This window comes from Stenotrophomonas sp. Sm6012, assembly GCF_030985895.1.
GTDB classification, from domain to species: domain Bacteria; phylum Pseudomonadota; class Gammaproteobacteria; order Xanthomonadales; family Xanthomonadaceae; genus Stenotrophomonas; species Stenotrophomonas forensis.
The window spans coordinates 1-57,179 of sequence record NZ_JAPTFX010000003.1; the positions used below are offsets into that span (position 1 = coordinate 1).

Sequence of the window (57,179 nt, forward strand, 5' to 3'; positions counted from 1 at the left end):
CCCGCTGCCGGTTCCGGACCGGGCGTGGAGTCGGGCGCAGGGCCGGGCGTGGGCGCCGCGCCGTCGCCTGCAAGCTGTTCGAGCGTGTGCAGGCTGGCGGTGGCGGCCGCAGCGTCGGCAGTGGCACCGTGGGTCTGTGCCTGCAGGACGCTGATGGCGGTCTTTCCTTCTGCGGTAGCCGCGGCGATCACCGCCGCGGGCGAAGGCGGCGCCGGCACCGGTCCCGGCAGGGGAATGACCTGCGGCGGTGGCGGCGGCGGGGGAAGCGGCGGCGGCGGTGGCACCGGCCAGGGGGCATTGATCATCTTCGCGCAGGCGGCGGTGACCGCGGCGTTGCTGACCATGCCCGCGCCCTGCTGGCGCGCAACCGCGTTGTGCATGGCCGTGCCCAGCGTCTCCAGCATCACCATGTCGAGCATGCTGAAGGACTGCGCCGGCCCCTGGGCCACCAGCAGGGTCGAGGCGGCACTGACGCTGTCGACGATCTGGCTGTTGACGGTGTTCTCACTGCTCATGATGGAACGGCTCCCTTCTGGATGATCAGGGCCAGGACCTGGGCCAGGCTGGCGCCGGCGGTGACCTGGCCACGTTGCTGGTTGGCCACGGCGTTCTGCATGGCCAGGCCCAGGCTGTCGGCCATCGCCAGGTAAGTGGCGGACATCGCGAACGACGGGGCGAGGGCGATCGCCAGGCCCGAGCCGGCGCTGGCAGCGTCCAGCAGGTAGCCGGTGGCAGGCGATGCGGCCATCAGACAGGGGCCCGGCGTGACGCCACCCGGGCGGGGGCGCTGAGGGGGGCGTCACGCCGGGCCGACACGTCAGCGCAGACCCAGGATTTCGCGGGTGGCTACGCCGTTGGAGGCGGTGTCGATGGCATACAGCGTGGACACGCCCTGGGTGGTCGAGGCCTGCATGGTCACGTAGGACTGTTGCTGGTTGTTGGTGGCGTTGTGCGCGGCGTTGGACAGTGCCTGGCTGGTGGCCACGAACAGATTGCCCATTGCGATGGCCGGCGCATCACCAAGGACCTTGGTGTTGACCTGCGAAACCGAATCGGTGATCTGGCTGTTGACGGCGGTGGGAAATGCCATGGTGAAAACTCCTTGGGTGGACAGCACTACAGGAACGGAGACTGCCGGCACTTAGTGGAATCAGCCGAGAATCTTCCGGGTGGCGGCGCCGGTGGCGCCGGTATCGACGGCGTAGAGCAGCGCAACGCCCATCGTGGTCGCGGCCTGCGCCGTGACATACATCTGCTGCTGGGCGAGCGTTGCGTTGTGGGCCGCATTCGCCAGGGCCTGTGCCGTGGCCTGGTACAGCGTGCCCATCGCCGTGGCGGGGGCCACGCCCAGCACCTGCAGGTTGGCCTGGCTGACCGAATCGGTGATCTGGTCGTTGACGGCCGTGGGAAATGCCATGGCTCAGCTCCTTGCCTGCCGGCGCATCACGCGCCGAGGATTTGCTTGGTGGCCACGCCGGTGGTGGCGGTATCGATCGAGTACAGCGTGGCCACGCCCATGGTGGTGGCCGCCTGCGCGGTCACGTAGGACTGCTGCTGGGCATTGGTGGCGTTGTGGGCGGCGTTGGCCAGCGCCTGCGCGGTGGCCTGGTACAGGTTGCCCATGGCGACGGCGGGGGCGTCGCCCAGCACCTTGGTGTTGGCCTGGGTGACCGAATCGGTGATCTGGTCGTTTACTGCGGTCGGGAATGCCATGTCGAGCTCCTTGAGGTTGGCGGGTCAGCTGCGGAACGACGGATCAGGAACCGAGGCCGCGGACGCGGGTGCTGAGGATTTCCTTGCTGGCCACGGCCGTGGTGGCGGTATCGATCGAGTACAGCGTGGCCACGCCCATGGTGGTGGCCGACTGTGCGGTCACATACGACTGCTGCTGGGCGTTGGTCGCGTTGTGGGCCGCATTGGCCAGCGCCTGTGCGGTGGCCTGGTACAGATTGCCCACCGCCACGGCGGGCGCATCGCCCAGTACCTTGGTGTTGGCCTGGGTGACCGAATCGGTGATCTGGTCGTTTACCGCGGTTGGAAATGCCATGTCCTGCTCCTGCGAAAAGGTGGAAGTGCGTGGTATCCAGATTCACGGTGCGTGGTGCGTAACTGCGTGTGCTTCACCGTGGATGCAGAGTAGAAACAAGCGCTGCGGCTGGATTGGTGGAATCGACGGAGAATGCGGGGGAAATGGTGTGAAGAGCGGGGCCGTGATGCGGGGGGGGGCGTCGCCGCATCATCGATTTCTCCGCATCCGCGTCGCCCGCCTACTGCTGTTCAATGTAGCGGGCCATGCGCAGGTACCAGTCGATGGACTGGGACTCGGCAAAGCGTCGCTGCCTGCGCTCCCACGCCGCAAGGGCTAGCCCTCCGGCGGGCATCGGCACGGGGACCGGCCGCAGCGTGTCGGGAATCGAGACGGGCTGGTATGTCCCCAGAGAGCTGCTCAGCTCGTCCTGCGCCACGGTGCAGACCGCATCCAGTTCCCAGTCGACCACCGACCCGGCGGTCGGCCGATTGAGCCAACCGGTCTGGGCCATCAGGTTCGCGTTGATCCGTGTCACCAGGTCGGCGATGTCCTGGCCGCCGGGCAGGTCAAAGCAGACCAGGTAGAAATCGGCACCTCCCGGCGCGGTCTGGAACAGCGTGTGGTAGGCCATCACATAACCTGCGTCCAGCTCGACCCCGGTTTCTTCCTGGAATTCCCGCCTGGCCGCATGCTCGGCGGTTTCCGCATCCGACATGCGTCCCCCGGGCAGTGCCCACTGCCCGGCCTGGTTCACCAGGCGCGGCGATTGCGAGCCGGCCCAGCCCGAAATGCGACGCTGTGCGGCGTTGACGATCGCCTGCAGGTTCGGGTCCGGCCATGCGGGGATGCCTACATTTTGAAGCTGGACCCAGGCCGGCACGGCCCCTCCACCCGCGACCCAATCGGCCGCCCCCATGGCGGCGGCCCGGTCCACGGCGGCCAGCACCGTCGGCAATGCTGCCTGCAGCTGCGCCAGGACCTGGCCGGCGTTGTTGACCGCAACGGCCGCTTGATTGATGGCATCCCGCGTGGCGACGCCATTGGCGGCAGCCCCCGCGGGCCACGCAGACGTCGCTGCAAGCACGGCATTGGCCAGCGATGCGTTGATGGCGGCGACCGCGCCGGCATTGACGGCGCTGCCTGCGGCAACGTTCACCACCGTGGTCAGGGCGGACGCCGCCTCGGCCACCAGCACCGGCGCGGCATAGCCGCTCCACCAGGCATTGGTGATCTGCTTGCGTGCGATCAGGTACTGATCGTCCGAGCGAAGTGTTGCGTAGACCTGTGTCATTTCGTTTCTCCGGTTGGAACAGCGTCGTGCCTGCCGCAGTGGATGGAAGGGCGGCAGCGCGGATCAGGGCGATGTGTCAGTGGTTGCGATGCTCGATCAGGTAGGTGAATTCGTTCCGCGTGTTCTCACGCGGTGCAATGGGCGGGAGGAGGGTGTCGTAGCGGGCCTCCCACGCCGGGGTATTGCGCCGATCGAGGAACGGCCGATCCTTCTCGTCAGGGAGATCCGGTGGCCCGGGTTTGTCCGGGGACAGGTGTTTCAGATGCTCGGCCAGGCTTCCGGCCACCTCGACCACCTTTTCGTAGAGCACCTGCCGTCGCTCAGGCTCGGCGAACTCTTCCAGGTCGGTCCATTCGATGGTTGAACCCATCGCCTTGATCCGCTCCATCCCTTTCCAGTTCAGAAGCGCGTTCTCCCACACGTCGGTCCTGGCGAGCACCCGCGGCAGCTCGGTGACGGCCCAGGTATAGGTCTGCAGGTTCTGGGTTCGCATGACATCCATCAGCGAAGCCTTCAGCCAGATGCCGGTGAGGTCTTTCAGCGCACTGTGGTACGGGGCCCAGTCACCCAGGGTCACCTCCGGCTCGTCGGCATCGATCGCGCGGGTGGACCCGGCATCCCAGGCCTTCTGCTGCAGCTCCAGCTGCGGCGCTTCCCCGAGTTCGGCCAGGGCGCCGGTCAGCAGTTTTCCAACCACCAGGTAGAGCAGGGCGGAGCGGCCAATCGCCTCGGGCGCGAACAGCTTCCTCGCCTCCGGTTCCACGCCGAGTGCACGCTGGTATCTGCACCACGCCTGCAGCAGCACATGCCGCCAGTACCAGGCCGTCAGCTTCTGCCCGGCCTTTTCGCCACTCAGCTCCTGCTGTGCACGAACCGCTTGCGAGTAGTGCTTGTCGTGGGTCTTGTACATCATGTACAGGAAGTAGCCGCTGAGCGTCATCGGCAGGTTCATCTGCGAGGCGTAGCCTTCGGACCAGAATTTGCTGCAACGGGCCAGGATGATGCCCGGGGTATAGCTTTCCCAGTCGAGCCTGCGCAGCTTGTGGCGCAGCAGCCCGGCGGGAATGTTGATGCCATCGTCTACATTGCCGACGTTCAACCCTTCGCCCACCTCCTTCCAGCTGGCATAGTCGATGGCCTTCAGTGCCACCAGCTCCAGTTTCAGCTGGCCCGTGTTGATGTGGGTGTTGAGCAGTTCGACCAGCTTGGGTGCGAACTGTCCCGCCCAGTCGCCGAGCGTGATGGCGTTGACGCCCTGCGTCTCTGCTTTCTGGATGGACGCCTGCAGCATCGCCACAAGCTGTTCCTTGAAGGCGTAGGCTTGATCAATGGCGCCGAAGCGCAGCGGCGGCGTGACGAGTTCGAAGACGTTGCCGGAATCGGATTCGAGCTTCCATGGCTCGGTGCCGGCGATGTCGAAGCAAGCTGCGACCACGTGGGTGAACGCGAAGATCACGCTGTCGTGCGTGCAGAACTCGATTTCGATGCCATACGTGTTGTCGGTCAACGCCTCGCCGCCCTTGCCGATGTCGATGCCCTGGACGGTCGGGCGCTTGCTGACGATCCAGCCGAGCTGGCCGTCCTCTGCGATGTTTGCCATGCGAATGCCCCTGCATGAGTGCGCGACCGGGAATGGCCGGCTCAGGGGCATGCTAGAAACGGGGAGACTGCGGGAATCGGCCGAATCGACGCGCAATGCGGTGCCATTGCGCGGATCTTCGCCGATGCGGCGGAATCGACGACGGCGGGCCACAGCCACGCCGTCGCCGGCCCACGGGGGCTAGAGCATGTACGGGATCTTGAAGGCCAGGGTGAAGTCCGGCGCATCCGGGGTCAGGCCGATGCCGAGCAGGGTCACCAGGGTGGTGTGCTGGTTCAGCGCATAGGTCACGCCGAGATTCAGTGACGCCGCATTGGCATCGCTGCCGATCACCTTCATCCACTGCCCGCCCTGGAAGCGGGTCGAGGCGCGGGCGCTGATGCGGTCGCTGAAGGACAGGCTGAGGCTGGTGCGTTCGTTGAACGCGAACGCCACGCCGGCGCCGAAATACACCGAACCGCCGAGCTTCACATCGCCGGGATTGACGGTGTCGGGGTTGCTGTCGATGTCGTTGAAGCCGCGCGGAAACGAATGCACATAGCCCAGATTGGCGAACAGGATGGCCGGGTCGGCGGTCTTGACCATCGACAGGCCCACATTGGCCTGCCAGACGCCGTTGCCGGTGGGCTGTTCTTTCGGTACGGCGAAGCGGATGTAGTCATCGTCGTCGCGCTCGATCACCTTCCAGTCCAGCCCGTAGGGCGCGCGCCCGGTGGGTGCGGTCACCCCGGCGGTAAGCACGGTTTCAGGCCGCCAGCCGCGCTCACCGAACAGGCGGTAATTCGCGCTCAGGCCGATATCGCCCAGGCCATTGCCATTGGTCTCTTCCTGGGCGATGGCGGCGGCCGCACCCCCGGCACCGCCTTTCTGGTACACCGTGCGCCGTGCGAGGTACGGCACATCCAGGTTGAGGGTGAGATTGGGACTGACGCCCCAGCGTGCGGCTAGGTTGTAGGTGAGCGAATCGGATTCGACGTTCTCGATGGCGATGTTGCCGAGGAAGATCGCATCCAGTGCCAGGAAACCATTGAGAGTGAGCTGCTTGCGGTCATAGCGGGCGTAGGTGAGGCTGTTCTCGATGGTGAAGCGACGCGAGAACAGGGCCGATTGCTGCTGCTTCACATCATCCACGCTGCGCCGCGACTCCTGCCTGGCCTGCTGCGCTTCGGCCGCAGTGCTGGCGTAGCCTTCGCCGCCGGGCGCTGTCTGTCCCGGCGCTGCCTGTAGAGTCGAGCCATGCTCGACTTCCATGCCCGTGCCGGCTGCCGCCGCTGTTGCCGGCCCGGCAGGCCCCGTGCGCCCACTCAATCGCGCCTGCATCGCCTGCACCTGCATGTCGAGCTCGCGCAGGCGTCGGACTTCCTGCGCGTAGTTGCTCTTCAGCTGCTCCAGCTGGTTGGCCAGGGCCTGCACGTCGGCGTTGTCGTCGGCCGTGGGCGGCGCGGCGAGGGCGGTGCCCGCCAGCGCCGCCAGCGCCAACGGGGTGATCCTCAGAAGGGTATGCATGTTCGTGTCCTGCGTTGTGGAACGCGTCCCCCAATGCCGCGCCGTACTACTGGCCCGGCCCCATGCCGCGGTTCAACGCAATCGCCTGGGCCACGTTCTGGCTCAACGGCAGGTTGCCGCCCGCGGTGTTGCGTACCAGCTCCAGCCGCAGCTGGTTGCTGGCTGCCTGGCCGTCACCGGCCAGGGCAATGCCCTGGCCGACGCTGCCATTGCGTATCCATTGCTGTACCAGGCCCTGGCCATCCATCTGCAGCTGCAGGCGCGCCTGATTGCCATCGAGCACGGCGCTGGCGCTCACCCCGGCCTGCTGCGCGCTGGCCGAGTGCGCGCCATCGGACTGCATCGCGGGAACGTCGCCGTCACGCACCAGCAGTGTGGTGGTGTTGCGCGCGGCGTTGCCATCGCCGGCGACCTGCACGCTCTGCACCAGCCCACTGACATTGGCCAGGCCGCTGCTGTCGATGCTGCGGCCCGCTGTGGCAGGCAGCGGCGCGTCGGCGGCGGTGACATGCACGCTGGGCTGGAAGCTGAGCTTGGGTGCACCACCGCCGCGGAAATCCATGCCCAGGGTCAACGTGCCCTGCAGGGCCGTGCCATTGCTGGCCTGCCACTGCGAAACCATCGTCACCCCGAACCAGGCCACGCTGTTGCCGCCCACCGTGTAGCGGCCACGCATCAGGTTCAGTTCGGGGTCGGGAATTTCCTTCAGGCCGCGACCCGGTGCTGCTTCCGCCGCCCGCACCGGCAGCGCGGGAAGCATCAGCAGCAGGGTCATCAACAGGGGAAGACGGATCATGGCGAAGCCTCCTTCAGAACAGGTCGGCATGGCTGAAGCCGAAGTCGACCAGCTCGGCATCGGTGATCGGCCCCTGCCGCGCGTAGAGCGCGCGGGCACTGGGCCGTTCGCTGGGTTGCAGCAGCACCGTGTTGCGATCGAAATCACTGCCGATCACCACGAACACGGCGCGTGACGGCCAGGCGGCGAGGAAGTCCGGCAGTGCCAGGCTGCGGTTTCCGAGGATCGGATCAGCCACTTCGACGATGCCTTCGCGCACCTGCTTGAGCACCACGAAATGGCGGAAGCCGCGCACGTCCATCAGCACCAGCCCGGGCACGCGCAGGGTGCGCAGGCGGGCTTCGTCGATGCGGTAGCCGCGCCCGCGCATGCCCAGTGACTCCACATAGCGCTTGATGTCCAGCAGCGAGAAGCCGCGCTCGGCCACCAGTGCCGGGTCTGAAACCCCCATCATTCCCTGGATCACCGTCGCCTCGTCGGTGTCCAGGTGGTAGGCATGGCGCAGGATGGTGGCCAGTGCGGCCGCGCCACAGCTGTAATCGGTGTGCTGGCGCACCACGTTGCGGTAGCGCCGCTCCTGCATGCTCTCCACTTTCTGCTGCAGCAGGGCGCCATTGGGCAGTACCCCGCTGAAGCGCACCTCGCCCGCCCACGCGGGGTTGATGCCCAGCAGCAACAGGCACGCCAGCAGCCAGGTTGAAGGTCGGCAGCGGAACATCGCGTTCTCCGGCAGCAGGGGGGAGCCCCTGTTCCAAGGGGGAGGAGGAACAGGGGCTCCCGGAACCCGGTCATTGGCGGATGGCCGGGGTGTTGCACTTACTCGCCGCTGCCACCACCGCCGCCGGTGCTGGGCTGGGCGACTGCCAGGGCCAGGCTGTTGGCCTGCAGGTTGCCGGTACCCGATGCCACGTTCACGCCGATGTTGCCGGAGGCGCCGGAGAAGGCACTGCCCGACAACGCCGAGGTGTTGGTGGCATCGACGTTCACCCAGCGCGTGGTGCTGACCGTACCGCTGAGGCTGGCGTACAGATCGGCCACGCCCAGCTCGACGAACTGGCTGGTGCCGCTCTCACGCGTGTCGAAGCCCAGGCCGCCCACCCCCGGCCGGTTGGGGTTCATCGTGGCGTTCTGGATCTCGTTGTCCAGGTCGATGTGGCCGGTGCTGTTGCCACCCGGATGCGGCAGTGCGCCGTTCCACGTATCCAGGTAGTAGTTGGCCATCTGGTAGGCATTGCCGGTGCCGCGATAGGTGCCGGCGCCGTAGCCCAGGGTCAGGCCATTGACGCTGCCGCGCATGCCCACCTGTACGGTGTCGGTGTAGGACTGCACGAAGCCGGCGTTGCTGACGGTGTTGCCGGTGGAGACCTGGTTGGAGCTGATGCTGGATTGGGCAACGGCCGTAGTCGCCACCGAGGCGGCCAGCGCGTTCTTCTGCTCGTTGTTGTTGCCCGACGCGATGTTCACGCCGATATTGCCCGAGGCACCGCCGAAGGCATTGCCGCCAAGCGTGGCCGCATTGGTGGCGCCGGCGTTCTGGGTGGCGTTGCCGAACCCGGCCTGGTTGACGAACACTTCGGCGTCGGCCATGCCGAAGCTGAAGGACGCATCCGCCGCCGACAGCGATGCGGCGTTGTCCTGCGCGTTGTTGTCGCCGGACACCACGTTGAAGCCGAGGTTGCCGGACGCACCTGCGCCTACGCTGTCGCCGATCGAGGCACGGTTGGTGACCAGGCTGTTGCTGGTGGCGTTGTTGCTGATCGACTGGCGGTTGTCGATCACCGCGATGGCCGCCGAATCGAGGTCGATGTCGCCGGTGATGGTCGGATCACCGGAGAAATTGACGTCGGTGCTCAGGCGCAGGTCCTTTTCCAGGTTCACGTCGACGCCGTGATTGTTCTTTTCCTTGCGTTCGTCGGCCTGGATGGTGCTGTGCTTCTGCACATTGACGTTGACGGTGCGGTTGCGTACGTCGTTGTCGGTGTGATTGTGGGTGTCGTTGCGGGTTTCGCTGACGGTGTGGTTGTGATTGATGTTCGCGTTGGCGTTCTGGTTGTCCCAGCCATTGGCCGCAGCGGCGGTCGAGGCAGTGGCAATCGCCATGGCGAGCATGGTCCGTTTGACGGTCGCTTTCATGGTGCCCTCTCTCTCATCGGATGGTGCATCGGTGGGTGGTTGTCACGGGCGGTCCTGCACGACCAGGCCCAGTACGTTGGCCGTGTCGTTGCCGCTGCCCGCGATCTGATTGAGTTGCAGGACCCCGTCGAATCCCCGCAGTGCGGTGCTGGCTACACCGGCGCTGCGGGTTCCGGCCGCAGCGCCGTGATCGACGCTGTCCCGCCCCCCTGCCAACGCGGAACCTTCGGCGGCCAGGGCCGTGTCGTCGGTTTCGCGTATGCCCTGTCGGGCCAGGGTCGCGCTGACGACGTTGAGCGTCGTGTTGGCGCTGCCGCTGGCCTGGTTGATCGAAGCTATGCCGCTGGCGCCCGCCAGTGCCTCACCGCCGATGTGCGCGGCGGCATGCAGGGGTGCGGACAGCACCCGGTTGCCGTTCTGCAGCTGTTGCGCGCTGATGGCCACATCGGCGCGTTCAGCGCGGGCGATGCCGCGAAGATTGGCCTGCAGGTTGAAATCGCCCGCCGCCTGGTTCACCGCGATGGCGCCGCTGGCACCTGCCAGTGCGCGGCCCTCGATGCGGGTCAGGTCCAGGTAGGCGAGCATGCCGCTGTAGTCGTCGGCCGATGCGGACAGCGGCGCGGCGATCACCGCCAGCAGCGGCCACGCCAGGGCCTTCACTTGCCACCTGCCGGGGCGGTGCCCTGCAGCGGGAACTGGCCGAGCGCGCCGCGCACCGTATCGGCGATGCCACGGGTGCTGTTGCCGACCGCGCCCAGCGGGCCACTCATCGTGCCGCCCAGACTGCTGCCGACCATGCCGTCGCCGTTGCGGCCCAGCGTGCCGCCTAGGGCCTGCTGGGTAACGCGTTCAACGGTGGTGCCGCCCGCTACCGCCGGAGGGGTGAAATGGCCTGCACCCATCCCCGCGTAGTCGGCATCGCTGAGCTCATCCATTCCGGAGGCCGGGTCACCGCTTCCGAGCGCTGCGGCGATCTCGCGCTGCGGCTTCGGATCGGCGATCAGCGCGATGCCCGGTGGCGCCATGCGGTAGGCCGGTCGGGCCGCGACATCGCGCAACAGGACGATTTCGCCCGGTTGTGCCTTCACCCCCTGGCGGGCACCGGACGCGCCTGCAGCCGTGGCGACGGCCAGCAGAGCAAGGGCCAGCGATGCAGCCAGGCCACGAATCAGGGTGGTGCCGTCCATGCCGATCTCCCGCGATGGGTGCGGCGGAACCACGCATCAACCGTGCCAACTGCCAAAGGCTGGTGCAGCAGCCGATGCCGGTGGTGCGGGGGGGTGGGGTGCTGCCGGACTGTTACAGCGGCGTCGGGAAATTGTTGGGATTGCGCAACCCGCAGGCGCCACAGGGCAAAGGGACGGCCGACTGTCGCATTGTTGTTACAGGTGCCGTCGCGGACTGCAACGGTGCCGCTTCAGCCGGTGATTTCTTGACGCGCTGCCCATTGCGCCGCCGTTTAGCGCGGCGCTAGGATCCGCCCAACAAAGGCCGCCGAGGTGGCCGTGGAAATCCCGGCGGAGGGCGGCACGCCGGCGATCGACTGACAGTCCGCCGACGGTGTCCGGATGCTGGGGGAAGCATGGCGGCGGTCCCGGAAGCTTCAAGCTCGCGCTGTGTGTTGTGGTTTGGCCAGCCGCTGCCGAACGAGCGCAGCGCGCTCGCGGCCGCAGGCTGGTACGTGCGCAGCATTCAACCCGACCCTGGCATGGCGATCGGGCTGCGTGGCCGTGATCGATTGCTGGCCGTGATCGATCTCCGCCACCTGGACGCAACGGCGTTGCAGCTGCTCGCGCCATGGATCGAACAGCACCTGCATCTGCCCTGGCTGGCAGTGCTGCCGCCGGGCGCAGGCGCCACACCGTCGGCATGGTTGCCCGTGCTGCAGCACTGTCCTGCGCGGTTCACCCTGCCATTCGGCCTGCAGGACCTGGTCTGCGCGATGCGCAGCCAGTTCGATGCGGATGATCCGCCCACCGACGAGGCCTGTGCAGGGCAGGGGCCGCGCGCATTGATCGGCGAAAGCCCGGCGCTGCATGCGGTGCGCACGGTACTGCACAAGTTCGCACCGGTCGAGCTGCCGGTGCTGGTCACCGGCGAAACCGGCACCGGCAAGGAGCTGGCCGCGCATGCGCTGCATGCGCTGTCCGGGCGTGCCGGCAAGCCTTTCATCGCAGTGAACTGCGGTTCGATTCCGGCCAACCTGGTGCAGTCGGAACTGTTCGGGCACGAGCGCGGTTCCTTTACCGGCGCCGACAAGCGCCAGATCGGCGTGTTCGAATCCGCGCAGGGCGGCACCGTGTTCCTGGATGAAGTGGGCGATCTGCCCGCCGAGGCGCAGACCAGCCTGCTACGGGTGTTGCAGGAGGGGACGTTCGAGCGTGTCGGCAGCAGCCAGTCGCTGCGTGCCGATGTCCGCGTGCTGGCCGCGACCCACGTCGAACTGGAACAGGCGGTGGCGCAGGGGCGGTTCCGCAGCGATCTCTATTACCGGCTCAACGTGCTGCGCCTGCTGATGCCACCGCTGCGCGAGCGCGGCGCCGATGTGCTGCTGCTGGCCGAGCACTTCCTGCGTTGCTTCCGGCGGCGCCACACGGTGCGCGCACGCGGCTTCTCGCCCACAGCGAGCCAGGCAATGCGGCGCTTTGGCTGGCCCGGCAATGTGCGTGAACTGCTCAACCGGGTGCAGCGGGCGGCGATCATGGCCGAGGGCGAGCTGATCAGCGAGCGTGACCTTGAACTGGGCGAACCGGCAGAGGTAATGCCCAGCGCGATGCTGCATGATGCGCGCGGCCAGGCCGAACGCGATGTACTGCTGCAGACGCTGCGCCACACCGGCTACAACGTGTCCGAGTGCGCACGGCAGATGCAGATTTCGCGGGTGACGGTGTACCGGCTGTGCCGCAAGCATCGGCTGGAGCTGCCGGCACAGCGCTGAGCCGGGTTGACGCCGCCGCCCGTACCACCGAGTCTGCGGCCAACGACCGCCGCCCTTGCCCTGCGCGAATGAACCAGAGCCCCGAACTGCTGCGCCGCCTGCTGCGTGCCAAGGACCGGATGGACCGGGCCAGCCATGAAGACTGGCCGGTTGCCCGCCTGGCCGAGGTCAGCGCGGTTTCCCCCGCCCACTTCGCGCGCTCGTTCAAGCAGGCCTTCGGCCTGCCACCGCACCGTTACCTGCTCAGCCGGCGCATCGAACGGGCGGTGGCGCTGCTGCGCGAGACCGAGCTGGCGATCACCGAGATCGCGGCGCAGACGGGCTGGACCAGCCTGGGGACCTTCGGCCGGATCTTCCGCGACATCACCGGCGACAGCCCTGGCAATGTGCGGGACCGCGAGCGCGCCGGGCACGCCGCGGCGGAGAGCGTACCCGAGTGCCATGCCCGTGCGGCGCAGCGGCCTGACCTCAACATCGCAGTTTTGGAGAAGCGCCGCCGCCAGGCGGTTGCTAACGTGGACCGCACCTGAGGGAGGTCCCATGACGAATACCGTGAACACGGTCGGCCTGTATGTACGCGACCAGGATGAAGCACTCGAATTCTACGTTGGCACGCTCGGTTTCGAGGTGCACACCGACGTGCGCAATGGCAGCTACCGCTGGTTGACGGTACGCAGCCCCGGCCAGGACGGTTTCCAGCTTGGCCTGTTCGTTCCCGGCCCGCCGACCCATGACGCGGCGACGGCGCAGGCGCTGCAGCGGCTGGTGGCCAAGGGGGCGATGCCGCCATTGGTACTGGCGGTGGATGACTGCCAGGCACGCTATGCGCAATGGCAGGCAAAGGGCGTGGAGTTCACCCAGGCACCGGTCGAGCGCTTCGGCGCCATCGACGCCGGATTCCGTGATCCGTCCGGGAACGGCTGGAAGATGATTGAAGCCCGCTCCGAAGCGAGGCGTCGTCAATGAGTCGCGGTGGTTGGGCGCGGCCGGTGCACCGCTGGACCTCGATCGTGTTCACCCTGGCGGTGATCGCCAACTTCGTGGCGCGCGGGATGGGGCAGGGTGAACCTGCGGCGTGGATCACCTACTCACCGCTACCTCCGTTGTTCCTGCAGCTGTTCACCGGCCTGTACCTGTTTGCGCTGCACTACGCGGGCAAGCGCCGCAGCGCCTCGCTGGGCGCTGCGGGCTGAGCGTGGATCAGGCGACGGCGTCGACCGCGTAGCCGGCAAGCAGGGCCGGCAGGTCTTCCATGCGCTGGAAGATCACCTGTGCGCCGGCCGCGCGCAGCGCCTCCGGCGTGCTGTGGTGCGGGCCACCTTCGCTGAAGCCGAACACGGTCGCGCCTGCCGCAACGCCGGCGGTCGCCCCCGTAACGGTGTCTTCGATCACCGCGCAGCGCTTCGGGTCCACGCCCAGCGCGGCGGCGGCCGCCAGGTAGACATCCGGGTGCGGCTTGGTTTTCGGCATGTCCTGGCCGCTGTAAACGTGGTCGCCGAAGGCATCGAGGATGCCGACCTTGCCCAGCTGCAGCTGCACCTTGTGCAGGTCGGCACCGGAGGCACAGGCGATCCGGCCGCGGGTGGCCGCCGCAATCGCACGCACCGCCTCCGGCGCACCCTGGATGGCCTGCAGGTCACGCTCCAGCGCGATGTTGCGCTGCAGGCGGAATTCCTCCAGCCATTCCTCGGTGAACGGCTTGCCGGTGCGTTCTTCGATCAGGCCGGCCAGATGGGCCACCGACTGGCCGAGGAAGACTTCACCCGCCTGCGCCGGGGTCAGTTCCCAGCCACGCTCGGTGAGCATCTCGGAAAGCACGCGGGCCACCAGCGGCTCGGAATCGACCAGCACGCCGTCACAGTCGAACAGCACGGCATCGAAGGGAAAACGGGACATCTACAGCTCCTGGGGCAGGCGGTTGGGCGCGGGTATCCGCCATTTTCCCATAGCCGCGAGGCCGAGGCACCCGACGATCGCAGGTGCCTCGACGCGACGGGCCGATCAGCCCAGGTCGCAGCCCGCCGGCTGCGGCCAGGTGGTGGCCGGCAGCATGTTCTTCAGCGAGGCCGGTGCATTGATGGCCACGTAGCTGGCACCCAGCAGCTCTTCCAGGTCGGCGATGGTGACCAGGTAGCTGTCCAGGCTGCCCAGGTTGGCTTCATTGGGGATGATCCAGCTGATCGCCTTGGCGGTGCCGGTGTTCGGGTCGCGGGTGATGATCGTCTTCCAGAAGAATTCCGGGGTCGGGATGCCATGGCTGGCCAGGAAGTAGTCGTTGGAGGCGTCGCCGTAGACCACGCCGCCGTAGACGTCCACCGGCGCGATGTCGCGGTAGCACTCGGCCACGTTCTCAGCCTTCACCCAGATGCCCTGGTTGAAGCTGGACACCTGCGGCACGATGTTGGTCATGTATTTGGCGCGGCGGATGTAGGTCGTGTTGTAGTCCATGTGGTTGGAGGTCACCAGGTGGCCACGGTCATAGCCGGACCGGATGCTGGCGTACGAGGCGGTGCTGGTCTGGCCGAGGCAGCCGGCCGGCAGGTCCGGGTCCTTGTAGAAGCTGGACGGACGCGCGGCCGAGCCGGTGTCGGCGGTGAGTGTGTATTCGTAGCGGGTGGCGCTGTGGATGCTGCAGTCGTAGGTCAGTACGAAGCCGCCCTTGTTGAGAGTGACGACCTGGGCCTGGGCGGCGCCGGCAAAGGCGCTGAGGACGAACGCGAAGAAGAAGCTTGCAAGACGCATTGCGGTGCTCCAGCAGAAGATTCAGGGCGCAGCCGTCCGCCACGACCAGGCCGGTGCGAGGTCGGGGAATCGGTTGCGGAGAGGGGTGCTGCGGACTGCAGTGAGACGTGACCGCGATGACAGGGCCGCGGAGGCCGTGCGGTGTCGTAAGCGTCACAAGCTGGCGTCTTTCGGTCAATGACGAAACGACGAAGCTGTGACAGCGCGCAAGCACTGGCGATGTGTCAGATGGAGGAGGACGTCGCTGAAACGCAGGCGTGCTAGGGCATCGCGACGCCCGTGGCTGTCGTCAGGGGTTCGCCTTCAACAGGTAGTCACCCTTGCGTGTTCCCGGCACCAGCGACCACCCCGGCTTCAGCGCCAGCGACCACCCCGCCCCCTGTAGCGGCGGGTCTGCGCTTGCCGGTGCCTGCACGAACACGGCCTTCCAGTCGCCCTGCATCAACGCGCCGTCAGCGACGTCCAGGCTGCCCCAGGTGTCGGTCAGCCGCATCGTTGGATACACCGTGCCGTGGCCCGGCAAAGGTTGCATCGCGTTGGGATTGAACTGGATACGCATGCTGTGCAGATCCAACCGCACCACCGGGCCTGTCACGAAGCGCGCCCGGTTGTGTTCCAGCTGTGCAAGGCGCTGTTGTTCGCGCAGCATTTCGGCTTCGTGCAGTAGCGGCCCGTCGTGGCGCGCGGCAGCGGCGCGCAGCGCGGTTGCATCCACCTGCATGGGGATGCGTGCCGCTTCGGCCAGGTGCGTACCGAGATCCCGGGCGTGGCGGGCCAGCTCGCGGCGCCAGCCAGGTGCGGCCTGGTCCAGCAGCAGGCCATACGCCGGGCCGGTGGCATAGGCGAAAGAGCGGACGAAGCTGCGATCGTCAACGTGTGCGCGAAGGTCATGCAGCGCCGCCTGGATCCGTGCCGACGGCGTTGGATTACCGACGAACACACCGGTGTACTCGGCCAGGCCCTCGTTCAATTCCAGCGCCGCTTCTTCCTGCGCGGCTGCAGGGAAATGGCGGTATCGCTCGGCGCGGAATGCCAGCGCATCCGTCATCGCGCTGCGCAGTGCCACCGCATCGGTGGCTTCGAGTGCGTGCGCAAGTGCGCGCCATTCCAGCTGCAGCCAGTAGCGCCCCTCAAGCGTGTCCAGGTGTTCGTTTCCGCCCTCGCTCGGCGCGATGATGGGTAACGCCGGTTGCAGGCGATGGAACATTTCGTGAGCGAGCAGCGTACTGCGACGGGACGCGTCCTGCGGCAACGGCCACAGCAGCTGGGTCCAGCGTGTACCCGACCAGTCCACGGCGGTGTTGGCGACGATTGCATCCGCCGGAAGCTGGCCTGCGAATACGTTGCCACGTTCTTTCAGCGCGCCATGTGCGTCTGCATGCGAGGCGATGACCTGCCGGCGCTTTGGATCAACCAGCATCATCGGCCCGCACAGGGATTGCCCCCATAGCCGGCCCCGGTCTCCATCGCAGAGCTGTTCGGCGTGCTGGAAGACCCTGTGCGCCGCCGCGTCGGATAGTTCCTGTTCGCTGGCCATCGCGGTACGCAGGGGACATAGCGCCAGGGCGGCAATAAGGACGAGGTGTGGCCTCATGACGTCGATCCATCCTTGGGATTCAGCGCTTCTAGCATCGATTCAAAGGGTGGGCAATGCAGCAAACGTCATGCTGCGACGCAAGGTGCCAGCCACCATTCGCACTGGTACGGTCCGAGCCGTTGCACCACCACCGACGGGGAGAGACGACGATGCGCAAGGTTCTGCTGCTGTTGCTCCTGCTGACCGGGTTGGCCCCCAGCGCCTGGGCGGCCACGGTCAAGACCACCCACCGGACCATTCCCAGCTGGGATGGAACGCCTCTCGGGGCCTTCGTCATCGAACCGCAGGATGCGGGCAGCGGCCGCTACCCGCTGCTGGTGATGCCCAGCAGCTGGGCCGTGCCCAGCGTCGAGTACGTGGGCGTGGCGCAGGCGCTGGCACGGCGCGGCTATGTGGTCATCAGCTACAGCTCGCGTGGCTTCTGGGAATCCGGCGGCAGCATCGACATCGCCGGCCCGGCCACGGTCGAGGATGTCAGCGCCCTGATCGACTGGGCGCTGGACAACACCCGCGCCGATCCGTCCCGCATCGGCGTTTCGGGCATCTCCTACGGCGCCGGCACCAGCCTGCTGGCGGCGGCACGCGATCCGCGCATCAAGGCGGTGGCCGCGCTCAGCGGCTGGGCCGATCTGCAGGCCTCGCTGTACAGCAACGACACCCCCAGCGCGCAGGGGATCGCCCTGCTGGTGGCGGCCGGATTGGCCACCGGGCGCCCCGGCACGGAGCTGGCCACCATCAACCGTAATGTGCTGGTTGGCAATTACCAGGGCGCAGTGGACTCGCTGCTGCCGGTGGCGGCCCAGCGCAGCCCTGCGGCCAGCATCGACGAGATCAACGCCAACCAGCCGGCCGTGTTCCTGGCCAACGCGTTCAACGACAGCCTGTTCCCACCGGGCCAGCTGGTGGACTTCTTCAACCGGTTGAAAGGCCCCAAGCAGCTGCAGCTGCGCCACGGCGACCATGCGCTCAACGAAGCGTTCGGGGCGCTGGGCATTCCCAACGAGGTCTATGACCAGGTGGGCGACTGGTTCGATCACTACCTGAAGGCGGTGGCCAATGGCATCGACCGCCAACCGGCAGTGCAGTTGAAGTCACAGAAGGGCAGCTGGAGCCGCTACCCGGACTGGAAGGCGACCAGCGACGGTGCCGTCAGCTACGGGTTGACCGCTCCTTCGGGCCTGCTGCAGCCGACCGGCGGCCTGGCCGAGAAGGGCGGCACGACCGGCTGGAACTACCGCATCGGCAGCGGCCTGCTGACCGCGGCCAACTCCGGCGTGGCGATGGCCTCCGGCGCGCTGCAGATGATCAACCTGCCGCCGGGTGCCTATGTGCCGTTTGTCGGGCGTAGCGCTGCCGGGGTCTGGCAGGGGCCCGTGCTGTGGAGCCCGCGACGCCTGGACGGCGCGCCGGAGGTGCGCCTGACCGTCACCCCCAGCCGTGCCAACACCACGCTGTATGCCTACCTGTACGCCGAGGATGTGCTGGGCAATGGCCAGCTGATCAGCCACAAGCCGTACACGCTGCGTGGCGCCACGCCAGGGCAACCGAAGACGCTCGACCTGCGCCTGGAAGCGAGCAGCTGGAACCTGCCGGCCGGCAGCCGACTGACCCTGGTGGTCGACACGGTGGACCTGCGCTACTCCGGCATCAGCCAGCTGGGTGGGACGGTGACCTTCAGCTCGCCGGCCGGCGCGCCCTCGATGCTGAAGGTGCCGTTGCATTGAGACTGGCCAGGGGAGGAATGGGCCCATGACCATCGCGCGGCTGCTGCTTGCCGCGGTACTTGTTGCGCCAGGCGCGGCAGGCGCAGCGACGGATTGGCGGGGTACGCTGTTGACGGACCTCGCGGCTGCCGACGCGGCGATGCGCGGCAGTCATCCTGGCACGGTGGACCGGCAGAACCCGGGATTCGTGTTCCAGTTGCGGGATGCGCTGGCCGTTGCGCGGTCACGCGCGGACACGATCGACAGCTTCGCCGGCTACTGGTGGGCCATGAAGGGTTTCGCGGCCTCGTTCAATGATGGCCATGTCAGCCTCAATGCGCGTGCCGCTGCGCCGGAGCTGCCGACGCAGTGGCCGGGCTTCCTGACCGGCTTCGATGGCGACGCGCAGGTGGTGATGAGCGTGGACGATGGCCCGGACCACCCGCCATTGGGTGCACGGCTGCTGTCCTGTGACGGCGTCGATGCGGCGACGCTGGCCGCGCGCCGGGTGGGCGACTTCAATGGGCGCTGGAACCTTCAGGCCAGCCGCATCCAGGGCGGTGGCGAGGTACTGCTGGAGCAGGGCAATCCTTTCCTGCCCACGCCGCACCGCTGCGTGTTCCGCGTCGATGGGCGCGAAAGCACCTACGCGTTGCGGTGGACGGCGCTCGATCCAGGGCAGCGCACGCAGCGGCTGGCCGACACCCGCCGCAGTTTCCGGCCGGCCAACGGCTGGCATGCCCTGCCCGGGGGCGGCTACTGGATCACCACCAGCAGCTTCAATGCCGATCCGGCGGCGCAGAATTTCAAGGAACTGACAGCGTTGCTTGAGGCGCTTGCGCGGGTGCCCGAACCGCTGCAACAGGCGCCGCGGGTGGTGCTGGATGTTCGCGGCAACACGGGTGGCGCGTCGCAGTGGAGCATCGAACTGGCGCGATTGATATGGGGGCGTGCTGCCGTGGATGCGTTGCCGGACCACAGCTGGGTGGAATGGCGGACGTCGGATGCCAACATCGCGCAGCTGCGCGGGTTCCTGCAGAAGCTGGAACAGGCGCCCGATGCATCGCCGGAGCTGCTGGGCATGCTGGAAACCGTGACGCAGGGAATGGCACAGGCACGCGAGCGGGGGGAAGCCCTGTGGCGTGAGCGGCCGGAGCCCAAGGCGAGTGCGGCGCCGGCGTCCGCGCCCGTCGTACCCGTGCGTGCGGGCAGGGTGGTGATCGTGGCCGATGCCGCCTGTGGTTCCGCCTGCCTGGATGCGCTGGACCTGTGGAAGCGCCTGGGTGCGGTGCAGGTGGGTGTCGAGACCTCGGCCGACAGCCTGTACATGGATGTGAGGCCGGACATGCTGCCCAGCGGGCTGGCCCGGATTTCGGTACCGATGAAGGTGTTCCGCGGGCGGGTGCGCGGTTCGAACGAGCCTCACGCACCGGATCGCCGCTATGAAGGTGACATGCGCGATACCGCTTTACTTGAGGCATGGGTACTGGGCGATGCGGCCGCGCGCGACGGTTTCACTCATTGACGGATGACGGACGGCCTTGTGGGTACAGCGCGAGTCAGGATCCCCGTACCGCGCGCAGCCTCAAGATCACCGCACTGCGGCCGATAGTGGTGCAATCACTGGAGAAGGATGTCCTTGAAGATCATGAAGCTGAGCGAGTTCCAGTTTGAGTGCGATATCCAGGCTGATCGCAAGGAGTATCAGTGCTACAGGGATGACCCGGCATCTGGCGAAAGCCCGGTGTACCTGCTGGTCAGCCTCGCGCGGCTGCGAGAGGCCCTGCGCGGGGATTCCCTTTGGGCTGATACGAAGGCGCATCGAGACGACGAAACATTCAAACCCTGGAAGTACGAACGGGCCGTTTCTACGCTGGCGGCCGGAGAGGAAATCTATACCCCCTGGTTGATCTTCCGGGAGGGGCGGATCCATGTGATGGACGGCAGACATCGCCTGTATGCGCTGATTGACCATGGATTCACGCACGCAAGGGTCGTGACAGATCCCTGGCACGCTCCGGCGGTTCGGACACTGGTCGAGAGGGAGGATGGCGGGCCGGGTGACAGCGGTCGACAGGAGTACCTGGACGCCAAGGCAGCAGGCAAGGATCAAGGCGTTGCAGGATGACAGGACGCGCCGGCGCCTGGACAGATCCCGGCGGCGCTGGCCGAAGACTTCCACATGAAGGAGGTACAGTCCCGATGAACATCCCGGCGCCCCCCAACGACCTGGTGACGTTGTTGTCCGCGTTCCCGAAGACGACGCTGCCATCGTCGCTGCCACTTTTCCATGGCGGTGCATTCGCGCCCGGCACTCCACTGTCCGAGATCGCGCACGGCATGTGGTTTTCCACGGATTCCGACCTTGCCACGCAGTACGCACGCTATGGCAGCGCGGGCACTCCCACGTTCCTGTTGGAAGTGATGGCTCATCGCGAACTTTCAGTCATTGTGCTCCCGAATGCACCGCTGACAGTGCTCAGCAAGCACTACGTGCCCTATCTGCCGCATCACGCCGAGATGCACCGGGACCTTGCGGAGAGCTTCAAGGCGATGGCCGTGGATGGCATGGCATTTACGGACCCGTCGCTGCACGCTGCCGGCTTCACTGAGGTGTTCCTCGCCGGGATACAGCACCTCACCTCAGTTGTTTCGCATGATCGCGTCGAGGCAGCAGATCCATTCTGATCCCGGCGGTTCATGGTGTCAGCCCGCGTTGGCTTCTGCACCGCGGTCATGCATCCCGCGCAGTTTCTTCTTGTTGATCTTGCCCACGCTGGTGCGCTCGATGGAATCCACGAAACTGACGCGTTCCGGAATCGCATAGCGTGAGATGTCGCCTGCGCGGCTGCGGGCTGCGATCAGTTCGATGATCTCGGCCTCGGTCACGTCACTGCCCGGCTGCCTGACCACCAGCGGCAGCGGCCGCTCGCCCCATTTCGTATCTGCGATCCCGATAACCGCCACTTCGCTGACCGCAGGATGCAGCGCGATGATGTCTTCCAGCGCCAGCGACGAGATCCACTCGCCGCCGGTCTTGATCACATCCTTGATGCGGTCGGTCACGCGCAGGTAACCGCCTTCGTCGATGTTGCCGATGTCCCCGGTATGCAGGTAGCCGCCCGCCCACAGCGCCTCGGACGCCGCCGGATCGTGCAGGTAGCCTTCGGTGAGCCAGGGCGCGCGTACCACCACCTCGCCGGTGGCGATGCCATCGTGGGGGACATCGTTCATGCCGGGGTCGACGATGCGCAGCTCGACCAGCGGCACCGGTATGCCGGCCTTGGTGCGCAGCGAGAGAACTTCGTCCGCATCGGTCACGGCCTCTGCCTCGATCTGGGCGACGGTCAGCAGCGGGCAGGTCTCCGACATGCCATAGCCACCGAAGATGTCGATGCCGCGTGCCAGTGCCCGTTGCGCCAGCGCACGCGGCAGGGCTGCGCCGCCGATGATCACCTTCCAGTTGGCCAGATCGGCGTCCGCTGCAGCGGGATGCTCCAGCAGCATGTGCAGGATGGTCGGTACGCAGTGCGAGAAGGTCACCTTCTCGCGCGCGATCAGTTCCAGCAGGTTGGCTGGCAGGTAGCGTCCCGGGTACACCTGCTTGATGCCCAGCAGTGTGGCCACGTAGGGCAGGCCCCAGGCGTGCACATGGAACATCGGGGTAATCGGCATGTAGACATCACCGCGATGCAGGCGCCCCTGGGTGGCTGCACTCCCCAGCGCGGCCATGCCGGTCAGCGAATGCAGGACCAGTTGCCGGTGGCTGAAATGGACGCCCTTGGGCAGGCCGGTGGTGCCGGTGGTGTAGAACATCGTGGCACGGGTGTTCTCATCGAAGTCCGGGAACTGCGTGACTGCAGGGGCGCCGCGCAGGCCAGCCTCGTACTCGGTCACAAAACCCGCCGGCAAGGGTCCGACGGCATCCTCCAGCAGGATGCGCGTGCGCAGATCCGGCAGCTGCTCGTCGATACCGTCCAGTATCGGCAGGAAATCGCGATGGGCGAGCAGGACCCGCGCGCCACTGTGGTTGAGCGTGTAGGCAATCTGTTCGGGGGCCAGGCGCACGTTCACCATCATCAGCACCGCGCCGATCATCGGCACGGCGAAGTAGGCCTCCAGGTAGCGGTTGCTGTCCCAGTCCATCACCGCCACGGTGTCGCCGTGCTTGACCCCAAGCGAGGTCAACAGCCCGGCCAACTGGCCGATGCGCGCCTGCAGCGTCCGGTAGTCGAAGCGGACCGAATCGCCATAGACAATTTCCTGGCCTGGGTTCACCGCCAGTGGCGTGTGCAGCAGCTGCTTGATCAGCAGCGGACAGGTGGAGGCGCCGGCAGCAGCGGGGATTGGCATGGGGTGTCCTCGTGGGCGACGTATGGGTGGCCGCCCTTCATGCCGCCACACTAGCCGCACGCCCACGCGGCGCCAGCGTACCTAGGTACGCCTCCCCGAGGCGGGGCGATTTGCTACTCTCGCCTGCACATGCCAACCCTGCTCATCGCCGACGATCACCCCTTGTTCCGCGCGGCGCTGCATCGTGCGGCCGAAGAGGCGGTGGCCGACCTGCAGATCAGTGAGGCCGATTCACTGGACGGCGTGCTTGACGTGCTCGAGCGCCAGCCGATCGACCTGATGCTGCTGGACCTGCACATGCCGGGCAACCACGGCCTGGCCGGACTGGCCACGCTGCGCGCGTTGCAGCCGGGGCTGGCGATCATCATCGTTTCGGCCAATGAAGAGCCGCAGGTGATCCGCCGTGCCATCGACCTCGGCGCCGCCGGCTACTTGCCCAAGAGTTCAGGCCTGAACGAACTGCACTCCGCGCTGCAGTCCGTGCTGGAAGGCGAACGCTGGATACCTTCACTGCTGCGCGAACCGGTGGCCCGGGTCGGGGCCTTCAGCAAGGACGCCGACCTGGCCGCGCGCCTGGCCAGCCTGTCGGCGCATCAGTACCGGGTACTGAGCCTGGTGGCCGAAGGCCTGCTCAACAAGCAGATTGCCGACCGGCTCGGGGTGCAGCTGCGCACCGTCAAGGCGCACATGACACGGATCATGGAACGGTTGGGAGTCCGCAATCGCGCGCAGGCGATCCGCGTGCTGCATGAGATGGGACTGGCCGATCCGTCCCGGCAGATCGAAGACACAGCAGAGCGCTGACCGCTCAAGGCGCTGCCGCTGCGGGAGAGGCCTGCAGATGGTTGATCGCCCAGCGCAGCGCCAGTGGCCTGAAGGGCTTGCTCAGCAGTGACAGCCCTGCGCCGCGCACTGCCTCACGGGTTTCGGCGCCGGTATCCGCACTGAGGATCACCGTGGGCCGTGGCCCGTGTGCTGCCGCCAGGCGCGTGAACAGTTCAACGCCGGTATCGCCGTCATCGAGGTGGTAGTCGAACAGCCACAGTGCCGCATCGTGCGCAGCCGCTTCGATGCCTTCGGCACCGCGCAGGGCGATGACATCGCAGCCCCAGGACAGCAGCAGCTGCTGCATGGCCGCCAGTGCGTCGGCATCGTTGTCGACCACCAGCACACGGGTGCCCCTGAGGGTGCTGCCGGCGTTGGCAGGCGGCTCGATCCGCGGAGCCGCCGGTGCAGCACTGCGCGCCACGCTGACCGAGAACACCGAACCGCGATTGACCACGCTGCGCAACTGCAACGGTGCGTGCAGCAGGGCCGCGATGCGTTGCGCGATGGTCAGCCCCAGCCCCAGGCCCTGGCCATTGCTGCGGTCCACCCGATGGAATTCCTCGAACACCACCGCCTGCTGCTCGGCGGCGATGCCGGGCCCGGTGTCGTGTACGCAGATGGACAGGCATTGGCCGTGGCGACGCACGCCCAGCAGAACGCCACCGTGCCGGGTGTAGCGGATGGCATTGGCCAGGAAGTTCTGCAGCACGCGGCGCAGCAGCAGCGGATCGCTATGCACCCAGGCGTTGGTGCGCAGGTAACGGAACTGCAGACCGCGTGCCGTTGCCAGTACTGAAAATTCCTGCGCCAGCGGGTCCAGCACGGTTGAAAGTGCGAACGGGCGCGGATCGGCCACCAGCCCACCCGCTTCCAGCCGGGAGATGTCCAGCAGGCCGGACAGCAGGTCATCGGTGGAATCCAGCGCACCGCGGATCTGGCGCAGGAAACTGTCCAGGAAGCCGGATTCGATGTGCTGCGACATGGCATCGGTCAGCAGCTGTGCCGCGTGCAGGGGCTGGATCAGATCGTGGCCGACGGCCGTGAGGAAGCGGGTTTTGGCCGCGTTCGCGCGCTCGGCGTCCTGTACCGCCTGCTGCAGCCGGGCGGTACGGTCCTGCACGCGGCGCTCCAGTGTTTCGTTGCTGCGCTTCAGTGCATCCTCGGCGCGACGGAATGCGGTGACATCGGTGAAGGTGGCTACGTAGCCGCCACCGGGCATCGGGTTGCCGCGGATCTCGACGATGGTGTTGTCCGGGAAAACCCGCTCGGAGAGGTGCGGGGTGCCGCGCTGCATATGCGCGACGCGACGCTGCAGTGCCTGCTGCGGAGAGTCAGCGGGGCCCTCGCCGATCTTCAGCTGCGCCAATGCCCAGGCGGTGAGGTTGATCACCGGCTGCCCGACCTGCAGCAGTTCAGGCGGAAACCGGAACAGCGCAGCGTAACGGCTGTTCCAGGCCACCAGCTGCAGTTGCGCGTCGACCACGCTGATGCCCTGGCTCATGTTTTCCAGCGCCGCTTCCAGCAGGCGCTGGTTGAAGCGCAGTACCTGGGTCGCTTCGCCGACGGCACGGGTCACCGCTTCCAGTGGCGCGGCGCCCCCGTCGCGTGCGGCCTCGACCAGCAGGCGTGCCATGCCGGCGCCGACAACGGCGGTCAGTTCGCGTTCGACGGCAGTGACCCGGTCATCATCCAGCAGTTGCCCGGCATCTCCTGCCAGCAACTGGCGCGCACGCTCCTGGCCGAGGAAGCGGCCGGCGGTCTTCCGCAGCGAGGCCGCTGCCACCGCGTCGCGCCGCCGCGGCAGCGAAGGGCGCACCGCCCGCGATACCAGGGCAACGGTGAGCAGGTTGACCGCCAGGCTCGCGCCCATGCTGATGGCGATGTGGCCGGGCTGCATCCGCAGCGAGACCACCGTCAGCCAGTGCAGGCCCTCCGGGCTGGCGGCCGGTGCAGGGAGCACCATCGGCAGCAGTACCAGCCACAGCCAGGCCAGTGAACCCAGTACGATGCCCGCGACGATGGCCGGGGAGGGCGTGCGTGGGCGGTACACCGCCAGCAGCACCGCCGGTGCCAGCTGCGAGAGCGCGGTGAAGGACATCAGGCCGAAATCGCTGAGCGCCTCGGTATCGCTCATCGCGCGGCTGTACAGCCACGACATCAGGAACACGGCGAGGATGCCGGCACGGCGGAACGCCAGCACGCGCGGACGCAGGTCGGCATGCGCCACGCCGCCCTCGAAGCCACTGATCAGGCGCGAACCCAAGCCGTGGTTGCCGAGCATGATCGACAGGGTCAGGCCGGACAAAATCATCATGCCGGTTGCGGCGCTCAGGCTGCCCAGGTAGGCCAGCAGCGCCAGCAGGTGGTGGCCACCGGCCTGCGGCAAGGCCAGCACGTACAGGTCGGGCGTCACCGACGCCGGCAGCTGCGCGGCTCCAGACAGTGCCATCGGCACCGACGGCAGGCCGATCAGCAGCAGATAGACCGGAAACATCCAGCGCGCCGTTTTCAGGTCCGAGCTCTGGCGCAGTTCCACCACCCCGACATGGAACTGGTGGGGCAGGGTGAAGGCCGAGATCGCACCCAATGCGACCATGGTGAGGTAGTCCGGCACGATGGCCGGTGGCGGCAGCTGCGCCATCCTGTCCAGCAACGGCATGCCGGCCCGGTGCACCGACAATGCCGCATACAGGCCAATGGCCAGCAACGCGGCCAGCTTCAACAGTGATTCCAGCCCCAGCGCGACCACGATGCCACGGTTCGGTTCGGTGGCCGACGCCTTGCGCGCGCCGAACAGCAGGGTGAAGGCCGCCATCGTCAACGCGAACCAGAACGACATGTCCAGGTGCGCGCCGGCCGGTGCGAAGCGATCGCCAAGCAATGCCCCCAGTCCCTGGCTGACGGCTTTCAGCTGCAGCGCGATGTAGGGAATGATGCCGAACAGAGCAACCAGGGTGATGGTGAAGCCGAGGCCGCGATCTGCGCGCAGCCGGGCCACCACCAGGTCGGCGATGGTGGCACTGTTGTGCTGCTTGGCCAGGCGCCCCAGCCGCACCAGGAAGGGCAGGCCGAAGGCGAAGATCAGCGCCATCCCGGCCAGGGTCGGTGGAATCGGAAAGCCCCATTGCAGGCCCTGCGAAGCGGCGCCGTAATAGGTCCATGCGGTGCAGTGCACCGCCAGCGACAGCGCATAGATGGCCGGCCACGCGCGGGCCAACCGGTGCCCCTGGCGCTCGCCCCAGAGGGCCACGCCAAACAGCAGTACGGTCCACGCAATACAGGCGAACAGGACGACAGTGGGCGTCAACATCGCTCCAGTGTAGGCAGGGAGCCGGGCAGGCGGGTGCTACGGGGCAAGTACGATCAATGACAGCTGCTCAGCAACCAGTGCCAGCTCGCCATCGTCAACGCGTTCGACGGCCTTGCGCTGGGTCAGCAGCCACTGCCCCGGCTCGCGCGTCTCCAACGACACCAGCTGCGAGCGCACCCGTACGGCGGTGCCGCTGGGTACCGGCGCCAGGAAGCGGACCTTGTTCAGACCATAGTTGAGGACATGGGCAATACCGGGAAAGCCGGCCAGGGCCGCCACGTCGTCCTGCACGGTGAGCGAGAGCAGCAGGAAGCCATGCGCGATGGTGCATCCACCGGGCAGCGCTGCCTGTGCGCGCCGCGGATCGACGTGGATCCAGTTATGGTCGCCGGTGGCGTCTGCGAAGGCGTCGATCGTTGCCTGCGTGATGTGCATTCCGGCGCCCGCGCGTTCCTCCGCGGCCCACCGCTGCAGGGCCTGCAGCGCACTGTGCAGCGCGTCCGCCACAGGGCCGCTGCTCACCGCACACGCTCCAGCAGGGCCAGGATCGCATCGCGTGCTTCAGGCTCGGACAACATCGGCGCATGGCCGACGTCGGGCACTTCAACCAGGCGGGCACGCTCCGATGTCGCCGCCATCTGCCGGGCAACATCGGCCGGCAGGATATCGGACAGCGCACCGCGCACCACCAGCACCGGCACCCGCGCGGTCAGCCCGCGCACCGCGCGCCACAGCACGGGGCGCAGCAGCCACAACAGCCAGGGACGCGTCGTGCGGATCACCGCCGGGTCGTAGTCCAGTTCCAGCAGCCCATCGCTGCGCGGGCGGAAGGTGCGCACCGCCATCGCCCGCCAGTCCTCGGTGCTGAAGCGCGGGAAGGCGGCCTTGCCGATCGACGCCACATAGGCCGTGGCCTGCTCCAGATCCATCGGCGGTACCGGCTTGCCGGCGTACTTGCCGATCCGCGCCAGCGCTTCGCGCGGGACCTTGGGACCGGCATCGTTCAGCACCGCCGCGGAAATCAGCTGCGGTGCGCGCGAGGCGAGGGTGATGGTCACCAGCACGCCCAGCGAGGTGCCGACGAAAACCGCCGTGTAGATGTTCTGCGCGCGCAGCAGCGCCACCATGTCATCTGCATAGGTGCGCGGGTTGTAGCTGGACGGATCATGCGCACGTTCTGATCCGGCGCGGCCACGCAGGTCAACCGCGATCACGCGCCAGCCCACGGCAGTGAGGATGCCGGCGAGCGCATCGAAATCGGCGCCATTGCGGGTCAGGCCGGGGATGCAGACCACCGTGCCGCGGGCCGCCTGCCCGGTATCCGGTGCATGGTCACGCGCGTGCAGGCGCAGGCCATCGTCGCTGTTCCAGTACAGATCTACGTAAGACTGCATCATGCACGGGGCTTCCTGGAAATCGTATCGGATGCTCTAGAAATCGTAACGGACGCTGAGGCTATATTGGCGTGGCGGGCCGTAGAAGCCAATCAGCGTGCCGACCGCCGGGATGTTGTAGCCGGTGGTGCGGTACTCCTTGTCGGTCAGGTTGGTGCCCTGCAGCGAGAAGGTCCAGGCATCATCCAGACGCCAGATCACGCCGGCATTGACCAGCCCGTAGCCCTCCTGGCGGATCACCGGGCTCAGGTCGGTCGTTGGCCACACCTCGCTTTGGTAGCTGTAGCTCACCCGCGCCGACAGGTTGCTGCCGTTGGCCAGGTCGGTGCGGTATTCCAAGTTCACTGCCCCCGAAAACTCCGGCGCATTGGTGAACTTCATCTGCCGGGCCACGTTGATGCCACGGTCCATGTACTCGTCGTACTTCGTGTCCAGCCAGGCCAGGTTGCCGGAGATCAGCCAGTGCTGGCTGGGCAGGTACTGGTATTCGACCTCCAGGCCCTTGACGGTGCCGGCGCCGGCATTGGTGAAGTCGCCGAAGAAGGAATCATCGATGCCATCGCCATTGGTATCCAGGCCGGTGAACACCGACAGCTGGATGTCCTTGTACTTGTTGTAGAAGGCCGACAGGTTCAGGAACAGGCGCTGGTCGAGGAAGGCCATCTTGCTGCCGACCTCGTAGCTGTCCACGGTCTCGTCGTCGAACGGCTCGGCCGAGCGCGGCACCGCCACCGCGTTGGCACGGATGTTGTAGCCACCGGACTTGAAGCCGCGCGTGGCCAGGCCGTAGACCATGATGTCCGGGGTGATCTGGTAGTCCAGCGAGACCTTGGGCGAGACATTCTTGAAGTTGGTCTTCTTGTCGAAATCCGCGGTCACCGCCACCGGCCGGCTGAAGCCCGGGTCGGCATAGAGACGGTTGAGCACGATCGCGCGCTTGTCCTCGTCGGTGTAACGGGCGCCCACATCCAGCTTGAGCCCGCTGGTCAGGTCGAAGGTCCAGTCCGCGTACAGCGCGATGCTGTCGGTCAGCACTTTGCCCTGGTTGTCGGCGAACTGCGCGCTGAAGTAATTGTTTTGGATCTGGCCACCGGCCTCGCCGCTGAACTGGTACAGGCCGACCACGCCGCGCACGCGACCGCCCGCATCGTAGTTCAGCTGCACTTCGTTGCTGACCTGGTTGTCGTTGTAGGTGCCGCTCACGTCGGCCAGCTTGACCGGCGTGGTATCGAAGTCGATGTTGGCCTCGCTGTCCGATTCGCGCTTGGCCAGCACGTACTTCACGGCGATGTCTTCGTTCGGCCGCCAGTTCACCGTGGCCGACGCGCCCTTGGTTTCCACATTGTTGAGATTGCGCATGCCCGAGCGGATGTCGTAGCGGCTGTCCATCGGCGGGTAGGGGCGCAGGAACGGGTTCGGCGCCAGCATCTTCGAGCCACGCATGCCGGACTGGTCGTCGATCCAGTCCAGAGCGAACTGCACGTCGAAGTCGTCGCCCGCATAGGCGCCAAGATTCAGGCGTGCCGCGTTGATCTGCTTGTCGCTGACCGGTTGGCCGTTGAAGGTGTTTTCGCCAAAGCCATCGTGATTCATGCTGGCCACCGCCACGCGCGCACGCAGGCCGCTGTCGGCGCCGCCGATCGGGCCGCCGATGGCCGCCTTGGCATCGAGCTGGCTGTAGTTGCCCACGGTGATCTGGGCGAAGCCCTCGGTCTGGGTGGGCAGGCCACGCGAGATGTACTTGATCGCGCCGCCGATGGTGTTCTTGCCGTACAGCGTGCCCTGCGGGCCGCGCAGTACTTCGATGCGCGAGACATCGAACACGTCCAGCAGGGCGCCCTGGGGGCGCGCGATGTAGACGTCATCCAGATAGATGCCCACGCCCGGGTCGGCGCCCCAGGTCGGGTCGGACTGGCCGATGCCGCGGATATAGGCGGTGACCGTGCTGCTGGCGCCGCGCGCGGCGTAGATGGTGAGGTTGGGCACCTGCGCATCCAGGTCACTGATGTCCTGGACATTCATCCTGTCCAGCGCTTCGGAAGTGAAGGCGGTGACCGCCACCGGCACTTCCTGCAGGGTTTCCTCGCGCTTGCGGGCGGTGACCTTGATGCTGTCCAGGTTGGTCGGCGAGGCCGACCGGCCGGCCGGCGGCGCTTCCTGTGCCAGTACCGGCCCCGCGGCCAGCCATGCGCCGATCATGAGACTCAAGCCATTCCGCTTCATCCGCTCCTCCCCCAGGCATGTCCGTATTGATGGCCCCTTGCCATCCCTGCAGCCAAGGCTAGCGGTGTCATCCGCGGCCAGCGAGTGGACCTAGGTCCACTCGGCAGTGGCCATGGGATGCGGATACTGGGGGCGCCCCAGCCGGGAACGCTCCCCGGTACGCCTTCATCCACGACCCACGCATGAGGATCTGGCCATGAACTCCACAATCGATTCGATCAAGCGGGTGCTGCTGATGCTGTGCTTCTGCCTGGCAGCAGGCAGCGCTTCTGCCGCAGGCCCGGCCGGCCATTGGGATATCGGCCTGTACGGCAATCTGTTCGGCGCCCGCGAGTACCAGGTCTGGGTACCTGCCGGCTACGACGACGCCCAGCCGCTACCGCTGCTGCTGCACGGCTGCGTGACCGGGCCGAACCTGATGGGCGAGGCCTCGGGCTTCAACGATGTGGCCGATACCGAGCGCTTCATCGTGGTCTACCCACGACAGAACGTCACTGCCAACCCGGCGCGTTGCTGGAACTGGCAGCTGCCGATCAACCAGGCGCGCGACAGCGGTGAAGCGGCGATCCTGGCCGGCATCGTGGACAAGGTAAAAACCGGCTACAGCGTCGATCCGCACCGCGTCTACGTCACCGGCATTTCCGCCGGCGGTGCGATGACCTCGATCATGCTCGCCTGCTACTCGGACGTGTTTGCCGCCGGCGCCATCCATTCCGGTGGCATGTTCAAGGGGGCGACCACGATTTCCGGCAGCGCCTATGCACTGCTGGCCGGCAGCATCTACTCGCCCGACAGCAATGGCCGGCTGGCCTGGCAGTGCTCCGGATCGCCGTCGCCGCGACCGCTGCCGGTACTGGTGTTCCATGGCAGCGCCGATCTCACCGTCAACCCGGTGAACGGGCAGCAGGCCGTGCGCCAGTTCCTGCAGACCAACGATCTGGCCGATGACGGCCAGGACAATGACTCGGTGAAGTATTTGCCGACCAGCACCTATCACGGGCAGGTGCCGGGCGGCCGCGCCTATACGGTGGATACCTATGCCTACGGCGGCCGCACGCTGGTCCAGCATTATGTGGTGCAGGGCATGGGCCATGCGTGGAGCGGCAGCCAGTCGGGCCTGCCGTTCACCGACCCCAAGGGGCCGGATGCCACGCTGATCACCTGGTTGTTCCTGAAGGACTACCAGCGCTGAGCCTGGTCTTCAGCGCCAGGCCCGCGCAGGCGGGTGCTCCGTTCGGCCAGGAAGCGCTTGGGCGGAGCACCCACGGTCTTGCGGAACATGGTCACGAATGCGCCCGCGCTGTCGTAGCCCAGCTCATCCGCAACAGCCTGGACGGTCTTGCCACCGGCCAGCATCGGCAACGCGACCACCACATGCATCTGCCGGCGCCAGCGCCTGACACTCAGGCCGGTTTCAGCGGAGAACAGCCGGGACATGTTGCGCTCGCTCATGCCGATCCGGCCGGCCCAGACGTCCAGCGTTGCCCGCTCGGCGGGCGCGCCCAACATCGCACTGGCCAGCCGGCGCAGCCTGGACTCGGACGGCATCGGCAGGTGGATCCACTCCGGCGGCGCGGCAATGAGTTCGTCCAGGAGCACCGCCATCAGCCGCGCCTGTGCGCTGCCGTGCTCGTACTGCTGGGGATGATCTGCCACGCGTTCCAGCAGGGCCTGCATGAACGGGGTGATCGCCATCGTGCAGCACTGCGTAGGCAATCCCGGTGCCGCTCCGGGTTCAACGAAGACGACGAATCCATGCGGCTTACCGCTGCTGCTGGCCCGATGGGTCAGACCGCCCGGAATCCAGACCGCCCCCTGCGGCGGAACCACCCACAGGCCGGCATGGGTTTCCAGCGTGATCAGTCCACGCGTGGCGACCATCACCTGTGCCTTCCGGTGCTCATGGAAGGGCATTTCCCAGGCATCGGGAATGGGTTCCAGTCCAAGCACCATCACCGGCAGGTCGATCCGATCGGGGTAGTCAGGACCGACCTCGTCCTGCCCTGCAAGCGAAATCGTCACTTCGCTACCCGCCCGGTGTGCGTTGGGCGGGCCCTGTAGTGCCGTTCAGGCTCCGTCACGTGCCTGCTCCGGGTCGCGCCTGTGCCAGACGCAGATGAAACCCATCAGGACGTGGACGATGGGCGGGTCAGCACAGGGGGCGGCGACGGCCGCGGTGGTATCGTTCATGTGGGCATCCTCTGTCGTCGAGGATGGGAAGCGTATTCGGCGGCCGGAGCGGGGTCATTCGACAGTTCCGCCAGGTGATTCATCAATCCGGCCAGATGAGCGCAGCCAGATCCGATCGGGATGTCCAGCGCGCTGTGGCCAACGCGCAGCGCACGGCTACAGCAGCAGCAAGGCGCCGATCAGCGCGGGCGGCATCACCAGCGCACCGACGCGCAGGAAGTCGAGCGCGCTGACATGCTCGCCTTCGCGGCGCAGCGCTACCAGCCACAGCATCGTGGCCAACGAGCCGGTCACCGACAGGTTGGGGCCCAGGTCCACGCCCACCAGCAGCGCGGCCCGGGTCTGTGCCGGCAGATCGGCCATCTGGCCCAGCGATCCGGCGGCCAACCCCACTGGAAGATTGTTGGCCACGTTGCTCAGCAGCGCGGCAGCACCCCCGGCCAGCCAGCTGGCCTGCCCGGGCGATGCCTGTGCCAGGGCCTGCAATGCCCTGGCCGTGCTCTGGATGGCACCGGTCTGTGCCACGGCTTCCACCAGCACGAACAGGCCAGCCACCAGCGGCAGCACGCCCCACGACACGTGGCGCAGCATCGGCAGCGGGCTGCGGCGCTGCCGGATCGCCACCACGGCGACGCTGAGCGCCCCTGCACAGAACGTGGCCAGGCCCAGCGGGCCGTTCAACGCCGAGGTCAGCAGCAGCACGCTGCCGGTGAACAGGACGCCCAGTGCGCTCAGCCGGCCACCGTCGGTCAGCGGCCGATGCTCCGGTGCCGCCACCAGCGGCTGGGCGATCTCGCGCCGATGGACCCAGCGCAGCACCAGGTAGGTGGCGCCGATCGCGGCCAGCGAGGGCAGTGCGAACTGCGCCAGCCACTGCAGCAGCGGTGGCATGTGCTGGCCGTACACCACCAGATTGGCCGGATTGGAAATGGGCAGCACGAAGCTGGCCGCATTGGCGATGAACGCGCAGACGAACAGGTAGGGCAGCGGGTTGGCACGCGCCGCCCGGCAGGCGGCGTAGACCGCGGGCGTCAGCACCACGGCCGTGGCATCGTTGGACAGAAACACCGTCACCAGCGTGCCGACCAGGAACACCTGATCGAACAGGCGCCGCCCCGAGCCGCCGGCATGGCGGACGGCATAGAGCGCCAGCCAGTCGAACAAGCCTTCGCGACGGGCGAGCTCGGCCAGCACCATCATGCCGACCAGGAACAGATAGACGTCACGGCCCTCGGCCACCGCACCCCAGGTCATGTCCAGCGATACCGCACCCAGCAGCGGCAGCAATGCGGCAGCCGCCAGCGCCCACACGTATTCCGGAATGCGGAACGGACGGAACAGCAGGCCGACCGTGGCCACGGCCACAGCCGCCCAGATCAGCAAGGGTGAGTAGGAAACGGGCATCGGGCGGGGGATCTCGGCTGCGCCGGCACGCCACGAAGAGCAACGCGCCCGCTGCACCCACAGCAGTTCGGAGGGAGGCGGCATCATACCCTGCGAACTGTGCTGCAGCGGGCAACGACGCCCGGGCCGGGGTCAGGCCGAGAGTTCCTCGCGCACGATCCTCGCGCCTTCGCTGAGCGCGCGCAGCTTGCCCCGGGCGACATCGCGGGCCAGCGGTGCCATGCCACAGTTGGTGCTCGGGTACAGCTTGTCGGCATCGACGAACTGCAGTGCCCTGCGCAGGGTGCTGGCCACTTCCTCGGCGGTTTCCACCGTGCTGGAGGCCACATCGATGGCGCCGACCATCACCTTCTTGCCGCGCACCAGTTCGATCAGGTCGATCGGCACGTGCGAGTTGTGGCATTCCAGCGAGATGATGTCCAGGCTGGACGTCTGCAGCTTCGGGAACGATTCCTCGTACTGGCGCCACTCCGAGCCCAGCGTCTGCTTCCAGTCGGTGTTGGCCTTGATGCCATAGCCGTAGCAGATGTGCACGGCGGTTTCGCACTTCAGTCCTTCAACCGCCCGTTCCAGCGCGGCCACGCCCCAGTCGTTCACTTCGTCGAAGAACACATTGAAGGCCGGCTCGTCGAACTGGATGATGTCCACGCCGGCGGCCTCCAGCTCCCTGGCTTCCTCGTTGAGGAGCTTCGCGAACTCCCAGGCCAGCTTCTCGCGGCTCTTGTAGTGCGCGTCGTACAGCGTGTCGATCATGGTCATCGGGCCGGGCAGGGCCCACTTGATCGGCTGCGAGGTCTGCCGCCGCAGGAACTTCGCATCCTCGACGAACACCGGCTTCGGGCGGCTGACCGCGCCGACCACGGTGGGCACGCTGGCATCGTAGCGGTTGCGGATGCGCACGGTCTCGCGCTTCTCGAAATCGACGCCGCTGAGGTGCTCAATGAACGTCGTCACGAAGTGCTGCCGGGTCTGCTCACCGTCGCTGACGATATCGATGCCGGCATGCTGCTGTTCCTGCAGGGACAGGCGCAGCGCGTCCTGCTTGCCTTCGGTCAGCGCGTCGTCCTGCAGCTTCCAGGGCGACCAGAGCTTCTCGGGCTCTGCCAGCCAGGAGGGCTTGGGCAGGCTGCCGGCGGTGGAGGTGGGGAGCAGTTTCTTCGTCGACATTACGTGTTGTGTCCTGGGGGCGAATGGAAATCGATGGATCAGCGGGCAGCCCACTGCTCAAGCACGGCGCGGTACGGCTTGATGAAGTGCTCTTCGGTGAACCGGCCCTGCTTGACCGCCAGCTGGCTGCGCTCTTCGCGGTCGTAGACGATGCGGGTGGATGAATAGTCCTGGTGCTTCAGGCTGGGCTGGTAGACCTTGCCGGCCACGGAATTGGCGTTGTAGATCTCCGGGCGGTAGATCTTCTGGAACGCTTCCATGGTGCTGATGGTGCCGATCAATTCCAGGTTCGAGTAGTCGCCCAGCAGGTCGCAGCGGAAGTAGAACGCCAGAGGCGCGACGCTGCCCGGCGGCATGAAGTAGCGCACCTGCAGGCCCATCTTGTCGAAGTACTGGTCGGTGGGGGAGAACTCGCCCTGGCGGTACTCCACGCCCAGGATCGGGTGGTGGTTCTCGGTGCGGTGGTAGGTCTTGCTGCTGGACACGCTGATGCAGATCACCGGCGCCTTGCTGAAGTTGGCGCGGTAGGCGTCCGACGCCAGGAAGTGCCTGAACAGCTTGCCGTGCAGGTCGCCGAAGCCGTCCGGAATGCCGAAGGTGGCCTTGCCCTCGTTGCTGGCCGGCAGCACCACGCTGAAGTCGTAATCGCGCACGTAGGACGAGAAGTTGTTGCCGACGATGCCTTCGCTGCGCGTGCCGGTCTGCGTGTCAACGATGGTCGGCCGCAGCACTTCGATCAGTGGGAACGGATCACTGCCATCGCCGCCGTCGATGTGCATCTCCACCGAGATGATGTCCAGCTCGACCGCGTAACGGTCGGCATTGGGGTTGTCCCAATGGGCCAGATCGTTGAAGCGGTTGTTGATCATGCTGATCGTGTTGCGCAGGTTCTCCTGCCGCGAGGCGCCACGGGCCAGGTTGGCGAAATTGGTGGTGATGCGCGTGCCGTCAGCGGGCTGGTAGTCCTCGTTGAAGGGGATGCGCGTGATGCTGAAGGTGAAGCGGTCGGTCGTCATGGGTGGCGTTCCGGGTTGCGGGGTGACATCCGAATGCAGGCCTGCGGCATTCGGCATTCAAAGGGCTGCTGCTATCTCGGCGGTGGCCGGTGCGGCGCGGTGGGACAGGGCAAGCAGGGGCAGCGCCCGCTGTACCGCCAGCCGTGCCCGCTGCGCCAGCGCCTCGTTGTGCACGCGGCCATCGGCGAAATCGCGGTCGGTGGCATAGACGCCCAGCGGCAGCGTGCGGGCCTGGAAGAAGCTGAAGAGCGGCCGCAGCTGGTGGTCGATCACCAGCGCATGGCGTTCGCTGCCGCCGGTGGCCGCCAGCAGGATGGGGGTGTCGACCAGTGCGTCCTGGTGGATGAAGTCGAAAAAGTGCTTGAACAGGCCGGTGTAGGAGCCGCGGTAGACCGGTGTGGCCACCACCAGTACGTCGGCCTGCTCGACCGCCGCCAGCTGCCGCTCCACCGCCTCGGGCAACTGCGAGCGCCACAGCGCACCGGCCAGCTGCGGCGCCAGTTCGCCCAGCTCGATCAGGTGCGGTTCGCAGGCAACGTCTTCGCCGATCAGGTCCAGCAGGTGCTCGGCCAGGGTTGCAGCCCGCGAGGGGCGCTGCAGTCCGCCGGAGACGGCGACGATACGGAGGGGGCGGGTCATCGGTCTGCTTTCAGCTGGGGAGGGGCTGCTTCGGGCGGTCTGCGCGGACGCAGTCCTGCAGGCCGGCGGGGTGGCCGGGCGTACAGGCAACCGAAGGCATGAGCCGATGCTAGCCATGCCCTTCCATGACGTAAAATGGTATTACTTCACCAATCCATGAGCGGGATTCATCATCATGCTGGAGCGGATCCATCTCAGCATCGTGCAGCAGGTCGAGCAGCAGGGCTCATTGACCGCCGCTGCCGGCGTCCTCAACCTGACCCAGTCGGCGCTCAGCCACAGCATGAAGAAGCTGGAGCAGCAGCTGGGCACCGATGTCTGGTTGCGCGAGGGGCGCAGCCTGCGCCTGACCCAGGCCGGGCAGTACCTGCTGGCGGTGGCCAATCGCGTGCTGCCGCAGCTGGACCTGGCCGAGGAGCGATTGGGCCAGTTCGCGCAGGGCGAGCGCGGCGCGCTGCGCATCGGCATGGAATGCCATCCCTGCTACCAGTGGCTGCTGAAGATCGTCTCGCCCTACCTGGCCGCGTGGCCGGACGTGGACGTGGACGTCAAGCAGAAGTTCCAGTTCGGCGGCATCGGCGCGCTGTTCGGCTACGAGATCGACCTGCTGGTCACGCCCGATCCGCTGCTCAAGCCCGGCCTGAAGTTCGTGCCTGTGTTCGACTACGAGCAGGTGCTGGTGGTGGCCAGCAGCCACGCCTTGGCCAGGGTAGACCACGTAAAGCCGCGCCAGCTCGGCCAGGAAGTGCTGATCAGCTACCCGGTGCCGTTCGAGCGGCTGGACATCTACAACCAGTTCCTGCTGCCGGCCGGCATCACGCCGCGTCGCCACAAGACCATTGAAACCACCGACATCATGATGCAGATGGTGGCCAGCGGGCGTGGCGTGGCCGCCATGCCGCGCTGGCTGGTGGAAGAGTACGCCGCGCGCATGGACGTGGTGCCGGTGCGCCTGGGTGCGAAGGGCATACCCAAGCAGATCTACCTGGGGGCACGCGAGGCGGACACCGCCATCGACTACCTGCAGGCCTTCGTCGAACTGGCCCGCAACAGCACGCCCATCGCCAGCAACGTGCGCGGGGGCGGGTGATGTCCGCACGTGCGCCTGCCCGGGCAGCGGCTTTCATCAGCAGGTATTCACTGGAGGTCAGCGCGAAGGCCCTGCCCGCGTTGCGCGCCGAAGCAGATCGCATCGCGCCCGGCACGATCATCTCCATTCCGTACCTGGCAAGCGAAGACGACAACGCGCGGCTGGCAGCGGCACGCATTGTGCGCCAGCTGGGTTTCGAGCCGATGCCACATCTGTCGGCGCGCCGCATCGAGTCGCGGGCTGCGCTTGAGCGTTTCATGCAGCGTGCCGCCAGTGAGGCCGGGGTGGAGCGATGCCTGTTGATCGCCGGCGATCTGGCAGCGCCGGCCGGGCCGTTTGCCGACAGTGTCGCGATCATCGACACCGGCATTCTCGAAGGCTCCGGCATCAAGGTGGTCGCCATCGGCGGGCACCCGGAAGGCCATCCGATGATGGGCAGTGGGGAACGCTGGGAGGTGCTTGAACGCAAGTGCCAGGCCATCGAGGCACGGCGCATGGCGCCGCTGATCATCACCCAGTTCGCCTTTGATGCCGACATCGTCCTGGCCTGGCTGGATGATCTGCGTTCGCGCGGCATCCGCGTTCCGGTACTGGTCGGCGTGCCAGGGCCGGCCAGCATCACGCGGTTGGCGCGCTACGCCGCGATGTGTGGCGTGGGAGCCAGTGCCTCGATGCTGGCGCGGTACGGCATCTCGATCGGCCGGTTGCTGGGACCGGCCGGGCCGGAGGTATTTGTCGACCGCCTCGTGCAGGGGCTGACCGACGCCCATGGCGCGGTCAGTCCGCACTTCTTCCCGTTTGGCGGCATTGCAGCATCGCTGGCGTGGATCGAGCGCTACCAACGGCACGCACTGGCCTCCAGCTCCTCATAGGCCATCAGTCATGGCAGCCGGGCCGCGTTCGCGGCAGCCCGGCACCGCTACACTGCGGCATCGACTCGTGAGGTAGGTAGATGCCCAGCGCCATCCTGCAGTTCTCCATGGAGTGGAAGCGGTCAGTGCTGAGGGTGGTTTCCGCAGCGGCGGGTTCGCTGGTGTTGCTGGCCGGCATCGCCGGGCAGGCGAGTGCGGCCGCTGGCCCGGCCGAGATCGCGCAGCTGGTGGACAGCTATGCAGCAAACCGTGATTTCAACGGCGTCGTGCTTGTCGCCCAGCACGGGCGCATCCTGTATCGGGGCGCCCATGGACTGGCCAACCGTGAATGGCAGGTGCCGAACGTCGAAGACGGCGTCTTCTGCATCGGCTCGCTGAGCAAGCCGATCACCGCCATCCTGGTGATGCAGCTGGTGCAGGAAAATACATTGCGGCTGGACGGCACGCTGGGCGAGTACCTGCCCGCGCTCTATGCCGGCACGCCTGCAGCTGCGGTCACGGTGGCGCAGCTGTTGAATCACACGTCCGGCATTGTCGACCTGCCGCGCAGTTACGAAGACCCGTGGTGGCAGACGCAGGCCCGGCTCTCCCTGGCGCCCGATGACTTCGCCAAAGCGTGGATTCCCGGCACGCTGCAGAGCGCGCCGGGGGCCGAGTGGCGCTACAACAACAATGGCTACTTCCTGCTCGGCCTGATCATCGAGAAGGCAACGGGCGCCAGCTACGAGGCCAACCTGCAGCGCCGGATCCTGGACAAGGCCGGCATGACCAACAGCGGGCTGTACCACGCCAGCGCACTCATTCCGCGCCTGGCGACCGGCTACCAGACCCGGCCGGACTTCAGCCTGGCGCGCCCGATGCCCATCGATCCGAGCGTCTCGTTCTCGGCCGCCGGCCTGTACTCCACCGTTGACGATCTGCTGCGGCTGGACCAGGCCCTGCAGAATGATTCACTGCTGAGCGCGCCTTCGCGGCGGGCCATGTGGACCAACCATCGCTCGGGCTATGGCTACGGTTGGGAAGTGGAGAACTGGCCTTTGCCTGCCGGTGGCACCTACCCGGTGGAATCGCATACGGGCAGCGTTCCGGGCTACCAGACCTACTGGCTCCGCGCCGGGCAGGATCACTCGGTGGTGATCGTGCTGGACAACTACTGGCAGGGCGAGACCGCAGCGAGCCTCGGCAAGGAACTGATGGGCGTGCTGCACGGCATGCCGGTTACCCTGGCGCGGAAGAATCTGGGCACCCTGCTGGTGCCGGCCGCACTTTCATCGGGGGTGCAGGGCATGACCCGCGCCTATGAGGCACTGGGGCCTGCGGCCAGCCAGTACGACACCTCCGAGCAGGCGCTGAACTCGCTGGGCTATCGTCTGCTGAGGATGAAGCGCGTGCCGGAATCAGTGGCCGTGTTCCAGTGGAATGCCCGCGCGCACCCGCAATCGGCGAACGTGCATGACAGCCTGGGCGAAGCCTACCGGGCCAATGGCCAGCGCAAGCAGGCGATCAACAGCTACCGGACGGCGGCGGCGCTGGCGCCCGGCGACGCGCGCCTGCGCGCCGTATTGAAGGAGCTGGAACAGGAGTGAACGGGGCGCTTCAGCCCGGCAGGTCGCACTTCATCCGGCCGTCCACATAGTAGGGCTTCGGCACGTTGGGGTTCTCGCTGGTCTTTTCGAACACCACTTCGAACGAGGCGGCATCGGGCGTGCCCTTGCGGCCGGTACACGCATCCTGCAGCTTCTTTTTCACCGCCGTGATGCCGGCCTCGCGGTTGGCGCCGTCGGCGCTGTTGGTCAGGTTCACGGTCTCGGCCGAGGCCAGCGGGCTCAGGGCGAGCAGGCCGCCGGTCAGCAGCAGGGTGTGCAGCTTGGTCATGGGTCGTGCCTTGTGGGTTTCCAATGGAGTCCCAGCATAGGGTTGGGCCGTTAACGGGATGTGGCCGCAGGGGCCTGAGTCGGTGCGCATCGCAGCGTAATCCGCGATGGCTGACAGCTGTCACTGGCCGCAACCCGGGTGGAAGCGAATAGTGAGCGCCAACGCGGAGACGCTCCGCCACCACTCAGCCGAGGGACCATCCATGAACATGCTCCAGCACCTTGCCTCGCAGACGCCGACCTGGGTCTGGCTGCTCCTGGCCTTCCTGATTACGCGCGGCATCGCCGCCATGAAGCCGGGCGAAACCTCCCTGCAGAAGCTGGCCGTCGTGCCCGTGCTGTTCACCGTCTGGGGCGCCTGGTCGATCAGCCACCGCTACGGGATGTCCGTGGGCGCCTGGGGCGAGTGGCTGGCCGGCATCGGCTCGGGCGCGGCGCTGGGGTGGCTGCTGCTGGGCCACGTGAAACTGACGCTCGACCGCGCCACCGGGAAGCTCTGGCGCAATGCGGACTACAGCGTGCTGCCGCTGCTGCTGGTCACGTTCCTGGTGAAGTACGGCTTCGAAGTCGCCTTTGCGGTCTCGCCGGCATTGACCACCCATGCCGGCGCCAGCGCGGCGTACCTGCTGCTGTCGGGTGGGTTCACCGGCCTGTTCATCGGCAAGTACTGCCGCTACCTGGCTTCGTTGCGGCTGGACGCGGCGGGGAAGGGGCTGGGGATCGCGGGCTGAATCGGCCGGTCGTGACGCGTCACGTTAATGCCGGGTCACTGGCGTCGCGCAGCACGGATCGGGTTGATCGTATGGCCTTCGGGAACCCACTTGACAGGCCTGTGAACTGACCCCAATGTCGGCGCGGGGTTGCGCACAATGGAAGCTGCGCAGGGAATGTTATGTCACAGGGAGACGCGGCACCTTTGGTGCTGGGGGGAGAGCGTGCGCAGGATCGACAGGATCTGGCGTTGCGTGGTCTGGTACTGCTTGCTCAATTTCATGGCATTGCGGCCGACGCCAGTCAGCTGGCGCATGACGCTGGCCTGGGCGATGGCCCGATGGACGAAACGACCCTGGTGCTGGCGGCCCGCAAGCTGGGCTTCAAGGCGCGGATGGTGTCGACGCCAGCTGCGCGGCTGGCGCTGTCCAACCTGCCTGCGCTGGCGCTCGGCGACGACGGTGATGCGTTCATCATTGCCCGCATCAGTGGCGATCAGGTACTGATCCACGACCTGGCCGAGAAACGTCCGCAGAGCATTGACATGGCCGCGCTCCGGCAACGCTACCGCGGGCGCCTGCTGCAGGTCGCATCGCGGGCCTCGGTTCTCGGTGAGCTGGCCCGGTTTGATTTCAGCTGGTTCATTCCGGCGGTGATCAAGTACCGGAAGATGCTGCTGGAAGTCTTCGTCGTCTCGTTCTTCATCCAGTTGTTCGCGCTGGTCACGCCCCTGTTCTACCAGGTGGTGATGGACAAGGTGCTGGTGCATCGAGGCCTGACAACGCTGGATGTGATTGCGATCGGCCTGGTGTCGATCGCCGTGTTCGACGTGGTGCTCAGCGGGTTGCGTACTTATGTGTTCGCCCATACCACCAGCAAGATCGACGTCGAGCTGGGTGCCCGGCTGTTCCGGCATGTACTGGCGTTGCCGCTGGCGTACTTCGAATCCCGGCGGGTTGGCGACACCATTGCACGCGTGCGCGAGCTGGAGAACATCCGCAACTTCCTCACCGGGCAGGCATTGACCTCGGTGCTGGACCTGCTGTTCACCGTCGTGTTCCTGGCCGTGATGTTCTACTACAGCGGCTGGCTGACCCTGATCGTGGTGATCTCGCTACCGCTCTACGCGCTCGTTTCGGCGGGCATCACTCCCGTTCTGCGCAAGCGGCTGGATGAGAAGTTCGCACGCGGCGCGGACAACCAGTCCTTCCTCGTTGAAACCATCAGTGGCATCGGTACGGTCAAGGCGAATGCAGTCGACCCGCGGGTGACGCGCACCTGGGACAGCCAGCTGGCCGGATATGTCAATGCGGGCTTCGGGGTCACCAAGATCGCGACCGTCGGCCAGCAGAGCGTGCAGCTTGTGCAGAAGCTGGTCAGCGTTGCCATCCTGTTCTGGGGGGCAAAGCTGGTCATTGATGGCGAGCTGTCGCTGGGCCAGCTGATCGCCTTCAACATGCTGTCCGGGCAGGTCGCCGCGCCGATCATCCGCCTGGCCCAGCTGTGGCAGGACTTCCAGCAGGTAGGCATTTCCGTCCAGCGCCTCGGCGATATCCTCAACACCCGCACGGAACTTCCCGGCAGCCGGATGGCATTGCCGCCCATCCGCGGTGACATCACCTTCGAGCAGGTCGGCTTCCGCTATCGCCCGGATACGCCGGAGATTCTCGCTGGCATCGATCTGCACGTACCGGCCGGGCAGGTGATTGGCATCGTCGGGCGTTCCGGGTCCGGCAAGAGCACACTGACCAAACTGGTGCAGCGCCTGTACACGCCCGAGCGCGGGCGGGTGCTGGTGGACGGGCATGATCTGGCTCTGGCCGATCCTGCCTGGCTGCGGAGGCAACTGGGCGTGGTATTGCAGGAGAACTTCCTGTTCAACCGCAGCGTGCGCGAGAACATCGCACTGAGTGACCCGGGCATGCCGCTGGAGCGGGTGATCAAGGCGGCAACCCTGGCCGGCGCCCACGAGTTCATCTCGGCGCTGCCCGAGGGCTATGACACCAAAGTGGGCGAGCACGGTGCTGGCCTGTCGGGTGGCCAGCGGCAGCGCGTGGCAATCGCGCGTGCGCTGATCACCGACCCGCGCATCCTGATCCTGGATGAGGCCACCAGCGCCCTGGACTACGAGTCGGAGCATGCGGTGATGTCCAACATGCGCGAGATCTGCAGGGGACGCACCGTCATCATCATCGCGCACCGCCTTTCCACCGTGCGCAGGGCCAACCGCATTGTCGTCGTCGACCGTGGCCGCATCGTCGAGAGCGGAACGCACGATGAGCTGCTGGCACAGCCGGGCGGACACTACGCGCAGCTGCACCGACTGCAGCAGGGGGCAGCATGAAGCACATCCGTGATGCAGTCGGCGCCTTCGCCGCGCGCTACCTTGCCGTGTTCCGTAGCGCCTGGCAGGCCCGCCACGAAATGGACCCGCCGGCACGCAGGGCCGACGAGCGGTCCTTCCTGCCCGCACACCTGGAGCTGATTGAAACCCCTGCCTCGCCCACCGCGCGGTGGACATTACGCATCATCATCGCGTTGTTCTGCGTGGCGGTGCTGTGGGCCAGTCTCGGCAAGCTCGATATCGTTGCGGTGGCGCCCGGCAAGACCGTCGTGGACTCACGGACCAAGGTAGTGCAGCCGGCGGAAACCAGCGTGGTGCGACGCATCCTGGTGCGTGACGGGCAGGCGGTGAAAGCGGGGCAGGTGCTGATCGAGCTTGATGCCACCGCTACGTCGGCCGACGTGGCCAAGGCAGGCGATGCATTGCTGAACGCGCGCATGTCCGCCCTGCGCCTGCGTGCCCTCGCCGAGGCCCTGGAGGATGGTGCAGCGCCGGTGTTCCATGTTGATCCGGACCTGCCCACAGACCGGGCACAAGCCGAGCAGGCGCTGGCGCGAAGCCAGTACGAGGCACTGCAGGCCAAGCGCCACAATCTGCAGGCCCTGATCGCGCAGCGCCGCGCGGAACTGGAAACCACCCAGGACTCGGTGAAACCCCTGGAGGAATCGGCGCGGATCTCCCGCCTGCGCGCCGACGACTATCGGCGCTTGCTGCAGGGCAACTACGTGGGGCGTCACGACTACCTGCTGCGCGAGCAGGAGCGTATTGCCGGCGAGCGCGATCTTGCTGCGCAGCGCAATCGCGTGCAGGAGATCCGGTCGGCCCAGCGCGCCGCCGAGGAAGAACTGAGGGTGCTGGTGGCCGACTTCCGGCAACAGACCCTGGATGGCCTGCGCGAGGCGCAGGAGCAGATCGGGCAGATGACGCCCGAGGTGTCGCGGACGGGGCAGCGTGACCACCAGATGACCCTGCGGGCCCCGGTTGATGGCACCGTACAGCAGCTGGTCGTGCACACGGTGGGCGGCGTGGTTACGCCGGCGCAGCCGCTGCTGGCCGTGGTCCCCAGCGAGGAAGCGCTGGAGGTCGAAGCCACCATTCTCAACAAGGACATCGGCTTTGTGCGCACCGGCCAGGCGGTAACCGTGAAGGTGGAGAGCTTTCCGTATACCCGCTACGGCTACCTGACGGGGAAAGTAGTAAGCGTCTCCCACGATGCCATGCAGGACGAGAATCTCGGCCTGGTCTTCCCGGTGCGGGTGAAGCTCGACAACGCCACCCTGCAGATCGACGGGGTGCGTGTACGGATGACTGCCGGCATGAGCCTGAGCGCCGAGATCAAGACCGGGAAACGGCGGGTCATCGATTACCTGTTGAGTCCATTGCGCCAGCATGCAGGCGAGTCGCTACGCGAGCGTTGATCCACCTTGGCGCCTGCGACGGGCGTCCATGCCACTCTACAGATGAGGTCATTCGTGCGAATGCTGCGCTTGCTCCTGCTTCCGCTGCTGGCAATCCTGTCCGCGTGCCAGGACCCGCCACCCCAGCGCCCCGTACATGTGATGCTTCGACCCTACCTGCTGCGGCCCGGCGTTGACCCGGCTGGCGGCAACGCGGTGGTGGTCTACCTGAACCGCGACAACGGCCGCGTAAGGGAAGGGCCGGGCAGAGCGGCAGGGACGCCATGGACGACCCTCCGCCTGCTTGTGGGCGTCGGCGCCACGCTCCCTGCCTCGATGTCACTCCGCGGCGATGAGCGTGTCACTGATGAAGGCGATGGATTCCAGCGACTGGAACGCGACAGCGGGTCCCGGGTGCACAGCATGCTTCGCTTCATGGGCCCCTGCGGACACGAGGTGCTTGCCACCGCATGGTCGAACGACTCGCCGAGCAGGGGCATCTACCGTGCAGAAATGCAGATGGATGGATTGTACCTGCAGTACTCCTATGGCGCGGAGAGCCACGCCGACCATCTGCGCTTCGCGGCCTGGGCATATGCCTGGTACATGGGGGAGCCTTGCTCGCAGCCGACGCAGGACGCCGAGGGGGTATCCAGCAGCAGAACGCGCATCGCGCCTGGCGGGCATACCCCCTGATGCATTTGCAGTGCACTTCGTAGTGGTCTTGTTTTCCCCTCAACCTTCACCATGCCGCATCAAGGAAGAACATGTCCGGTATTCTCAATCTCGATTCGTCCCAGCGCACAACGCTGCAGAACTACAGCAATTCAGGCCAGCATGCCGAGGCCTATCGCTACCTGAGAGATCTTGCTGCATCCCAAGCCCGCACCTCGGACGCTGCCACGGCTGCCGAGCTCAACAGGATGTCCAACTGGTTCGATTCCGCTGGCAAGATCAATGCGAATGACGGCAGCCTGGTAAGCGACCTGGTCCGTGGTGCCACCATGTGGCAGGGCACAGTCAATGGACTCAACGCCAATGAGGCATGGTTCCAGCAGGGCTCCGATCTCCTTGCCAACACAGTGGTGAACGACGTCCTGGGCGGCCACGTGCAATCGCTGGGCGACATCATTGGCAAGGATGTGATGACCGCCGTGCAGGATATGCAGCTCGGCGAGGCTGACCGATGGGCGGGCACGCTGGGTGACCAGTTCGATCCGCCGCTGGGGCTGGGCGAGGATTTCGTCCAGGTACAGAGCGAGGACGGCACGGTCACCGGCTACGTACAGGATCTGGCCGCTGCCATCCTGTCGAACATCAACGGCGTGCTGCGCGCGGCCGGCCTGGAAGCGCCGCTGAGCGAGGCGATGGGCTGGGTCATGGACCATGGGTTCGGCCGCTTCCTTGACCTGCTCGGCGAGGGAATGGGCTGGGCCATGGACAATGGCCTGGGCCGTTTCATCGATCGGTTCGAGGATCTGGCGCGGCGCATCCGCGGCGACAACACCTACCGGATCGAGCGCTACGACCCCCTGGCACTGGATCTGGACGGAGACGGCCAGGTGCGCACGGTGGCCGAACGCGGCTGGGCCGGCACCCTGTTCGACCATGATGGCGATGGGATCCGCACCGCCAGTGGCTGGGTGGATGCGCGCGATGGCCTGCTGGTCCGTGACCTGGATGGCAACGGGCGAATCGATTCGGGTCGCGAACTGTTCGGCGACCAGACGCGCCTGGCGAATGGCCAGCGGGCCGCCAATGGTTTCCAGGCACTGGCGGCGCTGGATGACAACGCCGACGGCCGGATCGATCTGAATGATGCGTCGTTCGCCTCGCTTTCGGTGTGGCGCGACGCCAATGGCAACGGCATCACGGATGCAGGAGAACTGCTGACCCTGCAGGAGCTGGGCATCACGTTCCTCGGAACCACCATGGGCGGAGCCAGTGGCGACGTGGAGGGCGGCGCGCTGCTGGGCTCGTCAACATTCGGCCGCCGCGATGCGAACGGCATCGAGCAGACGCATCTGCTTCAGGATTTCAACTTCGACAACGACAGCCTGCGCTCCGACTATGCCGAGGATGTCGCGGTGCCAGAAGCCATCCGTGGGCTGGTCAACAGCCGCGGCATCGGCAACCTGCGCTCGCTGCACCAGGCCGCAGCGCTGTCCCCCGCGTTGCAGGCCCTGCTGGTCAGCTTCTCTGCGGGGGAGACGCGCCAGGTACAACGCGACCTGCTTGACGATCTGATCCTGGAATGGGCACGCACCAGCCCCTACTTCTCTTCGCAGGCCATCCGCATCAACAGTGGCGGCGGCGTGGAAGATCCCAACTCCACCAACGTGGTGCGGCTGCGTCCCAACGAAGTACTGGTGTGGCCGGAGCCGACCTGGCTGGATGACGTCCAGACCATGAAGATGCGCGTGGTTGAAGCGATCATGGGCTACGCGCCGATTACCGATGTCTGGTGGGGAACGCAGACCGTGCAGCAGTACGTGCAGGTCTACGACGCGATCTTCGAAGCGTTCTATGCAACGCTCAGCAGCAAGTCGCGCCTGAAGGGCTATACCGACCTGATCCAGCCCACCTGGGATGTGCAGGCGGGCCAGGTCAGCTTTGCCTTTGCCGCACTGGAAGCCAAGCTCAACACGCGCTTCGCCAGCAGCCAGGCCGATGCCATCATCGACCTGGCTGAGCTGTTGCGGGCGCAGGGGCGATTCCTGCTGGGCAACGGCTGGGCCGCGGGCGAGACCATGCTGCGCAGCTGGCTGCTGCAGGCGGAGTCCCAGCCCGACCTAGGTGCGGCACTGGCCGCCGCAGGCCTGCAGCTGAGCAGCGTGGCGACGGACGGCTCGGTGGCAGGCAGCCTCGGCAGCAATGATGGAATCCTTGTCGGCCGCGACCAGGCCGCCGATGTGCGCGAGCAGTTGCGTGGTGGCGCCGGCGATGACCTCATCCTCGGCGGCGCCGGCGACGATCTGCTGGACGGTGGCCAGGGCAGCGACACCCTGTTCGGCGGCGCAGGCAACGACACCCTGTCGGGCGGCGCAGGCGCCGACCTCCTGTCCGGAGGGCAGGGTGAAGACACTCTGGACGGCGGGGAGGGCGACGATCTGTTGTACGGCGACGCAGGCAACGACAGCCTGAGCGGCGGCGCCGGCACGGACCGTCTGGAAGGCGGGTTGGGTACCGATGCGCTCTACGGCGGTGCGGGCAACGACGTCCTTGACGGTGGCGCCGGCGACGACTACCTGCAGGGCGGAGAAGGCAGCGACCGCTATCTGTTCGGCCGCGGCAGCGGTCATGACCGCATCAACAACTACGACGCCTCCAATGGCCGTGTCGACACGCTCGAGATCGGCGCGGGCATCCTTCCTTCAGACCTGAAGGTCTGGCGCAGCGGCGACTATCTGTGCATCCAGATCATCAGTACCGGCGACCGTGTCGATATCCAGGACTACTTCCGCGCAGACGGCCAGAGTGACTATCGCCTGGATCGCATTCGTTTCTCCAACGGGGTGCAGTGGAGCATTGCCGATGTCAAGGCGCTGGTCCTCATTCCGGTGCCGGGGGTGGACGATCTCTACGGCTACGACAGCGACGACATCATCCATGGCGGAGACGGCAACGAGTGGTTGAGTGGCCGCGGCGGCAACGACACCCTGACCGGCGGAGGCGGTGCGGACACGCTGAACGGTGACGATGGCAACGACCAGCTGGACGGTGGCGAAGGCGACGACCGCCTCAATGGCGGTGACGGGCAGGATCTGCTGGTGGGCGGCAGCGGCAACGATACGCTCGATGGTGGGGCCGGCGACGACCAGCTGTGGGGTGGCGTCGGCAACGATCAGCTGCGCGGTGGCCAGGGCAATGACGTGTACGGGTTCGCCGCTGGATTCGGCCAGGATGTGATCGACAATCATGACGACAGTGCAGGACGCCTTGACGCGATTTCGTTCGCCGCGGACATCGCGCCGACGGACATCATTGCCAGCCGGGTTGGCGACGACCTGCTGCTGGTGCGTGCGGGCAGCACCGATCGGCTGACGGTGTCGCGCTACTTCCAGAACGATGGCAATGGTCCCTCGCGCGTGGACGAGATCCGCTTTGCCGATGGCACGATCTGGACCGTGGCCGCCGTGCGCCAGCGGGTGCAGCTGGCCACCGCTGGCGATGACCATCTGCAGGGCTATGAAGGCGACGATGTTCTTTCCGGCGAGGGCGGCCATGACACGCTGTCCGGCGGGCAGGGTAACGACCAGCTGTTCGGCGGCGAAGGCGATGACACGCTGCAGGGCGGCGATGGCAACGACCTGCTCGATGGCGGCCAGGGCAGCGATACGCTGGATGGCGGCGAAGGCGATGACCAGCTGTCCGGCGGAGCCGACATGGACGCGCTCTACGGCGGTGGCGGCAATGATGTGCTGGACGGTGGCGAGGGGCGCGATTGGCTGGCCGGGGAGCAGGGTAACGATGAGCTGCGCGGCGGTGCCGGCGACGACGAGCTGATGGGCGGGGAGGGCAATGACATCCTGCAGGGCGATGCGGGCAATGACCGCCTGGCCGGTGGCAGCGGGGATGACCAGTACCGGTTCGCCAGCGGTGACGGCCAGGACATGATCCTGGATACCGAGGGGGCAACCACCCTGCAGCTTGTCGACCGGGCGCTGGCCTCGGCCGTGCTGCGACGGGACAATGGCGATCTGGTCCTGACCTTCCTCGACGGCAGTGCCGACCAGATCCGTCTTGAGCGCTATTTCGACCCGATCACCGGCCTGGCGGCCTTGGGGCTGTCGCTGGTGGCGGGCGGCGTCACCCGCCTGCTCGATCCGGCGGCGCTGGATCTGGCGGTCCTGGAAGCCACTCCGCTGGCCGACGTCATCCACGGCAACGCCGGCCAGAACATCGTGCACGCCGGAGAGGGTGACGACACGGTTCATGGCCATGACGGTGATGACACGCTGTACGGCGAGGCCGGCGACGACCGCCTGTTTGGCGGGCAGGGTGCCGACCTGCTGGAGGGCGGCGCTGGCAACGACTGGCTCGACGGCGGCGAGGGGGTGGATGAAGCGCGCGGAGGTGCGGGTGACGACACCTATGTGGTGGACAACAGCAACGACCGCATCGTCGAGCTTGCCGGTGGCGGTCGTGACCATGTCCTGAGCAGTGCCAGCTACGCACTGTCCGCGCAGCTGGAAACCCTGACGCTGACGGGCGCGGCGGACATCGACGGCACCGGCAACGAACTTGCCAACGTCCTCACCGGCAACGAGGGCGCCAACCGGCTCGAGGGTGGCGCCGGCGATGATCAGTTGTTCGGCGGCCAAGGAAACGACCGCCTGCTGGGTGGCAGCGGCAACGACGTGCTTGATGGCCAGTCCGGGGACGATCACATGGAGGGCGGCGCCGGTGATGACATCTACCACGTGGACAGTCTGCTGGACAGCATCGTCGAACTCGCGGGCGACGGGTTCGATGTCGTGCACGCCACCAGCGACTACACGCTGTCGGGCAACATCGAGCGGTTGGTGCTGGTGGAAGGGAGTGGCGCCATCACCGCCATTGGCAGCGCCGACAACAACGAACTGACCGGCAACAGCAACAGCAACCGCCTGGATGGCGGGGCAGGGGCCGACCGCATGGTGGGTGGCCTGGGCGACGACACCTATGTGGTCGACCAGGCCGGCGATGTCGTGGTTGAACTCGCCGGCGAAGGCCACGACACGGTGGAATCGAGCATCGATTATGTGCTCGGCGATACCCTGGAAGATCTGGTGCTGACCGGCAGCGGCAACATCAGTGGCACCGGCAACGGTGGCAACAATCAGCTGACCGGCAATTCAGGCAACAACCGTCTCGACGGCGGCGCCGGTGGCGACCGGATGCAGGGAGGCGAGGGGGACGATTACTACGTCAACGACAGCAGCGGCGACTGGATCGTCGAGCATGCCGGGGAGGGCGTCGACACCGTCGAGCGCCGCTACGAGACAAACCTCGTGCTGGCCGATGAGGTCGAGAATCTGATCCTGGCCGTCGGCATCCAGACCGGCAATGGCAACGGGCTGGACAATGTGATCACTGGCAACGCCGGTGCCAATACGCTCGGCGGCTGGGATGGCGATGATCTGCTGTACGGCCTGGATGGCAATGATTCGCTGTTTGGTGGAAGCGGTAGCGACACCCTGTTCGGCGGCAGCGGCAACGACTATCACGATGGCGGCGAGGGCATCGACCGCATGGAAGGTGGGGCCGGCGACGATGTCTACATTGTCGATGACAGTGCCGACGTGGTGGTCGAGGCGCTCGGTGCCGGCAAGGACCAGGTCCAGTCCAGCGCCTCGTACGTGCTGTCCGACAACATCGAGAACCTGTTCCTGACCGGTACGGGTGCCATCAATGGCAGTGGCAATGCGCTGGACAACTACCTGGCCGGCAATGCGGAAGCCAACACCATCCACGGGCTCGGTGGCAACGATACGATTGTCGGTGGCGGTGGCAACGACACGCTGATCGGTGGCAGCGGCGATGACAAATACGTCTTCGACACCAGCAGCGGCACCGACACGGTGGACAACACCGGCGGAGGCTTCGACGGCGTGTTCTTCACCGGCGGCATCGGCCGTGAGCGGATCTCGTTCAGCCGAGATGGCAACGATCTGCTGATCACGCTGGACAACGCTGCAACGCCGGCCGTCCGGGTCACCAACCACTTCCTCGGCGGCGACGCCGCGATCGACTACGTGCAGCCGGACGGTGGTTCCTACCTGACCACCGCGCAGATAAACCAGATCGTTGCCGGCGGCAGTACCGGCGGGCAGTTCGACCAGGTCATCCAGGGCACCGCAGCCGGCGAGCAGCTGGCGGGCAGCGCCGGCAAGGATCTGATCGAGGGCCTGGGCGGTGCCGACACGCTGTTTGGCATGGGCGGCAATGACACCCTGCGTGGTGGCGACGGAAACGACTACCTGTCCGGCGGCAATGGAAGCGGCACCGCCTCGGGCGACGATCGCCTCGAAGGCGGGCTGGGCAATGACACGTTGCGTGGCGAAGACGGGAGCAACGTGCTCATCGGTGGCGCAGGCGACGATCAGTACGTCTATGGCGGCGGCATCGATGTCATCGACAACACGGGGGGCGGTACGGACTGGTTGATCTTCCAGAACGACATTTCGCTGTCCAAGCTCGCCTTCGCCCGTGATGGCGACAACCTGGTGATCACCGTCAACGGCAATGGCAACCAGAAGGTCACCGTCACCAATCACTTCCTCGGCGGTGACATGGCGCTGGACTACCTGCAGCCTGCAGGTGGCTCGGCGCTGAACACGGCGGCCATCAATGCGCTGGTGCCCGGCACCGGTGGCGGCAACCCGGGGGGCGGCAATGACGGCGACTATCCGTCACAGATCACCGGCACGGCGGCCGGCGAGCAGCTGGTGGGCACCAGTGGCCGTGATCGCATGCAGGGCCTCGGCGGCGACGACACCCTGTTCGGCATGGGCGGGGATGACAAGCTCGAGGGGGGCGATGGCAATGACTACCTGTCCGGTGGCAATGGCAGCTTCAGCGGCTCGGGCAACGACATCCTGATCGGTGGCGCGGGCGACGACCAGCTGGTGGGCGAAGACGGTAACGACCTGCTGTTCGGTGGCGCGGGCAACGACACCTACTTCTACCGCGCAGGCGGTGGCGTGGACACCGTGGACAACACCGGCGGCGGGACCGACTGGCTGTACTTCGACGGCATCGCGCGCAGCCGCCTGAGCTACTACCGGGATGGCGACGACCTGCTCGTGCGGGTGGACGCCGATGCGGGCCAGCAGATGCGGGTACTGAAGCATTTCCAGGGCGGGCAGTACGCCATCGCGTTCGTGCAGCCGGGGGACGGAGGCAACGCCATTTCGGCATCGGCCATCGCCGGCCAGCTCAAGCCACTTCCGGCCGCAACCACGCGTGCGTCCGCCCGCACGGCGGATGCGTCGGCCAATGCGGAAGTGCGGCAGCTGATCGAGGCCATCGGTGGGTTTGCCGGTGATGCCGGCACCGGCTGGAGCGAGGCGCAGGGCGTTGTGGCCGAGCCGCTGATGGGGCATGCCGGCTACGATCATGGGTATGCCATGAGGACCGCGATGCGCATCAGCGCGTGAGGAACGGGCTATCGAGGGGCCGATGGCGGCGCCTCGATACTTGGCTCTCGTTGTCCTGCGACGCGCCAGACCTGCTGCACCGCCGTCATGAAGGCGTCACACCGCGCCCGTACCTTGCGGCGCACTTCAGGGGGCAGGGGCGACGCAGGTGGCCGAACAGGCAAGGCGGCGCCTGGCGCGCATGTTCGAAGAGCACGCGCCACTATTGCGTGGCTTCTTCGTGCGACGCGGTGCGCGGCAGGACGCCGAAGACCTGGTGCAGGAAACCTATCTGCGCCTGCTGCGTGCGCATGAAGGCAAGGGCGAGCCGATCGCCAACCCGGAAGCGTACCTGTTCACCGTCGCGCAGAATCTGGCACGCGAGCAGGCCGCGCGCCGGCGCTGGTCGACCCTGTCCATCGAAGAAATCGAAGGCCCGGGCCAAAGCCTGGCCAGCGGGGAATGCGTGGAAGATGCCGCCGAACGGGAGCAGCGCCGCCAGCGCCTGCAGACGCTGCTGCAGACCCTGCCCGAACACACCCGGGCGGTGCTGGTCATGCAGTACCGCGATGGCTTGAGCTACAAGCAGATCGCCGAACGCATGGGCGTGTCAGCGCATATGGTGAAGAAGCACGTGGTGCGCGGGCTTTCGGTGTGCCGTCGGGCGCTGGCCGAACCGGCAGGGAGGTCGTGAGCGTGGCCACTGAACATCCATCGGCGCTGACCCTGGCCGCCGCGCAGTGGCACGCGCTGCAGCGCGAAGGCGACCTCAGCCCTTCGCAGCAGCAGGCCTTCATGCAGTGGCTGCTGGCTTCCCCCGAACACCTGCGCGAGTACATGGCAATCAGCGAGGTGGCCGGTGCGTTGGGCGATGCGCTGCGCGGCATGCCGGATGACGTCGACGCACTGTTGAAGGCTCCCGCGCCGACGCGCAATGATCACAACGTCGTGCGGTTGTCGCCACGCCCGTCCGCGGCATCAAGCCAGCGCCGGGCACGGCCCGCACCCGGCTTGCCGCGCATCGCGGCCGCAGCGGCGCTGATGCTGGCTGTAGGCGCAGGCGCGACCGCCGCCTGGCCGCGCACCGGGCACTATGTGGCCGCACATGGCATGCCGCGGCAGGTCACGCTGCCCGACAGCACCGTAGTGCGCCTGGACGCTGAAAGCGAGATATCGGTACGCATGACCCTGCTGGGGCGGCGCGTCGAGCTTGAACGTGGCCAGGCCAGCTTTGTCGTGGCCAAGGACCGGCGCCCGTTCGCGGTACATGCTGCTGGCCTGCAGGTGACGGACATCGGCACCACGTTCGATGTCTCGCTGCTGCGCGAACAGGCCCGCATCGGCGTCAGCGAGGGGCGCGTGCACGTGCGCGGCGATGGTGGCCGCGGCCGCATGCTGGCCGACCTTGGCGCCGGGCAGGCGGCACAGGTCGACTACCGTGACCAGCGCGTGCGCATCCGCGAGGAAGACGCCGCCAGCATGACGGCATGGTGGACCGGGCGGGTGCTGTTCCGCGACGAGGCACTGCGCGACGTGGCCGACCGTTTCAACCGGCGCAACATTCTGCGCCTGCACGTGAGCGATGACGCCGGTGCGCTGCGCCTGACCGGCAACCTGCGCGCGGATGACGTGGCGTCGCTGCGCGCATTCCTCGACCAGCAACCGACGCTGGTCACGCAGGTGGCACCGGACGGAATCCATGTGCGGTTGCGTGCTGGAGCGCCGCAGGCGCTGTAAGAAAAAATTCATCGAACAAGGGGTGCCCGATCGGCGCGCTGCGCACTCGTAGATGGGGAATGCAGGAACACACCCGTTCCGCGACCACCGCCATTCCCTACTGGACCCTACGATGCGCCGCACCCTGTTCCTTTCCATTGCCCTTGCACTGCAGATCACCGCCACGGCCGGCGCCAACGCCGCAGAACCGGCCCGCGTCGCCAGCGAAGCGATCGCCTCGCAGCCGCTGGATGGGGCGCTCAACGCGCTGTCGCGCCAGACCGGCCTGCAGTTCGTCTACAACGCGCAGAATGCCGGCAATCCGCGCACGCCGGGCGTGCCGGCCGGCCTCAGCGCGGACGCAGCGCTGACCCGCCTGCTGGCCGGCACCGGGCTGCGCTACCGGTATCTCAATGCCACCACGGTCACCATCGAGGCACAGGACGCCAGCGCGCCGGCCGGTACCTCCGCGCTGGCAGCACCCGGGGCGGTAGCGGGCGCAGTCGCGGCATCGGCACCGGCCAGCGCTGCGAGTTCCGGTGCGCAGGCGGCCAACCTGGAAACCATCCAGGTCACCGGCAGCTACAGCCGCAGCCTGGAGAAGGCCGTGGACATCAAGCGCGCCACGGTGGGCTTTTCGGATTCGATCGTTGCGACCGACGTGGCCGATTTTCCCGAACAGAATCTCGCTGAAGCCCTGCAGCGCATGCCGGGCGTGACCATCGAGCGCAACAAGGGCCTGGGCACCAAGGTCAATGTGCGCGGCCTGCCTTCGGAGTACACCCACGTTTCGATCAACGATCTGGCGACCGCCTCCGGCAGTGGTGGTCGCGACGTCGAATTCGACATGTTCGCCTCGGAGATCATCCAGCAGGTGACCGTGCAGAAGTCGCCCACCGCCGCCGACGAAGAGGGCGGCATTGCCGGCTCGGTGAAGATCTCCACGGCGCGCCCGTTCGACTACAACGAACGCAAGCTCGTGTTCTCCGCCGAAGGCGCGCACAACAGCATCTCGAAGGAGGTGGACCCGCGTTTTGCCTTCCTCGCCGCCGATACCTGGGGTGACTGGGGCGCGCTGGTCTCGTACTCGCAGTCCAAGCGCACCAACCGCACCGACTCCACCTCGGGCATCAACTTCCGGCCGTCCTCGCGATTCCTCACTGCCTCGGGCACCCGCGGCACCCAGGCACAGGCGGTGCTGCTGCGCGACGCGGGCGTCAACATCACCAATCGCAATGATGCCGAGCAGACCAACCGGGTCGTGTTCCAGGACAAGGTGGGCGACCGCGTCTATCTCAACGAGCAGGACAAGTGGGGCGCCACCGGGTCGTTGCAGTACAAGCCCAGCAACACCTTCAGCCTGACCTTCGACGCGATGGTCGGCGGCTATGACAGTACCGAGGACGAGTACGACGCGGCCGCCTATTCCGCGTCGAGTCGCAGCACGTTCGATACCATCCATGCCTACGATGCCACTACGCTGTCCGAGTACGGCATGGTGGTGCTGCGCGATGTGTCCTACACCGCCACCCAGCACGAGATGCTGAGCAAGGAGCGGATCAACAAGACCGACTACAGCCAGTACAGCATGGCGATGGACTGGAAGGGCGACCGTTGGTACGTGGATGCGCTGGTGGGCTACTCCGGCGCGGAAAAGACCTCGGATTTCTCCAATCTCAAGCACGTGGCCTATGCGCCGTCGCGCACCCGCTGGACCGGCAGCAGCGGTGAAACCATCCCGACTGCCGCCGCCGGCAGCTTCGACATGTACAACGACCCGGCCCGGTACCTGTTCGAGGCCTACGAGACCACGCTGGAGAAGGTGAAGGACGACAAGTACGCCGCCCAGATCAATGTCACCCGCCTGCTGGACATGGCCTTCCTGCCCGCGCTGCACACGGTCCGGTTCGGTGCACGCTATACCGACCGCTCCAAGGAACGCCAGTACGGCGAACTGAAGATCACCGGGCCGAGCGCGGGCAGCAGCGCCTGGGTCAACACCCGCACGATGGCCGACAGCCCGCTGCAGTACATCGACGACATCGTTCCCGGCGGCAGCTACTCCAACAAGGGCCTGGCCTGGCAGCAGATCTCCAACGACTACGCACGCAGCGCGTTCCGCTACGCGGGCTTCCAGACTCCGTTCGATCCTGGCCAGTTCTACCAGGTCGACGAGAAGGTGATGAGCTTCTACGC

At 66.7% G+C, this 57,179-nt stretch carries 51 protein-coding genes (1 of these 51 running past the window's edge); 21 read left to right on the top strand and 30 right to left on the bottom strand.

Going from position 1 to position 57,179, the window contains the following annotated elements; translation table 11 throughout:
* The 14 genes from O0J73_RS01025 to O0J73_RS01090 all read right to left on the bottom strand — a co-directional run.
* Positions 1 to 515 (bottom strand): RebB family R body protein (locus O0J73_RS01025; protein ID WP_308307805.1); only part of this gene is annotated, 515 nt, incomplete at its 3' end.
* Entirely contained in the window at positions 512 to 748 is a 237-nt protein-coding gene (locus O0J73_RS01030) for a RebB family R body protein (RefSeq protein ID WP_008265905.1), read from the bottom strand. The genes O0J73_RS01030 and O0J73_RS01025, both read right to left, overlap by 4 nt.
* Positions 749 to 817: 69 nt before the next feature.
* A complete protein-coding gene (locus O0J73_RS01035) occupies positions 818 to 1,090 on the bottom strand; it encodes a RebB family R body protein (RefSeq protein WP_005416651.1) in 273 nt (90 codons plus the stop codon).
* A gap of 60 nt (positions 1,091 to 1,150) precedes the next feature.
* Positions 1,151 to 1,417, bottom strand: a complete 267-nt coding sequence (locus tag O0J73_RS01040) for a RebB family R body protein (RefSeq protein ID WP_006446865.1) — start codon at positions 1,415 to 1,417, stop codon at positions 1,151 to 1,153.
* A gap of 26 nt (positions 1,418 to 1,443) precedes the next feature.
* Positions 1,444 to 1,713, bottom strand: coding sequence for a RebB family R body protein (locus tag O0J73_RS01045; RefSeq protein WP_005416649.1), 270 nt, complete (start codon positions 1,711 to 1,713; stop codon positions 1,444 to 1,446).
* Between the two features lie 43 nt (positions 1,714 to 1,756).
* Positions 1,757 to 2,047, bottom strand: coding sequence for a RebB family R body protein (locus O0J73_RS01050; RefSeq protein WP_005416648.1), 291 nt, complete (start codon positions 2,045 to 2,047; stop codon positions 1,757 to 1,759).
* Between the two features lie 220 nt (positions 2,048 to 2,267).
* Positions 2,268 to 3,320, bottom strand: coding sequence for an NUDIX domain-containing protein (locus O0J73_RS01055; RefSeq protein WP_197565049.1), 1,053 nt, complete (start codon positions 3,318 to 3,320; stop codon positions 2,268 to 2,270).
* 76 nt (positions 3,321 to 3,396) lie between these two features.
* Positions 3,397 to 5,016 (bottom strand): hypothetical protein, encoded by a 1,620-nt coding sequence (locus O0J73_RS01060; RefSeq protein WP_308307806.1) that lies wholly within the window; start codon positions 5,014 to 5,016, stop codon positions 3,397 to 3,399.
* An 84-nt stretch (positions 5,017 to 5,100) separates the two neighbouring features.
* Entirely contained in the window at positions 5,101 to 6,426 is a 1,326-nt protein-coding gene (locus O0J73_RS01065; protein WP_053508550.1) for a transporter, read from the bottom strand.
* 46 nt (positions 6,427 to 6,472) lie between these two features.
* Positions 6,473 to 7,222 (bottom strand): hypothetical protein, encoded by a 750-nt coding sequence (locus O0J73_RS01070; protein ID WP_308307807.1) that lies wholly within the window; start codon positions 7,220 to 7,222, stop codon positions 6,473 to 6,475.
* A gap of 13 nt (positions 7,223 to 7,235) precedes the next feature.
* On the bottom strand, positions 7,236 to 7,940 hold the full coding sequence (locus O0J73_RS01075) for a C39 family peptidase (RefSeq protein WP_006446620.1): 705 nt from the start codon (positions 7,938 to 7,940) through the stop codon (positions 7,236 to 7,238).
* A 98-nt stretch (positions 7,941 to 8,038) separates the two neighbouring features.
* On the bottom strand, positions 8,039 to 9,355 hold the full coding sequence (locus tag O0J73_RS01080; RefSeq protein ID WP_308307808.1) for an adhesin: 1,317 nt from the start codon (positions 9,353 to 9,355) through the stop codon (positions 8,039 to 8,041).
* Positions 9,356 to 9,397: 42 nt separating this feature from the next.
* Positions 9,398 to 10,015, bottom strand: coding sequence for a hypothetical protein (locus O0J73_RS01085; RefSeq protein ID WP_308307809.1), 618 nt, complete (start codon positions 10,013 to 10,015; stop codon positions 9,398 to 9,400).
* Positions 10,012 to 10,542: a hypothetical protein gene (locus O0J73_RS01090; protein ID WP_308307810.1), complete on the bottom strand. Its 531-nt coding sequence runs from the start codon at positions 10,540 to 10,542 to the stop codon at positions 10,012 to 10,014. The genes O0J73_RS01085 and O0J73_RS01090 overlap by 4 nt, the downstream gene beginning before the upstream one ends.
* A gap of 395 nt (positions 10,543 to 10,937) precedes the next feature.
* Here O0J73_RS01090 and O0J73_RS01095 point away from each other — a divergent pair, with 395 nt between their 5' ends.
* From O0J73_RS01095 to O0J73_RS01110, 4 genes are all read left to right on the top strand, one after another.
* On the top strand, positions 10,938 to 12,293 hold the full coding sequence (locus tag O0J73_RS01095) for a sigma-54 dependent transcriptional regulator (RefSeq protein ID WP_308307811.1): 1,356 nt from the start codon (positions 10,938 to 10,940) through the stop codon (positions 12,291 to 12,293).
* A gap of 68 nt (positions 12,294 to 12,361) precedes the next feature.
* Complete coding sequence (locus O0J73_RS01100) at positions 12,362 to 12,823, top strand: helix-turn-helix transcriptional regulator (protein WP_197562910.1); 462 nt, start codon at positions 12,362 to 12,364, stop codon at positions 12,821 to 12,823.
* A gap of 10 nt (positions 12,824 to 12,833) precedes the next feature.
* On the top strand, positions 12,834 to 13,259 hold the full coding sequence (locus O0J73_RS01105; RefSeq protein ID WP_308307812.1) for a VOC family protein: 426 nt from the start codon (positions 12,834 to 12,836) through the stop codon (positions 13,257 to 13,259).
* On the top strand, positions 13,256 to 13,486 hold the full coding sequence (locus O0J73_RS01110; RefSeq protein WP_197562906.1) for a hypothetical protein: 231 nt from the start codon (positions 13,256 to 13,258) through the stop codon (positions 13,484 to 13,486). The genes O0J73_RS01105 and O0J73_RS01110 overlap by 4 nt, the downstream gene beginning before the upstream one ends.
* A gap of 7 nt (positions 13,487 to 13,493) precedes the next feature.
* Here the strand turns inward: O0J73_RS01110 and O0J73_RS01115 are convergent, their stop codons facing one another.
* The 3 genes from O0J73_RS01115 to O0J73_RS01125 all read right to left on the bottom strand — a co-directional run bounded on the left by O0J73_RS01115 (position 13,494) and on the right by O0J73_RS01125 (position 16,629).
* Complete coding sequence (locus tag O0J73_RS01115) at positions 13,494 to 14,189, bottom strand: HAD family phosphatase (protein ID WP_197562904.1); 696 nt, start codon at positions 14,187 to 14,189, stop codon at positions 13,494 to 13,496.
* 105 nt (positions 14,190 to 14,294) lie between these two features.
* Positions 14,295 to 15,035, bottom strand: coding sequence for a DNA/RNA non-specific endonuclease (locus O0J73_RS01120; RefSeq protein WP_308307813.1), 741 nt, complete (start codon positions 15,033 to 15,035; stop codon positions 14,295 to 14,297).
* A 289-nt stretch (positions 15,036 to 15,324) separates the two neighbouring features.
* On the bottom strand, positions 15,325 to 16,629 hold the full coding sequence (locus O0J73_RS01125; RefSeq protein ID WP_308307814.1) for a hypothetical protein: 1,305 nt from the start codon (positions 16,627 to 16,629) through the stop codon (positions 15,325 to 15,327).
* 152 nt (positions 16,630 to 16,781) lie between these two features.
* Here O0J73_RS01125 and O0J73_RS01130 point away from each other — a divergent pair, with 152 nt between their 5' ends.
* The 4 genes from O0J73_RS01130 (at position 16,782) to O0J73_RS01145 (ending at position 21,023) form a co-directional block, all read left to right on the top strand.
* Entirely contained in the window at positions 16,782 to 18,356 is a 1,575-nt protein-coding gene (locus tag O0J73_RS01130; RefSeq protein WP_308307815.1) for an alpha/beta fold hydrolase, read from the top strand.
* 25 nt (positions 18,357 to 18,381) lie between these two features.
* Positions 18,382 to 19,860 (top strand): hypothetical protein, encoded by a 1,479-nt coding sequence (locus O0J73_RS01135; RefSeq protein ID WP_308307816.1) that lies wholly within the window; start codon positions 18,382 to 18,384, stop codon positions 19,858 to 19,860.
* Between the two features lie 108 nt (positions 19,861 to 19,968).
* The gene (locus tag O0J73_RS01140; protein WP_164087482.1) at positions 19,969 to 20,463 is read left to right on the top strand and encodes a hypothetical protein; all 495 of its coding nucleotides are present in this window, start codon (positions 19,969 to 19,971) and stop codon (positions 20,461 to 20,463) included.
* A gap of 74 nt (positions 20,464 to 20,537) precedes the next feature.
* Entirely contained in the window at positions 20,538 to 21,023 is a 486-nt protein-coding gene (locus O0J73_RS01145) for a hypothetical protein (RefSeq protein ID WP_308307817.1), read from the top strand.
* Between the two features lie 18 nt (positions 21,024 to 21,041).
* On the opposite strand, the gene O0J73_RS01150 is transcribed toward O0J73_RS01145, so the two are convergent.
* Positions 21,042 to 22,688, bottom strand: a complete 1,647-nt coding sequence (locus O0J73_RS01150; RefSeq protein WP_308307818.1) for a fatty acid--CoA ligase — start codon at positions 22,686 to 22,688, stop codon at positions 21,042 to 21,044.
* 129 nt (positions 22,689 to 22,817) lie between these two features.
* Here O0J73_RS01150 and O0J73_RS01155 point away from each other — a divergent pair, with 129 nt between their 5' ends.
* Complete coding sequence (locus O0J73_RS01155; protein WP_197562890.1) at positions 22,818 to 23,492, top strand: response regulator transcription factor; 675 nt, start codon at positions 22,818 to 22,820, stop codon at positions 23,490 to 23,492.
* A 4-nt stretch (positions 23,493 to 23,496) separates the two neighbouring features.
* On the opposite strand, the gene O0J73_RS01160 is transcribed toward O0J73_RS01155, so the two are convergent.
* Genes O0J73_RS01160 through O0J73_RS01175 form a run of 4 tightly spaced genes read right to left on the bottom strand, consistent with a single transcriptional unit; the run spans position 23,497 to position 30,419 of the window.
* On the bottom strand, positions 23,497 to 26,826 hold the full coding sequence (locus O0J73_RS01160) for a PAS-domain containing protein (protein ID WP_308307819.1): 3,330 nt from the start codon (positions 26,824 to 26,826) through the stop codon (positions 23,497 to 23,499).
* A gap of 36 nt (positions 26,827 to 26,862) precedes the next feature.
* The gene (locus O0J73_RS01165; RefSeq protein ID WP_308307820.1) at positions 26,863 to 27,348 is read right to left on the bottom strand and encodes a MaoC family dehydratase; all 486 of its coding nucleotides are present in this window, start codon (positions 27,346 to 27,348) and stop codon (positions 26,863 to 26,865) included.
* A complete protein-coding gene (locus O0J73_RS01170) occupies positions 27,345 to 28,223 on the bottom strand; it encodes an alpha/beta hydrolase (protein ID WP_308307821.1) in 879 nt (292 codons plus the stop codon). Before O0J73_RS01170 ends, O0J73_RS01165 begins: the two co-directional genes overlap by 4 nt.
* Positions 28,224 to 28,256: 33 nt before the next feature.
* Complete coding sequence (locus O0J73_RS01175) at positions 28,257 to 30,419, bottom strand: TonB-dependent receptor (RefSeq protein ID WP_308307853.1); 2,163 nt, start codon at positions 30,417 to 30,419, stop codon at positions 28,257 to 28,259.
* Between the two features lie 220 nt (positions 30,420 to 30,639).
* Here O0J73_RS01175 and O0J73_RS01180 point away from each other — a divergent pair, with 220 nt between their 5' ends.
* Positions 30,640 to 31,635, top strand: coding sequence for a PHB depolymerase family esterase (locus O0J73_RS01180; RefSeq protein WP_308307822.1), 996 nt, complete (start codon positions 30,640 to 30,642; stop codon positions 31,633 to 31,635).
* On the opposite strand, the gene O0J73_RS01185 is transcribed toward O0J73_RS01180, so the two are convergent.
* The 6 genes from O0J73_RS01185 to msuE form a co-directional block, all read right to left on the bottom strand.
* A complete protein-coding gene (locus O0J73_RS01185) occupies positions 31,623 to 32,465 on the bottom strand; it encodes a helix-turn-helix transcriptional regulator (protein ID WP_308307823.1) in 843 nt (280 codons plus the stop codon). The two genes, O0J73_RS01180 and O0J73_RS01185, sit on opposite strands and share 13 nt — an antisense overlap.
* Before the next feature lie 45 nt (positions 32,466 to 32,510).
* Complete coding sequence (locus tag O0J73_RS01190) at positions 32,511 to 32,633, bottom strand: hypothetical protein (protein WP_308307824.1); 123 nt, start codon at positions 32,631 to 32,633, stop codon at positions 32,511 to 32,513.
* Positions 32,634 to 32,789: 156 nt separating this feature from the next.
* A complete protein-coding gene (locus O0J73_RS01195) occupies positions 32,790 to 34,037 on the bottom strand; it encodes an arsenic transporter (RefSeq protein ID WP_308307825.1) in 1,248 nt (415 codons plus the stop codon).
* 132 nt (positions 34,038 to 34,169) lie between these two features.
* On the bottom strand, positions 34,170 to 35,204 hold the full coding sequence (locus O0J73_RS01200) for a methionine synthase (RefSeq protein WP_006446276.1): 1,035 nt from the start codon (positions 35,202 to 35,204) through the stop codon (positions 34,170 to 34,172).
* Between the two features lie 38 nt (positions 35,205 to 35,242).
* Positions 35,243 to 36,220, bottom strand: a complete 978-nt coding sequence (locus O0J73_RS01205) for a DUF1852 domain-containing protein (RefSeq protein WP_308307826.1) — start codon at positions 36,218 to 36,220, stop codon at positions 35,243 to 35,245.
* A gap of 57 nt (positions 36,221 to 36,277) precedes the next feature.
* Positions 36,278 to 36,859 (bottom strand): FMN reductase, encoded by a 582-nt coding sequence (gene msuE / locus O0J73_RS01210; RefSeq protein WP_197603845.1) that lies wholly within the window; start codon positions 36,857 to 36,859, stop codon positions 36,278 to 36,280.
* A gap of 175 nt (positions 36,860 to 37,034) precedes the next feature.
* On the opposite strand from msuE, the gene O0J73_RS01215 reads away from it, so the two are divergent.
* The 3 genes from O0J73_RS01215 to O0J73_RS01225 all read left to right on the top strand — a co-directional run bounded on the left by O0J73_RS01215 (position 37,035) and on the right by O0J73_RS01225 (position 40,407).
* Positions 37,035 to 37,949 (top strand): LysR family transcriptional regulator, encoded by a 915-nt coding sequence (locus O0J73_RS01215; RefSeq protein WP_006446222.1) that lies wholly within the window; start codon positions 37,035 to 37,037, stop codon positions 37,947 to 37,949.
* Positions 37,949 to 38,821, top strand: a complete 873-nt coding sequence (locus tag O0J73_RS01220; protein WP_308307827.1) for a methylenetetrahydrofolate reductase — start codon at positions 37,949 to 37,951, stop codon at positions 38,819 to 38,821. Before O0J73_RS01215 ends, O0J73_RS01220 begins: the two co-directional genes overlap by 1 nt.
* An 80-nt stretch (positions 38,822 to 38,901) precedes the next feature.
* Positions 38,902 to 40,407: a serine hydrolase gene (locus O0J73_RS01225; RefSeq protein WP_308307828.1), complete on the top strand. Its 1,506-nt coding sequence runs from the start codon at positions 38,902 to 38,904 to the stop codon at positions 40,405 to 40,407.
* 10 nt (positions 40,408 to 40,417) lie between these two features.
* Here the strand turns inward: O0J73_RS01225 and O0J73_RS01230 are convergent, their stop codons facing one another.
* A complete protein-coding gene (locus O0J73_RS01230; protein WP_308307829.1) occupies positions 40,418 to 40,696 on the bottom strand; it encodes a hypothetical protein in 279 nt (92 codons plus the stop codon).
* Positions 40,697 to 40,898: 202 nt separating this feature from the next.
* On the opposite strand from O0J73_RS01230, the gene O0J73_RS01235 reads away from it, so the two are divergent.
* The gene (locus tag O0J73_RS01235; protein ID WP_308307830.1) at positions 40,899 to 41,426 is read left to right on the top strand and encodes a DUF6622 family protein; all 528 of its coding nucleotides are present in this window, start codon (positions 40,899 to 40,901) and stop codon (positions 41,424 to 41,426) included.
* A gap of 164 nt (positions 41,427 to 41,590) precedes the next feature.
* Here O0J73_RS01235 and O0J73_RS01240 read toward each other — a convergent pair whose 3' ends face one another.
* A complete protein-coding gene (locus tag O0J73_RS01240) occupies positions 41,591 to 41,722 on the bottom strand; it encodes a hypothetical protein (RefSeq protein WP_308307855.1) in 132 nt (43 codons plus the stop codon).
* Between O0J73_RS01240 and O0J73_RS01245 the strand changes: the two genes are divergently transcribed.
* The 7 genes from O0J73_RS01245 to O0J73_RS01275 all read left to right on the top strand — a co-directional run.
* On the top strand, positions 41,666 to 43,750 hold the full coding sequence (locus tag O0J73_RS01245; RefSeq protein WP_308307854.1) for a type I secretion system permease/ATPase: 2,085 nt from the start codon (positions 41,666 to 41,668) through the stop codon (positions 43,748 to 43,750). The genes O0J73_RS01240 and O0J73_RS01245 overlap by 57 nt on opposite strands.
* Positions 43,747 to 45,168, top strand: coding sequence for an HlyD family type I secretion periplasmic adaptor subunit (locus tag O0J73_RS01250; protein ID WP_006446212.1), 1,422 nt, complete (start codon positions 43,747 to 43,749; stop codon positions 45,166 to 45,168). Before O0J73_RS01245 ends, O0J73_RS01250 begins: the two co-directional genes overlap by 4 nt.
* A 60-nt stretch (positions 45,169 to 45,228) precedes the next feature.
* Positions 45,229 to 45,843, top strand: a complete 615-nt coding sequence (locus tag O0J73_RS01255; protein WP_308307831.1) for a hypothetical protein — start codon at positions 45,229 to 45,231, stop codon at positions 45,841 to 45,843.
* Between the two features lie 71 nt (positions 45,844 to 45,914).
* Complete coding sequence (locus O0J73_RS01260) at positions 45,915 to 53,288, top strand: calcium-binding protein (RefSeq protein WP_308307832.1); 7,374 nt, start codon at positions 45,915 to 45,917, stop codon at positions 53,286 to 53,288.
* Positions 53,289 to 53,436: 148 nt separating this feature from the next.
* Positions 53,437 to 53,961 (top strand): sigma-70 family RNA polymerase sigma factor, encoded by a 525-nt coding sequence (locus tag O0J73_RS01265; protein ID WP_006445987.1) that lies wholly within the window; start codon positions 53,437 to 53,439, stop codon positions 53,959 to 53,961.
* Positions 53,962 to 53,963: 2 nt separating this feature from the next.
* A complete protein-coding gene (locus O0J73_RS01270; RefSeq protein ID WP_308307833.1) occupies positions 53,964 to 55,004 on the top strand; it encodes a FecR domain-containing protein in 1,041 nt (346 codons plus the stop codon).
* A gap of 112 nt (positions 55,005 to 55,116) precedes the next feature.
* On the top strand, positions 55,117 to 57,179 hold the 5' portion of the coding sequence (locus O0J73_RS01275) for a TonB-dependent receptor (protein ID WP_308307834.1). 166 nt of this gene lie beyond the right edge of the window; 2,063 of the gene's 2,229 nt are visible here — the first part of the coding sequence; its start codon is at positions 55,117 to 55,119; its stop codon lies beyond the right edge, outside the window.

Excerpts from the sequence above, each read along its gene's own strand:
- msuE (WP_197603845.1), bottom strand. The coding sequence starts at position 36,859 with ATGACCCGCCCCCTCCGTATCGTCGCCGTCTCCGGCGGACTGCAGCGC.
- O0J73_RS01100 (WP_197562910.1), top strand. The coding sequence starts at position 12,362 with ATGAACCAGAGCCCCGAACTGCTGCGCCGCCTGCTGCGTGCCAAGGAC.
- O0J73_RS01145 (WP_308307817.1), top strand. The coding sequence starts at position 20,538 with ATGAACATCCCGGCGCCCCCCAACGACCTGGTGACGTTGTTGTCCGCG.
- O0J73_RS01055 (WP_197565049.1), bottom strand. The coding sequence starts at position 3,320 with ATGACACAGGTCTACGCAACACTTCGCTCGGACGATCAGTACCTGATC.
- O0J73_RS01190 (WP_308307824.1), bottom strand. The coding sequence starts at position 32,633 with ATGAACGATACCACCGCGGCCGTCGCCGCCCCCTGTGCTGACCCGCCC.
- O0J73_RS01120 (WP_308307813.1), bottom strand. The coding sequence starts at position 15,035 with ATGCGTCTTGCAAGCTTCTTCTTCGCGTTCGTCCTCAGCGCCTTTGCC.
- O0J73_RS01250 (WP_006446212.1), top strand. The coding sequence starts at position 43,747 with ATGAAGCACATCCGTGATGCAGTCGGCGCCTTCGCCGCGCGCTACCTT.
- O0J73_RS01070 (WP_308307807.1), bottom strand. The coding sequence starts at position 7,222 with ATGATCCGTCTTCCCCTGTTGATGACCCTGCTGCTGATGCTTCCCGCG.
- O0J73_RS01225 (WP_308307828.1), top strand. The coding sequence starts at position 38,902 with ATGCCCAGCGCCATCCTGCAGTTCTCCATGGAGTGGAAGCGGTCAGTG.
- O0J73_RS01045 (WP_005416649.1), bottom strand. The coding sequence starts at position 1,713 with ATGGCATTCCCGACCGCAGTAAACGACCAGATCACCGATTCGGTCACC.
- O0J73_RS01140 (WP_164087482.1), top strand. The coding sequence starts at position 19,969 with ATGTCCTTGAAGATCATGAAGCTGAGCGAGTTCCAGTTTGAGTGCGAT.
- O0J73_RS01090 (WP_308307810.1), bottom strand. The coding sequence starts at position 10,542 with ATGGACGGCACCACCCTGATTCGTGGCCTGGCTGCATCGCTGGCCCTT.
- O0J73_RS01260 (WP_308307832.1), top strand. The coding sequence starts at position 45,915 with ATGTCCGGTATTCTCAATCTCGATTCGTCCCAGCGCACAACGCTGCAG.
- O0J73_RS01170 (WP_308307821.1), bottom strand. The coding sequence starts at position 28,223 with ATGATGCAGTCTTACGTAGATCTGTACTGGAACAGCGACGATGGCCTG.
- O0J73_RS01155 (WP_197562890.1), top strand. The coding sequence starts at position 22,818 with ATGCCAACCCTGCTCATCGCCGACGATCACCCCTTGTTCCGCGCGGCG.
- O0J73_RS01130 (WP_308307815.1), top strand. The coding sequence starts at position 16,782 with ATGCGCAAGGTTCTGCTGCTGTTGCTCCTGCTGACCGGGTTGGCCCCC.
- O0J73_RS01110 (WP_197562906.1), top strand. The coding sequence starts at position 13,256 with ATGAGTCGCGGTGGTTGGGCGCGGCCGGTGCACCGCTGGACCTCGATC.
- O0J73_RS01135 (WP_308307816.1), top strand. The coding sequence starts at position 18,382 with ATGACCATCGCGCGGCTGCTGCTTGCCGCGGTACTTGTTGCGCCAGGC.
- O0J73_RS01105 (WP_308307812.1), top strand. The coding sequence starts at position 12,834 with ATGACGAATACCGTGAACACGGTCGGCCTGTATGTACGCGACCAGGAT.
- O0J73_RS01175 (WP_308307853.1), bottom strand. The coding sequence starts at position 30,419 with ATGATCGGCGCATGGCTGGCCGCGGGGCCGGTACTGGCACAGGAAGCG.
- O0J73_RS01220 (WP_308307827.1), top strand. The coding sequence starts at position 37,949 with ATGTCCGCACGTGCGCCTGCCCGGGCAGCGGCTTTCATCAGCAGGTAT.
- O0J73_RS01095 (WP_308307811.1), top strand. The coding sequence starts at position 10,938 with ATGGCGGCGGTCCCGGAAGCTTCAAGCTCGCGCTGTGTGTTGTGGTTT.
- O0J73_RS01255 (WP_308307831.1), top strand. The coding sequence starts at position 45,229 with ATGCTGCGCTTGCTCCTGCTTCCGCTGCTGGCAATCCTGTCCGCGTGC.
- O0J73_RS01215 (WP_006446222.1), top strand. The coding sequence starts at position 37,035 with ATGCTGGAGCGGATCCATCTCAGCATCGTGCAGCAGGTCGAGCAGCAG.
- O0J73_RS01160 (WP_308307819.1), bottom strand. The coding sequence starts at position 26,826 with ATGTTGACGCCCACTGTCGTCCTGTTCGCCTGTATTGCGTGGACCGTA.
- O0J73_RS01230 (WP_308307829.1), bottom strand. The coding sequence starts at position 40,696 with ATGACCAAGCTGCACACCCTGCTGCTGACCGGCGGCCTGCTCGCCCTG.
- O0J73_RS01050 (WP_005416648.1), bottom strand. The coding sequence starts at position 2,047 with ATGGCATTTCCAACCGCGGTAAACGACCAGATCACCGATTCGGTCACC.
- O0J73_RS01180 (WP_308307822.1), top strand. The coding sequence starts at position 30,640 with ATGAACTCCACAATCGATTCGATCAAGCGGGTGCTGCTGATGCTGTGC.
- O0J73_RS01035 (WP_005416651.1), bottom strand. The coding sequence starts at position 1,090 with ATGGCATTTCCCACCGCCGTCAACAGCCAGATCACCGATTCGGTTTCG.
- O0J73_RS01115 (WP_197562904.1), bottom strand. The coding sequence starts at position 14,189 with ATGTCCCGTTTTCCCTTCGATGCCGTGCTGTTCGACTGTGACGGCGTG.
- O0J73_RS01075 (WP_006446620.1), bottom strand. The coding sequence starts at position 7,940 with ATGTTCCGCTGCCGACCTTCAACCTGGCTGCTGGCGTGCCTGTTGCTG.
- O0J73_RS01065 (WP_053508550.1), bottom strand. The coding sequence starts at position 6,426 with ATGCATACCCTTCTGAGGATCACCCCGTTGGCGCTGGCGGCGCTGGCG.
- O0J73_RS01150 (WP_308307818.1), bottom strand. The coding sequence starts at position 22,688 with ATGCCAATCCCCGCTGCTGCCGGCGCCTCCACCTGTCCGCTGCTGATC.
- O0J73_RS01125 (WP_308307814.1), bottom strand. The coding sequence starts at position 16,629 with ATGAGGCCACACCTCGTCCTTATTGCCGCCCTGGCGCTATGTCCCCTG.
- O0J73_RS01240 (WP_308307855.1), bottom strand. The coding sequence starts at position 41,722 with ATGCGCCAGCTGACTGGCGTCGGCCGCAATGCCATGAAATTGAGCAAG.
- O0J73_RS01040 (WP_006446865.1), bottom strand. The coding sequence starts at position 1,417 with ATGGCATTTCCCACGGCCGTCAACGACCAGATCACCGATTCGGTCAGC.
- O0J73_RS01195 (WP_308307825.1), bottom strand. The coding sequence starts at position 34,037 with ATGCCCGTTTCCTACTCACCCTTGCTGATCTGGGCGGCTGTGGCCGTG.
- O0J73_RS01205 (WP_308307826.1), bottom strand. The coding sequence starts at position 36,220 with ATGACGACCGACCGCTTCACCTTCAGCATCACGCGCATCCCCTTCAAC.
- O0J73_RS01030 (WP_008265905.1), bottom strand. The coding sequence starts at position 748 with ATGGCCGCATCGCCTGCCACCGGCTACCTGCTGGACGCTGCCAGCGCC.
- O0J73_RS01080 (WP_308307808.1), bottom strand. The coding sequence starts at position 9,355 with ATGAAAGCGACCGTCAAACGGACCATGCTCGCCATGGCGATTGCCACT.
- O0J73_RS01200 (WP_006446276.1), bottom strand. The coding sequence starts at position 35,204 with ATGTCGACGAAGAAACTGCTCCCCACCTCCACCGCCGGCAGCCTGCCC.
- O0J73_RS01235 (WP_308307830.1), top strand. The coding sequence starts at position 40,899 with ATGAACATGCTCCAGCACCTTGCCTCGCAGACGCCGACCTGGGTCTGG.